Origin of the sequence: Brucella pseudogrignonensis, from assembly GCF_002252525.1 — a bacterium.
GTDB classification, from domain to species: Bacteria; Pseudomonadota; Alphaproteobacteria; order Rhizobiales; family Rhizobiaceae; genus Brucella; species Brucella pseudogrignonensis.
Map to the genome: position 1 here is coordinate 629,755 of NZ_NNRM01000017.1, position 55,664 is coordinate 685,418.

The window sequence follows — 55,664 nt, forward strand, 5'->3', positions numbered from 1 at the left end:
CTCGGCACTGAAATGGTCATCCGTCCGGGGGATGTGAACCTCATGACGGCAGGTCGTGGCATTGTCCATTCCGAGCGTTCGCCTGAAGAAGAACGCAATGGGCCGCTGTCGATTTCCGGTGTGCAGACATGGCTGGCACTGCCGGAGCAATTTGAAGAAATCGATCCGCATTTCTATCATACCAATTCGCCCGATCTGCCACTGATGGAAGATCGCGAGTTTAACGGGCGTTTGATTATCGGCTCGCTGCATGGCGTTTCATCGCCGGTGATCCAGCACGCGGAGACACTTTATGCCGATATTGAAGTGTTGCCTGGAGGGCGCTTTCATATCCCGCCGACCACGGAAGAGCGTGCTATCTATACGCTGCGCGGCAATGTCGGCATTGGCGGTGACGTGTTTCCAGCGGACCGCCTGCTGGCTTTCCGTCCGGGTGATGATATCGTGGTGCAGGCTGGCCCTGACGGCGCGCACTTTATGCTATTTGGTGGAGCGGCACTTGGTTCCAAGCGATATGTCTGGTGGAATTTCGTTTCGTCTTCCAAAGAGCGTATTGAACAGGCCAAAGAGGAATGGCGCACTGGACGCTTTGATATTGTGCCGGGCGATGAAGAAGAATTCATACCTTTGCCGGAATGATGGAGCATTTCCAGTAAAAGTGCGAAGCGGTTTTGCGTTGGATAATGCGACAAAACAAAAAGCCGCCGCATAGGACAACATGTCTCGCGGGGCACAATGTGATCTTTGGTCCGCTTGATCTGCCTATAATGCTGCTATACCGACAAACCAAAATCTTACCAGAAACAGGTTGTTTCAATGTCCCGACCCATTACCCCGCTGCTCGACAAGGTGCCAACGCCTGATGCCTTGCGCGAATTGCCGGAACAGGATTTGCCAAAGCTTGCGGAAGAACTGCGTGCCGAACTGGTCGATGCAGTCTCCACGACGGGCGGACATCTGGGGGCGGGGCTTGGCGTGGTGGAACTGACCATCGCGCTGCACCACGTCTTTGACACACCGCATGACCGCATCATCTGGGATGTGGGCCATCAGGCATATCCGCACAAAATTCTGACCGGACGCCGCGACCGCATCCGCACGCTCAGGCAGGAAAACGGCCTGTCCGGTTTCACCAAGCGTGCTGAGAGCGAATATGACCCATTCGGTGCTGCGCATTCCTCGACCTCCATTTCGGCAGGTCTTGGCATGGCAGTTGCCGCTGATCTTTCGGGCGAAAAGCGCAATGTAATCGCTGTCATCGGCGATGGCTCCATGTCGGCTGGTATGGCCTATGAAGCGATGAACAATGCCGGTGCGCTTGATGCGCGCCTCATCGTCATTCTCAATGACAACGACATGTCGATTGCCCCGCCGACAGGTGCCATGAGCGCCTATCTGGCGCGTCTGGTATCTGGCAAGACCTATCGTAGCGTGCGTGAAGCCGCAAAGCAGGTTGCCAAGAAGCTGCCGAAGTTCTTGCAGGACAAGGCGCGTAAATCGGAAGAGTTTACGCGTGCGTTCTTCACCGGCGGCACGATGTTTGAAGAGCTTGGCTTTTACTATGTCGGGCCGATTGATGGTCACAACCTCGACCATATGCTGCCGATCCTCAAAAACGTGCGTGACACGCAGGACGGCCCCGTGCTGATCCATATGGTGACGCAGAAGGGCAAGGGCTACGCGCCCGCCGAAGCTGCTGCCGACAAATATCATGGCGTGAACAAATTCGACGTCATCACCGGCAAGCAGTCGAAGCCACCGGCAAATGCGCCAAGCTACACCAAGATTTTTGGCACAAGCCTCATTGAGGAAGCCCGCCACGACGACAAGATCGTCGCTGTCACGGCGGCGATGCCGACCGGCACGGGCCTCGACCTTTTTGGTGAGGTCTTCCCGAAGCGCACCTTTGACGTGGGCATTGCCGAGCAACATGCGGTGACTTTTGCCGCAGGTCTTGCCAGCGAGGGCTATAAGCCGTTCTGCGCGATCTATTCGACCTTCCTTCAGCGCGGCTATGATCAGGTCGTGCATGATGTGTCGATCCAGAACCTGCCCGTGCGTTTCCCCATTGACCGCGCTGGTCTGGTGGGTGCCGATGGCCCAACTCATGCGGGTTCGTTTGACACGGGCTTCCTCGCGGCGCTTCCGGGCTTTGTTGTAATGGCCGCGTCTGACGAAGCCGAACTGCGCCATATGGTGCGTACGGCTGCGGAATATGACGAAGGTCCGATCTCCTTCCGCTATCCGCGCGGCGATGGTGTCGGCGTGGAACTGCCGGAACGTGGTTCTGTGCTTGAAATCGGCAAGGGCCGCATCGTTCGCGAAGGCACCAAGGTGGCGCTTTTGTCATTTGGCACGCGCTTGCAGGAATGTCTTGGTGCCGCCGATGAACTGGCCGCTGCTGGTCTTTCCACAACGGTTGCAGATGCACGTTTTGCCAAGCCGCTTGATCATGATCTCATCCGTCGCCTTGCGCGCGAGCATGAAGTGCTCCTCACGATTGAAGAAGGCGCTGCGGGTGGCTTTGCTGCCCATGTGCTGCAATTCCTTGCGACCGATGGTCTGCTGGATCGCGGCCTCAAGGTGCGCGTACTGACCCTGCCAGATACCTATCAGGATCACGCCAAGCCGGAAGTTATGTATGCCAATGCCGGTCTTGACCGCGCTGGCATCGTGCATACGGTCTTTGCAGCATTGGGCCGCGAGGAAATCGCGACACCTTTCCGCGCCTGATTGATGAGCGAAGCATCATTGGATAACCGCCCGCGTCTTGACCAGTTGCTGGTTGATCGCGGGTTGTTCGCTACGCGCTCGCGTGCGCGTGACGCAATTCAGCGCGGCACGGTGAAGGTTGACGGCAAGCCCGTCACCAAGCCGGGGCAAAATGTACTGCGTACAGCAGAGCTGAGCGTAGATGATCCCGCAAGCGCCTATGTTTCGCGTGGCGCGCTGAAACTCATCGCGGCACTTGATCATTTCAATCTCGATGTGAAGGGCGTGAGCGCGCTCGATATTGGCGCATCGACCGGCGGCTTTACACAAGTGCTTCTGGAGCGCGGCAGCAATCATGTCATCGCCATTGATGTGGGCCATGACCAGTTGCACGAGAGCCTCCGCAATGACCCGCGTGTCACCAACAAGGAGGGCGTTAATGCCCGTGCGCTGGATTTCAGCCACCTTGATGGCCGCGATATTGGCTGCGTTGTTTCGGATGTGAGCTTCATTTCCTTGAAACTCGCTTTGCCACCGGCATTGGCCTTGGCGCAAAAAGATGCTATCTGCGCGCTTCTCGTAAAGCCGCAGTTTGAAGCCGGGCGTGAAGCCATCGGCAAAGGTGGCATTTTGCGTGACCCGAAAGACGGCGAACGCATTGCGGAAGAATTGAAATCATGGCTTGAGACGCAGCCCGGTTGGCGCGCGCTCGGCCTTTGCCCGTCACCCATTGAGGGCGGCGACGGCAATCGTGAATATCTCTTGGCAGGAAAGAAAGACCAATGACGACCCAGGTAACAATCCGCTCGATGGGTGCGGGCGGCGATGGCGTCGCCAATCTTCCCGATGGTCAGCTTTTTGTGCCTTTCACACTGCCCGGCGAAGTGGCCAATGTGGCGCGCGACAAAAACCGCGCGACAGTGATGGCATTGCTTGAAACCTCCGCTGAGCGTCAGGACCCAGCCTGCCAGCATTTTGAAGATTGCGGCGGCTGCGCTTTGCAGCATTGGCAGGATGAGCCTTACCGCGCATGGAAGCGCGAACTGGTGGTCTCTGCCTTAAAGGGCAGGGGCCTTGAGGTTGAAGTCGATGAGCTGGTCGCTTGCCAGCCACAGTCGCGCCGCCGTGCAACCTTTGCTGCGCGCAAGACGGAAAAGGGCGTGCTGCTTGGCTTTAACCGACACCAGAGCCACGAGATCATCGATATTGTCGAATGCGCCGTCACAGTGCCGGAAATCATTTCGCGGCTTGATGACCTGCGCGAAGTGGGCGCGTTGATTGCACCCGGCTCCAAGCCGTTCAAACTGGCGGCAACCGTAACCGCATCGGGCCTTGATCTGGCGGCAAGCGGCTGCGGCAAACTCACCGACGAGCAGCGCCGCGCGCTCACCGCACTCATTATGAAGAAAGGCTTTGCCCGCCTTTCGCATGAAGGTGAAATCATCGTCGAGCCTAAAAAGCCAGTTATTCATATCGGCAATGTGCCAGTTCCGGTGCCTCCGGGTTGCTTCTTGCAGGCAACGGTCGATGCAGAAGAAGCGATGGTGTCGCTGGTTCAGGCACATCTTGGCAAGGCCAAGCGCGTTGCAGACCTCTTCTGTGGTGTGGGCACATTCGCGCTGCGTATTGCGGAAAAGTGCGCGGTCCACGCAATCGAAAACGATGCTCCGGCGCTGGCAGCGCTTGATCGCGGTATCCGCCATGTGCAGGGCCTAAAACCTGTCTCGGTTGAACGCCGCGACCTCTTCCGCCGTCCGTTGATGCCAAAGGAACTGCTGCCTTACAATGCAGTGGTCTTCGATCCGCCGCGCGCGGGTGCAGAAGAACAGGCGCTGGAACTGGCTAAATCCAAGGTGGAGAAGGTTGTCGCGATCTCGTGCAACCCGGTGACGCTGGCGCGTGACCTCGCCATTCTGGTGAAGGGCGGCTACCGCATCACCCGCGTCACACCGATTGACCAGTTCCTCTGGTCGCCACATGTCGAAGCCGTGGCGACACTGGTGAAGAGGTAGTAATAGTTTTTATTTGAAGCTGAGGAACTTAGCCCCATTCACTCCGAGTATGAATTAGTTATATTTAATTTATCCATCATAAAATTGAGTTGCTTAGGGAATTGACTGGTATTTTTAGTGTAGCTATGGAGGATGGCTTAAACGGGGGGAATAATGGCAAAACGCAACTGGAAAGCTTGGCCTAAAGAATTCAAGTCAAAACTTGATGCCACTAATAGTATCATTGGTATAAGTTCTGCAGGTATTGGCGGTGTAGGTCTTATAGTTTCCCAGCCCGTGGTGGCGGGGTTGGGGTTCGGTGCCGCGGTTTTAGTCGCTGCATGGAGTGCTGTAACTTCATTCCCCGTGAAATTGATTTCTCCTGAGCATTATTTACATCAAAAAATTGATGATTTTTCTTTAATTGGAACGTTCGATCCGAATTTAACGCTTGTAGGTTTTGTTGGTCCATCGCGGGCTGGTAAAACTACGCTTTTAAACTACATTAATTATGAGGTTGAATCTGTTCAAGAAAGAACTGATGATATTTATTTTGTTGTCTCTTTGAATTCGGGAAATCCAAATTTATATTATGGTATATTGGACGGTGCGGGCCAGCAATACTATCAGCAGTTTCAGATCGTGGGAAAATCAGATATAGCTTACATTTTTTTAGATCATTCATCTGTACGAGATTCTATGAGTGTTGATTTTGATCGGCTAAAAGAGCACGAGGCTTTTTTGAATCAGTTAAGTGGTTATTTGCGTAAGGAGAAGAAGCAGCTGAAAAGCTTGCATTTTATTCTCAATAAAAAAGATTTGTGGGAAACATCACCACAAAGAGTAGATTTAGAGAGTTGGTTGGATAATCAAGTGGGGCGTTGGAAGGAGTTCTCTAATTTTCCTATAACTAAGTCTTATCATAGCAACTTTGTAACGGCGGATAAATTGAAGCTAGAGAATGAGCTTCGAAATTTATTGATCAAGGGATAATTCTATGATCGGGGAAAAAGACAGCGCTCTAATTATATATAACTCCCCCGTTTCCTTTGTTTTAATGGGGCCAGGGAGAGTTCATAGACGAGTACTCGCACGATCTGCGCATGAGAATTTGGATCTTATTGGCCTAGATAGTCGTTCTTCATTTGTATTTTCTCGTTCTATTTCGACTAAAATCCGACGTATGTTTGGTTTTAATCGTGATCTGGATGCTTTGGTCGTTAGAACAAAAAGCGCCTTTATTGAAGCAGATGATGTGAAGGATGCTCGAAAGACACATTTGACATTTGCATGGCGTGGCCTCGCAAGTATATCTGACTTAGAAAGGTTGGAGGTCTTATTTGATGAGACTGCTGGGGACATGGTTTCTGCGATGCAAAGCGAATCAGTGTCTGGCCTAGAGTGGCAGCTTTCTCAACTTATCCATAATTGCCGTTTTGCAACGGAGAGAGTTAAAGACAGGCTTATATATTTAAGATCAGCATTTTTGTTCATCATATTTCTATATATGATGACTTTTATTTACCTTTTTGATAGCTCATTTTTCAAGTCGGGAGGTGGTTTCTAACGTTTTGCCGTCGGGGGCGAATGAGTATTTTACTTTAGAACGGTTTTTATTGGATCGATGCTCGGGCCTTAACGCCCAGTCTACCGCCGCTTCGGCATGTAACCGTGTCGTGTCAAACACTGGCACGGGGCTGTCTTCTTGGCCGATAAGCAGCATGATTTCGGTGCAGCCGAGGATGATGGCCTCTGCACCGCGCTCGACGAGGCGTTGGATCACCGCGCGGTATTTTTCGCGTGAGGCATCTCGCACTTGGCCAACAACCAGTTCCTGATAGATGATGTCATGCACGGTTTTGCGGTCGGCATCGTCGGGCGTCAAAACTTCAAGCCCATGCCTGGAGGCGAGGCGGCCTTTGTAGAAATCCTGCTCCATCGTGAAAGCGGTGCCGAGAAGGCCTACTTTGGAGAGGCCTTGGGCTTTTATCTTTTCTGCAGTCGGGTCTGCAATGTGCACAAGCGGGATCGACGTGGTGCGTTCAATGTCAGCGGCCATTTTATGCATGGTGTTGGTGCAGATGAGGATGAAATCTGCGCCGCCTTTTTCAAGGTTTTGCGCGGCTTCAATCATCAGCTTGGTCAGTTCGTCCCATTTGCCCTGATGCTGGAGATGCTCGATTTCAGCAAAATCCATCGACCACATCAGGCTTTTGGCCGAATGCGTGCCACCAAGCCTTGCACGGATTTCCTGATTGATGATGCGATAATATTCCTGCGAGCTTTCCCAGCTCATCCCGCCAATCAATCCAATCGTTTTCATCAAGCCCTCCCAGATATAATGAAGGGCGGATCGCTCCGCCCTTGTTCTTCAATCACGCGTAATAGTTCAGTGCGGTGATTACATTTTTTCGATGATTTTTGGATCGCCTTCATGGGCTTTGCCATTGGCAGCGAGGATTGCAGGCACGATATCTTTCGCCTGATCGATCACCAGCGGCTTCACCTGATGCGCGGTGTGCAGGAAGCCCTCATTTGTCATGTGCTCAAGCAATGTGAGCATTGGCTGCCAGAAATTGTTGATATTGGCGAAGACCATCGGCTTGCGATGCTTGCCAAGCTGCGCCCATGTCATCATTTCCACGATTTCTTCAACCGTGCCAATACCGCCGGGAAGGGTGACGAAAGCGTCGGACTTCTGGAACATCAGATGCTTGCGTTCGTGCATGTCGCCGACGATGATGAGTTCAGTCAGCTCCTGCGCCTTTTCAAGGCTCGCTTCTTTGTCGAGCAGGAAGGTCGGGATGATGCCGGTGACTTCGCCACCAGCTTCCATCACACCCTGCGCAACCGCGCCCATAATGCCGCGTGTGCCGCCGCCATAAACAAGGCGAATGCCGTGTTCTGCAAGGGAACGACCGAGCGTCAGACCTGCTTCACGATAGATTGGATTTAAGCCCGTTGAAGAGCCGCAATAAACACAAATGGATCGAATCTCAGACATGATTTCTTGTGCGCCTTTGGCGTTTGAGCGTCAAGCTTTGGCTAGACTTTTCAAGCCAGACCTATAACTCTGGAAAGGTAAAATTTTGACAGGGAGTTCGATGGCATGAAGAAATGGATTTTGTTGGCAGGTCTTTCGCTGGCTGCATCGAATGCATCGGCAGGTGAGATCACGATCCAGCTCCCTGACGATATTGATGTGACTGTAAATTCAGTGCTCTACAAATGCGGTGATCAGAATGTTTCTGCAACCTATTACAATGCGGGTGATAACTCGCTTGTTGAGCTTGAAATGGAAGATAACACGGTCATCGCAGCCAACGTCCTTTCCGGTTCTGGTGCTAAATATGCGGGTGGGATTTACGTCTGGTGGACCAAAGGTGAAACTGCCGATTTGTATAATCTGATGGATGATCCGGAACAAGAAAAGCCGATCAGCTGCAAGGAAGAGTAACTTCACAGCAATAATCATTCGGATAGCGTGCGCAATTCTGCTCAACTTCTTGTGAGGTGCAGAAAAAAGCGATAAACCCGGAGGTTAATTTATCTCTTGTGGGTTTCGGGCCGAATGCAAAACTATAGATATGGGGTTATCGGTGTTCTTCTCGTCCTCGTTCTTGGCGGGGGCGCATATTATTGGAATTCGCTGAAAGAGCAGGCTGTTACGTCGGATTCGGGCATTGCTGCAAAGGCTCCTGAAACCGGCAGTTTGCCAAAGCCTTCGGAGGCGCAAACGCCCGCTGCAACGCAAGAGCCAGAAAAACCAGCCGATGCTCAGCCGCAGCAATTGACTGAACAGCCTGCGCCAGAGGCAGCAAAAGAAGCGCCGAAAGAAGCGAAAGTTCCGGTCTTCGATATTCTGCGTGTAGAAACAGATGGTTCTGTCGTAATCGCCGGTCAGGCTGCTGCGAATGCCGCCATCGAAATCATTTCCGGTTCCAAGGTGCTGGGGACAGCCAAGGCCGGTGAAAACGGCGACTTCGCTATCGTTCTCGATCAGCCGCTTGAACCGGGCGATCACCAGCTGGTGCTGCGTGCTGGCGGTGAGGGCGGCAATGTTGCAACCTCTGCGCAAACTGCGATTGTTTCCGTTCCCGATAACAGCAAGGGCCAGGTATTGGCGCTGGTTGAAGAGCCGGGCCAGGCCAGTCGCCTGATCACCAAGCCAGAAGTCCCAGCTCAGCAAACGACCGCTTCAACCGCGCCGGATGCAGCTCCTACCGAAACCGCGCCGCAGGCTAAGCCTGATCCCGATGCGCCGATTGCCATCGAGGCTGTCGAGATTGAAGGCGACAGGGTCTTTGTTGCAGGTAAGGCCAATGGTCCGAAGGATGGAAACAGCGTTGTTGTGAACGCCAATGATATCATGCTTGGTGCCAGCCCGATTTCGCCGGAAGGTCGTTTTCTGGTGCAGAGCCAGAAGCCCCTCGCAGTGGGCGACTACATTATTCGTGCTGATCTTCTCGATAGCTCTTCTCGTGTGATTGCCACAGCGCGCGTGCCTTTCCGCCGCGAAGCTGGCGAAAATGTTTCGGCTGTTGCTTCGGGAACTGGCGATCAGAACTCCAGTGCGGGAGAAGCAGCCAGCGCCACACCTTTGCAGAAGGTGGAAGGCTCTGTGATCATCCGAAAGGGTGATAATCTCTGGACGATTTCGAAGCGAACATATGGTCAGGGTACACGATACACGACGATCTATCTCGCGAACCGCGATCAGATCCGTAATCCTGACCTAATTTTGCCGGGACAGGTCTTTGTAATGCCGCAGCAGCCGCTCGGTGATGACGAAGTGCAGCGCCGACTGCAGGATTCCGCAAACTGATATAAATCGGCAATATCTGTTTTGTGAACGCAGTGTCCTTTAGAAAGGATGCTGCGTTATATTGTCTTTTTGAGTATAATCGTATATCGTCGATTTACGATGAATATTTCCCTCGACACGATGTCCGATGTTTTTCCGGGCGTAGACGACGACCTTGCGGCGCGCATTTATGCAGCGCTCGGTCATCCCGTTCGCATTCACATTCTCCGGCAGCTGATTCTTGAAGATGCCTGCTGCTGCAAGGATATTGTCGGCCGTCTCGACCTTGCTCAGTCCACGGTATCGCAGCATCTCAAGGTTCTCGTACAGGCCGGCCTTATCGACTATCGGCCCGACCGCCAGACTTCCCGCTACAGCGTCAACTGGCAGCAATTGTCCATCATTCGTTCGCATCTCGCAGCCTTTCGAAATGGCTGCTGCGAAAAAACTGTCTGATTTGAAAGAAACATCATGAGTTCCCCCAAAACTGTTTCTGCCGATTCCGGCGAAACGTTCAAAACATTGCGAAATCTCTGGCCCTACATGTGGCCATCTGAACGCCCTGATCTGCGCATGCGCGTGGTTTGGGCGACGTTCTATCTGGTGATTTCCAAGATCGTTCTGATCCTTGTTCCCTATTTCTTCAAATGGGTGACGAATGCACTGAATGGACAGCTTTCAACGCCCGATTATATTCCGCTGATCCTTACCGGCGCGGTCATGCTGGTGCTCGCCTATAATGCGGCCAAGATTATTCAGGCGGGGCTCAATCAGCTTCGCGATGCGCTGTTTGCCAGTGTCGGCCAATATGCGGTGCGTCAGCTTGCCTATAAAACCTTCGTGCATATGCACCAGCTTTCGCTCCGCTTCCATCTGGAGCGACGCACGGGTGGTCTCTCGCGTGTGATCGAGCGCGGCACCAAGGGCATTGAAACGATCGTTCGTTTCACGATCCTCAACACGTTGCCGACCATTCTTGAGTTTGCGCTGACGGCGGTGATTTTCGCCTTCGCCTATGGCTTTTCCTACTTGCTGGTAGTTGCTGCAACCGTATGGGCCTATACGTGGTTCACGATCAAGGCGAGTGACTGGCGCATCAATATTCGTCGCGAGATGAATGATTCCGACACAGATGCCAACACCAAGGCCATCGATTCGCTACTCAACTTCGAGACGGTCAAATATTTCGGCAATGAGACGATGGAAGCCAAGCGCTTCGATGCGTCGATGGCGCGCTATGAAGATGCCGCGACAAAAACCTGGACTTCGCTCGGCTGGCTGAACTTTGGTCAGGCTGTGATTTTCGGTGTCGGTATGGCCATTGTTATGGTGATGTCGGCGCGCGAAGTGCAGGCGGGCACGCAGTCGCTTGGTGACTTCGTATTCATCAACGCGATGTTGATGCAGCTTTCCATTCCGCTCAATTTCATCGGTTTCATCTATCGTGAAATCCGTCAGGGCCTGACTGACATTGAGCAGATGTTCGACCTCCTCGATGTACAGCAGGAAGTGCAGGACAAGCCAAGCGCCGAACCGCTTGATGTGGACAAAGGCGCAATCCGCTTCAACGATGTGCATTTCGCCTATGACGCCAACCGTCCGATCCTCAAAGGCGTCAGCTTTGAAGTGCCGGCGGGTAAGACGGTGGCGATTGTCGGCCCGTCAGGTGCAGGTAAATCCACGATCTCGCGTCTTCTGTTCCGCTTCTATGACGTTCAGTCCGGTTCGGTGACGATTGATGGGCAAGATGTGCGCGATGTAACGCAAGAGAGCCTGCGCAAAGTCATCGGCATGGTCCCGCAGGATACTGTGCTCTTCAATGACACGATTGCCTATAACATTCGTTATGGTCGCACTGATGCGAGCGATCAGGACGTGGAAAAGGCAGCCGAAATGGCGCAGATCTCCGGCTTCATCAAACATCTGCCGGAAGGCTATCAGGCAATGGTCGGCGAACGTGGCTTGAAGCTTTCAGGCGGTGAAAAGCAGCGCGTGGCAATTGCTCGTACGATCCTGAAAGCACCGCCAATTCTTATTCTAGATGAGGCCACATCGGCACTCGATACAGCGACCGAGCAAGAAATTCAGTCGGCGCTCGATATCGTCAGCCGTGGCCGCACAACACTGGTGATCGCGCATCGTTTGTCGACGGTTATTGGTGCGGACGAAATCATCGTGCTGAAGGAAGGGCTGATTGCCGAACGTGGTACGCATAGGGCGCTTCTGAAGCAGGATGGTCTTTATGCTTCGATGTGGAACCGTCAGCGTGAGGCTGATGAGGCAGAAGAACGCCTGCGTCAGGTCCGCGAAAGTGACGACATGGGCGTCGTCACGCGTGGTGCGCCTGCTGCGGAGTAAATAATCGCTTGTTAAACCAAACACCTGTGACCTTTTCTCATAGGTGTTTGGTCAGGCCTGAGCGTAGATGAATTTCTCAAAGCTTGATGCGTCGCATTATTGTGCTTTGGATTAGTATATGATCACGAACCCTGACAGTCGTGAATAAATTGCGAAATACGTTTTGATTTTAAGCGGGATGAGGTAAAACCGGGCCAAGCGTCGCATCGTGCTGTTGATCAGGGGAGATTTTCGGCAAAGCGGTGCGCATATAATTCACTAGAACGCATGGTTGTCGGGCAGACTTGCCGCGTTCCAGAAGGAAAAACGATGAGCCTGTCTGATACCATTCGTAACACTTTCGTGCCGATCCATCGTGAAGGTTATCCGTTTATCGCGGGCTTCTTCGTGGTTTCGCTCATTCTGGGCTGGCTGTGGAACCCGCTGTTCTGGATTGGTCTCGTTCTGACCATCTGGTGCATTTATTTCTACCGCGATCCTGAGCGTGTGACGCCAATCGCCGACGATCTTGTGATCAGCCCGGCTGACGGCAAGGTTTCTTTCGTTGGCCCGGCAGTGCCGCCAGCGGAACTGGATCTCGGCGCAGAGCCGCTTATGCGCGTGTCTGTGTTCATGAACGTGTTTTCCGTTCACATCAATCGTGCGCCAGTGCGTGGTCGTATCGAGAAGATCTTTCACCGCCCGGGCAAGTTCCTCAATGCAGAACTTGATAAGGCCAGCACCGAAAACGAGCGCAATTCCGTTCTCATCGACAGTGCAAACGGCAAGGTCGGCGTTGTACAAATCGCAGGTCTGGTTGCCCGCCGTATCGTCTGCTGGTCACGCGAAAGCGACAATCTCTCAGTCGGTGAGCGCTTCGGCCTGATCCGTTTCGGCTCACGCGTTGATGTCTATCTGCCAGCCGGTGCATCGGTTCGCGTTGCTGTCGGCCAAACCGCTGTGGCTGGTGAAACGGTTCTTGCTGAATTCGGTAGCGAACGCGTTGAACCTGTGGTGCGGATCGCCTGAGCCGATGGAAACACCATTCCCACCCTTCGAGCCTAATGGCCGCGTGGATTCATCCCGCGGCCCAAGACTGTCGCAGATTCCTCTGCGCATCGTAATTCCGAATGTCATCACGGTTCTTGCCATCTGTGCGGGCTTAACTGGCATTCGTCTGGCATTTGAGCACCGCTTTGAACTCGCAGTAACGATGGTGCTGATTGCGGCGTTTCTCGACGGTATTGATGGCCGCGTAGCCCGCATGATGAAAGGCTCGTCGAAATTCGGTGAGCAGATGGATTCGCTGGCCGATATCGTCAATTTTGGCGTCGCGCCTGCATTGGTGCTTTATGTTTTCGTACTTGATCAGGCGCGTTCCTTCGGCTGGATTGCGGCGCTGCTTTACGCCATTGCCTGCTGCCTGCGTCTTGCCCGTTTCAACGTGATGCTGGAAGACCCGAACCGCCCTGCATGGCAGAGCAATTACTTCATCGGCGTGCCTGCACCAGCAGGCGCCATGTTGGTTCTGTTGCCCGTCTATCTCGGCTTCCTTGGGCTGACACCAAGCAAGGGGCTGGCTTTCGGTGTTGCGATCTACACAGTTGCCATTGCTTTCCTGCTGGTCAGCCGCTTGCCGGTTTATAACGGCAAGTCCGCCGGTAGCCTCGTGCGCCGCGACATCGTCATGCCGCTGATCCTCATGGTGGTGATTTATGTGGCATTTCTGATGAGCTTCACATGGCACACGCTGACACTGACAGCGCTAGCCTATGTTGCCTTTCTGCCGCTTAGTCTGCTGGCATGGAACCGTCGTGAAGCAGCCGATAAGAAGGCCGCTCATGAAAACGAGCCGTCAGAAGACGTCTGACGGTAAGTTTTGGAGAATAAAATTTGCGCGCTCCTGAACCGTTGATTTCGGCAGGAGCGCGATTTCATATCCAAACTGCTGATATGTCTGCTCCATCGCATCAAATGTGCGTTTCGCCTCATCGAAGTTCTGTTTGCGCTCGGCGTCCTGATCAAAAATTTCTGCCCATGGTGGAGCGAGAAACACCGTTCTGTTATATCGAATCGTGGACGCTGCTTGCCGAATGTGTTCAGGCACCGGCAATCTACAAAGCGTGAGATAGCCGATAACATCAGGCACACCGCGATCAAAGAACACCGGTCCTTCGTTGTTGCAGGCAAGACCGTAAGAGCGCATCTCCCACGAAAGCATCAGTTCCGCAAACAAGGAGCGATCTGCCCATGGCAGTGCTTTCCCGCCGATTTCTACCTGATGCTGAATGATGGCGCGGCCTGCTTCGACACTGCGTGCAAAGCCCCGCTTCTCCAGAGCATCGATGAGTGTGCTTTTGCCTGATCCGGGTCCGCCACTGATAATGATAAAGCGTTGATAGTCGTGAGACATTGGTCCTCCAGTAAAATGGGAATGTGCGCGTGCATAAGCGCGCGAAGGAACAGTCTTGTCTGGTAGGGGGAAGGTCCGCTTTAAAATGAGCCGGAAAGGTCGGCAGGAGCGGAATATTTAGAGCATATCCCGAAAAATGCGAAGCGGTTTTCGGAAAAAGATGCGCGTAGAAACAAATAGATAGAGCATTTCCAATGACTCAATCAAAACAGGAAATGCTCTAGAAAGGATAAGTCCGGCCTTGGCATCGTGCAAGGCCGGATCTGCAAAAATCAGGACGGCATATGATAGTCGAGGAAGCGATCCTGACGCACATCGTAAAGTTTGCCAGTAACATCAAGGTTCGGATCGGCTAGTTTGACGATCTTCTCGGCGACTGACTGTGGTGTTGGCAAAGTTTCCGGATCTTCACCCGGCATTGCCTGCGCACGCATGGCGGTGCGGGTTGCGCCTGGATTAACTGAGTTGACCTTGAGCTTCATCTGTTTGGCTTCTTCTGCCCAGCAGCGCGCCATCACTTCGACTGCGGCCTTGGAAGCGGCATAAGGGCCCCAGAATGCGCGGCAGGAGTGAGCAACACCTGATGAGAGCAGAATTGCACGTCCAGCATCAGATGCACGCAGCAGCGGGTCTGTGGTACGGATGAGGCGCCATACGCTGGTCACGTTGACATTCATAACCTTATCAAATGTCTTGGCTTCTACATGGCCGATGGGGGAAATCGTGCCAAGGACGCCAGCATTTGCAACGAGAATATCGAGTTTACCCCAGCGCTCATGAATAGAGCCGCCGAGACGATCAATCGCTTCCATATCGGTAATGTCGAGCGGAACGAGCGTGGTGGTGCCACCGATCTTACGAATTTCGTCGTCAAGTTCTTCCAAACCGCCAACAGTACGTGCGACGGCGATCACATGAGCGCCGCGCTTTGCAAGCTCAAGCGAAAGAAAATATCCAATGCCGCGTGATGCGCCTGTTACCAAGGCGATACGGCCCGTAAGGTCGCCCTTAAGGTCAGTTGTCATTCTACCCCCAATTTCGTGCAGGAACATGAAACAGGCGGCCTTTTGAGCCGCCTGCGTGAAGACTATCGATCAGCCGTTAGAAGCAAGAAGCGACAACGTGTGAACGTTGCTTTCGCCTTCCTGATCGACAAGACGGGTTGGATATTCACCCGTGAAGTAGTGATCGGTGAAGGCGGGCGCCTTAGGATCACGAGGTTGTCCACCGACGGCCTGATAAAGTCCATCGATTGACAGAAATTCTAGCGAATCTGCACCGATATAGCGGCACATCGCTTCGAGACTGTCATACTGGTTCGCCAGCAGCTTATCACCGTCCGGTGTGTCAATGCCATAGAAGTCTGGATGGAAGATCATCGGGCTTGCAACGCGAATATGCACTTCCTTGGCGCCTGCATCGCGGATCATCTGAACGATCTTGACCGAAGTGGTGCCACGGACGATGGAATCATCCACCAGAACAACGCGCTTGCCTTCGATCATCGCACGATTGGCGGAGTGCTTGAGCTTCACGCCAAGTGCACGGATCTGCTGGGTTGGCTCAATGAAGGTACGACCGACATAGTGATTGCGGATGATACCATATTCAAACGGAATGCCGCTGGCCTGCGCGAAGCCAAGCGCTGCCGGCGTGCCGCCATCCGGCACAGGAACAACCACGTCAGCTTCGATTGGCGATTCTTTCGCCAGTTCCATGCCCATGTTCTTGCGCGCAACATAAACGCTGCGACCGCCAACAACCGAGTCAGGACGTGCGAAGTAGACATATTCAAACAAGCAAAGGCGTTCCGGTTGCGGATTTTCGGCCTTGATGCAGTCAGTTGTGATCGAGCCATCTTTCTGGATTTCACAGATGATGACTTCGCCGTTTTCCACGTCGCGAATATATTTCGCGCCGATAATGTCGAGAGCACAGGTTTCCGAGCAGAAGATCGGTTTTCCGTCGAGTTCGCCCATGACGAGGGGACGAATGCCAACCGGGTCGCGCGCCGCAATCAGCTTCGTGCGCGTAAGCGCCAGCATTGCATAACCGCCTTCGACCTGACGGATTGCATCGACAAAACGCGCGCTCGAGGAAGCCTGACGTGAACGGGCGATCATATGCAGCACAACTTCGGTGTCCGATGTTGCCTGGAAAATGGCGCCGGACGCAATCAGCTGCTTGCGCAGCGTAATGCCATTAGTGAAATTGCCGTTATGCGCAATCGCGATGCCGCCAACTTCCAGCTCTGCGAAAAGCGGCTGAACGTTACGCAGGATCGTTTCGCCAGTGGTGGAATAACGCACATGGCCGATGGCGCGATCGCCGGGCAAACGATTGAGCGTCGAAGCATCGGTGAAGTGATCTCCAACCAGGCCCATATGGCGCTCCGAATGGAAGCGGCGGTTGTGGTAGGAAACAATACCGGCGGCTTCCTGTCCGCGATGCTGAAGGGCGTGCAGACCAAGCGCTGTCAGCGCTGCTGCGTCCTCATGGCCGAGAATACCAAATACACCACACTCTTCATGCAACGTATCATCGTCCAGCATAAAGGAAGTTTCGTCATGCGATTGTTGGAACATCGTCCGCAAGGCCTTTCGATTGCGGTTTGTTAAAAGCGGTATTTACAGGAAAAGGCGTCACTTTAAAAGCGGTCCGTTTCACCTGCGTCATTTTCAGCTCTCAATATAAGGATGGATTGAGGCTGAAAACAGATGAAACCGGTAGCGCTAGGCATACCGGTTTCAAAAAAGGTGGTTCAAGATCAGTTTGCAGCCGGTGTATCGTCCGGTACAGGTGCTTCCGTCTGATCGCCTGTCTGGCCACTTGGCTGGCCGGTTGCAGGTGCCTGACCTTCCTGACCTGGCTTAAACTGCTTGATGGCCGCTTCTGGGTCCGCAGGCAAAAGATCGATCAGCTGCTGACCAAAGGAATCAAGCATTGGCTTGGACTTTGCGTTGCTCACCCACGCAGGTTGGCCGGTTGGCACCAGCCAGTTGAAGAACAACATCGCGACAACAACGAGAAGAACACCGCGTGCAGCGCCGAACAAGAAGCCGAGCGTCCTATCGAGTGCACCGATGCGACTGTCGATGATGAAATCAGCGATCTTCATGGTAATCAGCGAAACAACGATCAGAACCACAAGGAAAACCGCACCGGCGGCTGCAATCTTCGCGATTGTTTCGTTGTTGATATAGGGCTGAAGGTACGGCAGAACCGGCTTATAGAAAAGATACGCAGCGGCGGCTGCTGCTGCCCATGAGACCAGCGAAAGCACTTCACGCGAAAAACCACGGACCATCGCAAGAACGGCCGAAACCAGCGTTATTCCGAGTAGAATTCCATCAAGTAACGTAATCGGCATTCTGGCCTGTCCTTAATTTATACGCAGCGTGGCTTTTTCGCCTGCGGGGCAGTCAAACTTGGCTGAGCATAACAGCGGAAAGTTGACGAAACCTTCCGCTGTTAAATCTCATTAAATTCAATTATCTGCAACCTTATGGTCGCAGATGAAACTTACTTCTTACCCGGTCCCGATGCAGCGATACGCGCAACAAGATCGGGTAGCGCCGTAGTTTCTACGAGGCCGAAGTTGCGGTCTTTCCAGAGTTCGCTGCTTCCGCCCGGCACTACTGATTGCCGGAAACCGAGCTTTTCGGCTTCCTTCAGTCTCTGTACTGCATGCGAAACCGCACGAACAGCACCAGAAAGGCTTATTTCGCCGAAATAAACACTATCTGCGGGCAGGGCAATACCTGCAATGGATGAAACAAGCGCCGCAGCCACGGCAATATCCGCCGCTGGCTCACTGATGCGATAGCCACCCGCCACATTGAGATAGACATCATGCTGGCCAAAACGCACGCCGCAATGTGATTCGAGAACCGCCAAAATCATCGCGAGACGGCTTCCATCCCAGCCCACAACCGCACGGCGCGGTGTGCCGAGCGAAGAGGGGGATACGAGTGCCTGTATCTCGACCAGAACCGGGCGCGTGCCTTCCATGCCTGCAAAAACAGCAGCCCCCGGCGACTTTTCGTTGCGCTCACCAAGGAATAGCTCAGAGGGATTGGATACTTCGCGTAAGCCTCCGTCCGACATCTCAAAAACGCCGATTTCATCGGTCGGGCCGAAACGGTTCTTGACCGTGCGTAGAATGCGGTACTGGTGTCCGCCTTCACCTTCAAAATAGAGAACGCCATCGACCATGTGTTCAACCACGCGCGGGCCGGCGATCTGCCCTTCTTTGGTGACGTGGCCAACGAGGACGACCGCAGCACCTGTCTGCTTGGCATAGCGGATCATTGCTTGAGCAGAGGAACGCACCTGCGTCACTGTACCGGGTGCGGAATCTGCCATGTCAGTCCAGAGCGTCTGGATTGAGTCAATGATAACGAGATCAGGTCGCTTGCCATCAGAAACTGTGGCAAGAATGTCTTCGACATTGGTTTCTGCAGCCAGTTCTACCGAAGAAGACGCAACGCCTAAACGTTGCGCACGCAGTCTTATCTGCGCGACGGCTTCTTCGCCGGATACATAGACGATTCGGTGCCCGCGATTGGCGAGAGCTGCCGCCGCTTGTGTCAACAGCGTTGACTTGCCGATGCCGGGATCGCCACCAATCAGGATAGCCGAACCACGGACGAAGCCACCGCCAGTTACGCGATCAAGTTCGCTGATGCCGGAAATGATGCGCGGCGCATCTTCGATTTCGCCAGACAAAGAGGTGAGGGCAACGGCGCGGCCCTTTCGCTTTGAAAGCATGGAGCCAGGGCCGGAGCCAATGCCACTATTGGTGCCTTCTTCGACGAGTGTATTCCACTCGCCGCAGCCGTCGCACTTGCCAGCCCAGCGCGTATGAACCGCGCCGCAATTCTGGCAGATGAACTGAATGCGTGCTTTGGCCATCAAGCACGCTCTCTAAGATCGGAAAAACTAGTCATATTGCTCCGGGATACAAGCAATTCCAGGAAAAGTGCTTAGCGGTTTTCCGTTCGGAATTGCGACCAAAAGGAACATTCGATTTATTCATACTGCTCCGGGATATAAGATCCCTCGGCCAAATCTGCAAATCGCGTGAACTCGGCCTGGAAGGCGAGTTTGACCGTACCCGTTGGTCCGTGACGCTGCTTAGCAACAATAACGTCAGCAGTACCTTTTACTTTTTCAAAGTGCTGTTTCCACTCTTCATACTTAGGGTCGAACTCATCGCGAGGCTCGAGGTTCTTAACGTAATATTCCTCACGGAACACGAAAAGTACCACGTCGGCGTCCTGCTCGATCGAACCCGATTCACGAAGATCGGAGAGCTGAGGGCGCTTGTCGTCACGGCTTTCCACCTGACGCGAAAGCTGTGATAGCGCGATGATCGGAACATTGAGTTCCTTACCAAGCGCTTTGAGACCCGTGGTAATTTCGGTGATTTCCTGCACGCGGTTCTGTGCCGAAGCTTTTGAGGAACCAGTCATCAGCTGAACGTAGTCGATGACCAGAACGTCGAGACCGCGCTGGCGCTTCAGGCGACGCGCACGCGCTGCCAGCTGCGCAATTGAGATACCACCGGTCTGATCGATATAAAGCGGGATCTTCTGCATATGCTGTGAGCAGGCGACCAGCTTTTCAAAATCCGATTCAGTAATATCACCGCGACGAATCTTCGAGGAAGACACTTCCGTTTGCTCAGAAATGATACGGGTCGCGAGCTGCTCCGCCGACATTTCGAGTGAGAAGAAGCCAACAACACCGCCATTGATGGCCTTCATCGTGCCGTCGGCCTGCTGCTCGGCTTCATAGGCATTGGCGATGTTGAAAGCGATGTTCGTAGCAAGCGAGGTCTTACCCATACCCGGACGACCTGCAAGAATGATCAAGTCGGAAGGCTGCAAGCCACCCATTTTGCCATCAAGCGTATGAATGCCCGTGGATACACCCGAAAGGTGGCCGTCGCGCATAAAAGCGGCGTTCGCCATATCAACGGCGGTGGTAACGGCATCCTTGAACGCCTGAAAACCACCATCATAACGGCCCGTTTCTGCAAGTTCGAACAGACGGCGCTCGGCGTCTTCGATCTGTTCCTGCGGTGCATTATCAACCGGCGCGTCATAAGCGACGTTGACCATATCTTCGCCAATGCCAATCAAAGCGCGGCGCGTTGCAAGATCATAGATCGCACGGCCATAATCTTCGGCATTGATGATGGTCACGGCTTCGGTGGCGAGACGCGCGACATACTGGAATACAGTCAGATCACCGATCTTGCCCTCATTGGGCAAGAATGTTTTCATGGTGACAGGATTAGCCATCTTGCCGACGCGGATAAGATCCGTGGAGATCTCGTAGATACGGCGATGCAAAGGCTCGAAGAAATGGGTCGGTTTCAGAAAATCTGAAACGCGATAAAAGGCGTCGTTGTTGATGAGGATAGCGCCCAAAAGCGCCTGCTCTGCTTCAATGTTGTGGGGTGCTTCCCGATAAAGCGTCTCTTTTTGATCGCGCGCATCGTCAAGTTTGCGTACCGCCGCTTCCGCCATGATTCTCTAGTCCTGTCCCTGATCTCTCCAGCTAGCTCTGAAGTGAAGCTAAACGCAACGCAGCCTCAAGGTGATTCCTGCTGGAAGATACAAGCTATACCATGATTCACAGGCATCCACAGTTCACGGTTCAATCTTTTGCACCGGGACTTGACGTCTGTTGTGATGCAGAATGGCTGCTGCTACGAAACCCGAAACAAGCTCAGAGGGATTCTTTTATGCGTTCTCGTTTCATATCGGCGTGGCTGGCGGCCATCGCTTCGTTGTCATTTCTGTCTTTTCCTGCGGCAGCTGCTGAACCGATCAAGGTTAAGGTCTTCATCGCTGCAATGTTCGAGATCGGCGAGAACAGCGGCGATCGCGCAGGTGAATTTCAAAACTGGTATGAGCGCTATTGGAAAGATGCCAAGCCTATCGAAGTGAAAGGCGCATTGAAGCCCGTCTATTGTAACGATGATGGTGTTTGCGGCGCAGTGCTTGGCATGGGCAAGGTGAACTCATCTGCCAGTATGCAGGCTATTCTTCTCGACCCGGCTTTTGACTTCTCGAAAAGCTATTACGTCCTGTCGGGTGTTGCCGGTACGCCACCTTCACGCGGTACGATTGGCGATGTGAGCTGGGCGACATGGCTTGTTGATTATGACCTTGGGCACCGCTGGGCCCCGGAAGAAGGCAAGGCAGGCGAGCCGGTCTTCATGCCGCGCAAAGGTTATGAAGACTATCGCGTCTTCAAGCTCAACCCTGATCTTGTCGCTGCCGCCATGCGTCTCGGCAAAGACGTGAAGCTTGAGGATTCGAAGGAAGCGCAGGCCTATCGGATGCGTTATCCGGACAAAGCTGCACAATCAGCACCGTCTTTGAAGGAAGGCACTCATATGACGGGTGATACTTTCTTTCATGGTCCGGGATTGTCGAAAGAAGCGCAATACATTGCAAAGCTTTACGGCGCTGACGACTATTTGATCACCGAAATGGAAGCTGCTTCGATCACCCTCGTCATCAAGCGCCAGTTCGGAACGGATCGTATTCTCAGCCTGCGTGGAGCCGTGAACTTCGATCAGGGCAATCCAAACGAAACGACGTTGCAGCACCTTGATCCAGCACCGGGCGAAACCGCCGGCGGGTTTGCCGAAACAGTCAAGAATATCTACCTCGTCGGCGCTCCGGTCGTCGATGAAATCACGACCCATTGGGATAAATGGGAAGCTGGCGTTCCTAAAGCTGAATAAGCATAAAGGGCTGTGTGAATGTTCACACAGCCCCTTTCTTTGTATGTCAGCACTATTGGGCTTTGGCCCTTTTTTTGGGTGCTTGTGTCTCGCTGTTGGCACCTTTTGGCGCGCTGTCGAGCCGCTTGAGTCGCTTTTCCTCAGCCTCAATGTAATTGCGTGTTAGCGGCACGGCTTCCTGCTTATGTGCAATCTGAATATGGAACACCATCATGTTCTGCCAACGGAATGCGCTCTCAGAGGCTGCAAGGTAAAATTCCCACATTCGGCAGAAACGTTCGTCGTAAAGAGCTTTGGCTTCCTCGCGTCGAGCCATAAACGCAAGACGCCATTCTTTAAGCGTTTCGGCATAATGAAGCCGCAAGATTTCAATGTCAGTGACATAAAGCCCTGCTTTCTCGATATGCGGCAACACCTCGGAGAGGGCAGGGATATAACCACCCGGGAAAATATACTTGCGGATGAATGGGTTGGTTGCGCCAGGGCCATCGGCGCGGCCAATAGCGTGAAGCAGGAAGACGCCGTCTTTTTTCAGCAAGCGCGCCGCATGTTGAAAATATTCAGCGAAATGTCCGACGCCGACATGCTCGAACATTCCTACTGAGACAAGCCGGTCGAACTGGTCATCGATATTGCGATAATCTGTCAGCTGAAACTTGGCGCGGTCCGCAAGATCTTCTTCGGCTGCGCGTTTGTTGGCGATAGCGTGCTGTTCTTCTGAAAGCGTGACACCGGTCACATTGGCTTTGAGATAACGGGCGAGATAAAGCCCCATGCCGCCCCAACCGCAGCCAATATCCAGAATTTTGTCGCCTTCATTGACGAGAAGTTTCGCTGCGATATGGCGCTTCTTCGCGAGTTGTGCCTCAGCGAGCGTCGTATTGGGTGTTTCAAAGTAAGCGCAGGAATATTGCTTGTCCGGATCAAGGAACAGATCGTAAAGCGCGCCTGAAAGGTCGTAATGGCTTTTCACATTGCTCGATGAGCGAGCCAGATTGTTCATCTGCTGGAAACGCCGAAACAGCACGCGGAATTTGCCAGCTGCCTTCATCCAAGGCTCGGTGGCGGCTATTGGTCCCGTGTTTTCGAAAACCACTTTCAGCAATGTGTAAATATCGCCGTTGAGAAAATCGATTTCGCCATCCATGAAGCATTCCGCAAGCTTCAATTCAGGGTCGAGCGCTACAGCGCGTTCAGCATGTCGAGTATTAAAACGGATATGAACCGGCTCGCCGGTCTTGTCTCCATACTGATTGGCAGTCCCATCAGAATCGGTAACCGTCAGGTCCCCGGTTTTGATCATATGCGAAAGAACAGTACGCAGCATTCCATACATCGGCCCCATCTCCTTGTTGAGATTAGAGCAGGTGCAAACATCCATGCGATTGCATGGCAGGCGGCCTGTTGCCTTTATAAAAGCCGCGCTGTCATCAGATTTTCAGGCAATTCCCATTTGGTCAGTCAGTCTTTGGCCGGCCTCTGGCTTTTCGCCTGAGCAAACGCGGACGCTTCCGTCAGCACCCTCTCCAATCCAATACTAAAATGAAGAATAGGCACTTTTGCCGATCTGAAAAGAGAAAATGCCCGACGGAGACCGCCGGGCATGATCATATAAAGTTTACCACCATGAGAATGCCAGCCAAAGCGGCTGGCATTTCTCGGATGATAGACGGCTAAATTAAGCCTGGTCTTCTGCTTCTTCGTCTTCGTCGAAGATTTCTTCAGCAAGCGGAGCTTCTTCGATGCCGTAGATAGCTTCGATAGAGGTGAGGTCTTCACCCTTTGCCTGACGTTCTGCTTCTTCGGTCGAACGTGCGATGTTGACAGTAACGCTGACCTGAACTTCTGGATGCAGCGAAATCGCAACTTCGTGCAGGCCAATTGCCTTGATTGGCTGGTTCAGTTCAACCTGGTTGCGGTGCAGGTTGAAGCCGTTTGCGGTGATGATGTCAGCGATGTCGCGGGTCGAAACCGAACCGTAGAGCTGACCGGTTTCACCAGCCGAACGAACAACGATGAACGATTCGCCGTTGAGCTTTGCAGCAACTGCTTCAGCTTCGTTCTTGCGCTCAAGGTTCTGAGCTTCGAGCTGTGCGCGCTGGCCTTCAAACTTCTTCTTGTTGGCTTCGTTGGCACGAAGAGCCTTGCCCTGCGGCAGAAGGAAGTTACGGGCAAAGCCGTCCTTGACCTTAACAGTGTCGCCCATCTGACCGAGGCGAGCGATGCGTTCCAGAAGAATAACGTCCATTTGAGTTTCCTTTCGAGTGTTTCAATATGTTTATTGGTTGTTGGCGTCTGGCATTTTTGAGATCGGCGCACCGCGCGATGTATCGAAAAGACCAAAAACCATGAAGACAAAAAGCAGGAATGCGAAGAGGATAATCGCCACATAGACGAGCCACAGCACCACTGGGCGCCAGGCTTTTCCACGCGTGCGCATGTGGAATGTTGCAAGACCTGCAATCATGAAGCCGAAGCTCAATGCTCCAACAACTACCGTTGCAATCAGGCCAGCTCCACCCGGCAGAAACGCTACTGCGAGCGCCACCGCAAAAACGAGCAATGCCGGACGCGGCATACGCATGGTCGCGGGCCAGTCATCACGCGGACGGCGTAAACGGCCAGAAAGAGCTGTAAGGCGCAGAGCCAGATAGAGATTACCGACCAGAATGGCAAGGCAGGTTGCAGGCTGAACCGCAGGCAAAGCTACCATTAGAAGAGCCGTAACGCTCTGGCGCATTTCATCGCTAGGTGTGAACTGTGGATCAGCCTCCGCCAGACGATCGATCAGCGTATTAGCCAGCTCGCGAGCCATATCTGGCCCGAAACCCAGAATGAAACCAATGATGATGAAGCTGACAGCAACCATCAGCGCGAGACGGAAAACAATATCCGAAAGCGGATACCAGACCATGACGTCTTTAGGACCGCCGAGTTCGGAAGCCGGACGTGCGAGGCCGGAAAGATACGCGCCTGTTGCAGCGGGCACGTAGCTTGTTAGTGCCATCAGCACTGCTGCCATGGGGGCTGCAAACACGCCGATCGCAATGGTGGCGGCTGCAGCGGCAACAAGCCCTGCGCTCGAACCCCAACCAAGGGCGGCAACAAAAATTGGTAACGGCGTCAGGAAATACAGAACCACCGCCATGCCCGATTGAGCAATGACGCCAGACGACATCAATGCCGAGGCAAGCCCCGCCAATATGCCGACTCCAATGATGGTTCCGTTAAACTTCATAAACTCGCTGTCCTGCTCCGGCTATTCCGGTTCTGCAGTTAGAGACGGCACAAGGGCTTCGCCTCAACTTGGGTTTTAATTACACTCCGTTGCGCCCATCGCAGTGGAGGAAAATGGGAGGCGAAGTGTCGCCTCCCAAAAAGTCTTACTTCACAACGTATGGAAGCAGGCCGAGGAAACGAGCGCGCTTGATCGCCTTGGCAAGTTCACGCTGCTTCTTCTGGCTGACAGCCGTAATACGCGAAGGAACGATTTTGCCGCGTTCCGAAATGTAACGCTGCAGAAGCTTGATGTCCTTGTAGTCGATCTTCGGTGCGTTTGCGCCGGAGAAAGGGCACGTCTTGCGACGACGATGGAAAGGACGACGGGTCGGGATCTGATTGATATCAACCATGATTATGCTCCTTCACCAGCTTCGTTGTCGCGTGGACGACGTGGGCCGCGATCACCGCGATCGCCACGGTCGAAACCGCCTTCACGTGGACGACGTGGGCCGCGGTCATCACCATCGCGTTCACGACGATCGTCGCGGCGCGAAAGCATAGCCGACTGGCCTTCTTCGTGTTCTTCAACGCGAACGGTCATGAAACGAAGAACGTCTTCGTTGATGCGCATCTGGCGTTCCATTTCAGCTACGGCTGCTGCCGGAGCTTCAATGTTTACGAGCGTGTAATACGCCTTGCGATTCTTCTTGATGCGGTAGGTGAGGGGACGAAGACCCCAGTTTTCAACCTTACCGACCTTGCCGCCATTAGCTTCGAGGACACCCTTGTACTGTTCGACGAGAGCGTCGACCTGCTGCTGGGAAATGTCCTGGCGGGCAAGAAGCACATGTTCATAAAGAGCCATTGGCTTTGCCTTTCTTCTGTTGCATCACGCTGGCACTAACGGCTAAGCCTCTGCGACTTCTCTTAGAACCGGAAAACCGGGAAGAAAGGACGCTTGGGTAAAGACAATCGAGAGCGGAGACACGGGAGGCAGAAGCACTTACGACTTCCACATGCATTCTCACTTTTAACGGTGAGGAAGACATGCTCCTCCGTTCAGCCCCCAGCTAATGCCAGCAACGAACGGGCGCCTATTACGTGTTTTTCCCCTGCTTTGCAAGCGTTGCGACTGGCAAAAATCCACAAATACTTGACTTTTCAACCCATGCTGGGGCACATCGCGTGAAATTGTTATATAAAAAGAGGCATTCATGGCGGTAGCATTTACCTTTCCCGGACAGGGCAGCCAGGCAGTTGGCATGGGCAAAGCCTTGGCGGAACAGTTCGCTGAAGCACGCGCTGTTTTCGAGGAAGTAGACGCAGCACTGGGCGAAAAGCTCTCCGCGACCATGTTTGAAGGTCCGGAAGATGTTCTGACGCTGACGGCCAATGCACAACCAGCTCTCATGGCGGTTTCGATTGCCACGTTGCGCGTCATGGAAGCGCGTGGCTTTTCGCTGAAAGACAAAGTCGCCTACGTTGCGGGCCATTCGCTCGGCGAATATTCGGCGCTGTGCGCAGCGGGCACTTTCTCGCTTGCAGATACTGCCCGCCTTTTGCGCATTCGCGGAAACGCCATGCAGAAGGCTGTTCCGGTCGGTGAAGGCGCAATGGCTGCCATTATCGGCCTCGAGCACAGCGATGTTGAAGCCATCTGTGCAGAAGCAAAGGCCTCTGGCTCGGTTCAGATCGCAAATGACAATGGCGGCGGTCAGCTCGTCATTTCTGGTTCAAAAGCGGCTGTTGAACTGGCGGCTTCGCTTGCTTCCGAAAAAGGTGCCAAACGTGCGATCATGTTGCCCGTCTCTGCACCGTTCCATTCGACGCTGATGGCTCCTGCTGCGGAAGCTATGCGTGAAGCGCTGGCTCAGGTTGAGAAGCACAATCCGGTTGTGCCGGTGATTGCCAATGTGCGTGCGGCGCCTGTCACGGATGCCAATGAGATCGCTGATCTGCTGGTCGAGCAAGTCACGGGTCAGGTGCGTTGGCGGGAAACTGTTGAATGGTTTGCAGCCAATGGCGTAACCACGCTTTATGAAGTAGGTTCAGGCAAGGTTCTGACCGGTCTTGCGCGTCGCATCTCTAAAGATGTGACTGGAGTAACCGTTGGTTCGGCCGAAGAAATCGATGCAGCTCTTGCTGCGCTTAATGCATAAGAGGATCTGGAATGTTTGATCTGACTGGCCGCAAGGCTCTCGTAACCGGTGCGACCGGCGGTCTGGGCGAAGCGATTGCTCGCGCTCTTCATGCGCAGGGCGCAATCGTCGGCCTTCATGGTACGCGTGAAGAAAAGCTGAAAGAGCTCGCTGCTGAACTCGGTGATCGTACGTTCATTTTCCCGGCAAACCTGTCTGACCGCGAAGCCGTCAAGGCTCTTGGCCAGAAGGCGGAAGAAGAAATGGGCGGTATTGATATTCTCGTCAATAATGCCGGGATTACCCGTGATGGCCTGTTCGTACGCATGAGCGACGAAGATTGGGACGCGGTTCTCAATGTCAACCTGACCTCGGTGTTCAACCTGACGCGTGAGCTAACCCATCCGATGATGCGCCGCCGCAATGGCCGTATTATCAACATTACGTCGATTGTTGGCGTAACCGGTAATCCAGGTCAGGCAAACTACTGTGCGTCCAAAGCGGGCCTAATCGGCTTCTCGAAGTCGCTGGCCCAGGAAATTGCAAGCCGTAACGTTACAGTTAACTGTATTGCTCCGGGTTTCATCGAATCGGCTATGACCGACAAGCTGAACGAGAAGCAGAAGGAAGCAATCATGGGCAGCATCCCGATGAAGCGTATGGGCGCTGGTGGTGATATTGCTGCTGCGGTTGTTTACCTGGCAAGCGATGAAGCCGCATATGTGACTGGCCAGACACTGCACATCAATGGCGGTATGGCTATGATCTAAAAGCCCTTTACAGGCTTTGAGGTCACTATTTTACGGTATATAAAGGCTTAAAGTCGGACTGTGAAAACTAAAATGCGCTTTGCCTTGCTCAAGAAGCATGGTAATGCGCCCGACGAGAGTTTCGGCATTTCGGTTGCGAGATGTCGTTATCCTGTTCCGCAAGGAATATCCACAGGGTGACTGTCAGGCGAGTAAACTCGAAACTTGGCAGGCATCTTATAACTTGATTACAATCATGCATGCCGCTAACCAAGGCAGAGCAAACTAACAACAGGTCGAGGTTCCGACATGAGCGATACCGCAGAGCGCGTCAAGAAAATCGTTGTTGAGCATCTGGGTGTAGATGCCGACAAGGTCACCGAAGGCGCAAGCTTCATTGATGATCTTGGTGCAGACAGCCTCGACACCGTCGAGCTGGTCATGGCTTTCGAAGAAGAATTCGGCGTTGAAATTCCTGACGACGCTGCAGAAACGATCCTCACGGTCGGCGACGCTGTGAAGTTCATCGATAAGGCATCCGCCTAATCTGAGCTTTTGGGGCTGGGATTCTTGCAATCCCGGCCCTACTTGTCTTCTGCTTGGAGACACGAACTAACATAACCGGTTCTGGCCAAACACAGGCCACATGCGAAACGCAATCCGGTAGCAAGATTGAGCATCGACTGTATGAGGCGCTATTCGCCTGCGGGATGTCTCCAACGAAGTTTATCAAATCTAAGGGGTGGATATGAGGCGTGTCGTCATCACCGGTCTTGGTCTGGTGTCTCCGCTTGCGAGCGGTGTCGAAGAGACCTGGAAGCGTCTTGTTGCCGGTGAAAGCGGTGCTCGCCGCATCACGGAATTTGAAGTTGATGATCTGGCCTACCAGATTGCCTGCCGTATTCCGATCGGCGATGGCTCCAACGGCACATTCAACCCCGATCTCCATATGGAGCCCAAGGAGCAGCGCAAAGTTGATCCGTTCATCGTCTATGCTGTTGGCGCAGCCGATCAGGCTCTGGACGATGCCAACTGGCATCCTGAAAGCGATGAAGATCAGGTTCGCACTGGCGTTCTGATCGGTTCCGGTATCGGTGGTATCGAAGGCATCGTCGAAGCGGGCTACACGCTGCGTGATAAGGGTCCGCGTCGTATTTCGCCATTCTTCATTCCCGGCCGTTTGATCAATCTGGCTTCCGGCCATGTTTCGATCAAGCACGGACTTCGTGGCCCGAACCATTCCGTGGTAACTGCCTGCGCAACCGGAACGCACGCCATTGGCGATGCTGCCCGTTTGATTGCCTTTGGCGACGCGGACGTCATGGTTGCCGGTGGTACGGAATCGCCGGTCAGCCGCATTTCGCTGGCAGGCTTCGCTGCTTGTAAGGCTCTGTCCACCAAGCGCAATGACGATCCAACCGCAGCTTCCCGTCCTTATGACAATGACCGCGACGGTTTCGTCATGGGTGAGGGTGCAGGCGTTGTGGTTCTTGAAGAGCTGGAACACGCTCTTGCGCGTGGCGCAAAGATCTACGCTGAAGTCATCGGCTACGGTCTGTCAGGTGACGCTTTCCACATCACCGCTCCGACCGAAAGTGGCGAAGGCGCAGAGCGCTGCATGGTTGCAGCTTTGAAGCGCGCTGAAATCACTCCGGACCAGATCGATTACATCAATGCGCATGGCACTTCGACCATGGCTGATACCATCGAGTTGGGTGCAGTCGAACGTGTTGTTGGCGATGCGGCCTCGAAGGTCTCCATGTCTTCGACAAAGTCGTCAATCGGGCATTTGCTCGGTGCGGCAGGTGCTGCGGAGGCAATCTTCTCAACGCTAGCTATCCGCGACAATATCGCTCCGCCAACGCTTAATCTGGACAATCCAGCGGTTGAAACCAAGATCGATCTCGTTCCGCACAAAGCGCGCGAACGCAAAATCGATATCGCCTTGTCGAACTCTTTCGGTTTCGGCGGCACTAATGCTTCGTTGATTCTGCGTCGCTATTCCTGAGTGGTAGCCTAAGCAAAAGTCGATCTATTTAAAAACGCGGGGATTTCTCCGCGTTTTTGCCAAAATATAACCCGATGCGATGTTTAAACCTGCTTTTTGTGGTTAGTGTGCTTCACAAGTATTTGGTTGATTTGTATGCCGTCTCGCGCGGGTCTCAGGACGAGGTGATGGAGTGAGTTCAGAAGAAAAGCCCGGAGCCAACCCTGCAGAGCAGCAGCCGCAAGGTGCTGTGGTGTCCGAACAGGCCGCAGCTAAGCCTTTCGTGCCGAAATCTGCTTCAGAGGCTCTGCGCCCCGAACCGGGTACGCCACCGCCGCGCAAGCGTTCGCGCCATGCACGAAGCCAGATCGTCGTCTTCATGAATTTCATGCTGTCACTGATCGTACTGGTTTTGCTCGGTGCATCGGCCCTGTTTTACTTCGGCAAGCTACAATTTGACTCTCAAGGGCCTCTGACTGCTGAAACCACATTCCTTGTGAAGCGTGGCGCTGGCGTTTCAGAAGTTTCGAACAGCCTCGAAGGCCGTGAAATCGTCAGCGACGCACGTATCTTCCGCTACGGTATGCGTGCTTACGGCCATGAGAATGATCTCAAGGCTGGCGAATATGCGATCCCTGCTGGCTCGACCATGCGCGACGTGATGAATATTCTCATCAGTGGCAAGTCGATCATGTATCCGCTGACAATTCCGGAAGGCCTGACTGTCAAACAGGTGTTCGACCGTATCTCTGCCGATCCAATTTTGGTTGGTGATATGCCAAAGAACATGCCTCCCGAAGGTGGTCTGTTCACCGACACGCTCAACTTCACACGCGGCTCGACACGCGAAGAAATCATCAATCGTATGATCGCTTCACAGCAGAAGTTGATTGATGATACTTGGGCGAAACGTCGCGCTGATCTGCCGGTCAAGGACAAGAATGAGTTCGTGACGCTTGCTTCTATCGTTGAGAAAGAAACAGGTATCGCATCGGAACGTCCGCATGTGGCTTCGGTTTTTGTGAACCGTCTCAACAAGGGTATGCGTATTCAGTCCGATCCGACTATCATTTACGGCCTCTTCGGTGGTGCTGGTAAGCCTTCTGATCGCCCGATCTTCAAATCAGATATCGAGAAGCCAACGCCATACAACACTTATGTAATCAATGGTCTTCCGCCGACACCAATTGCCAATCCGGGTCGCGCAGCACTTGAGGCTGTGGCCAATCCGCTCGATACTGAAGACCTCTACTTCGTGGCTGATGGTACTGGCGGGCATGTTTTTGCCAAGACCTTGGCCGAACACAATGCCAATGTGCGCAAATGGCGCGCGGTTGAGCAAGAAAAGAACCAGCTACAGCAGCAAAACACCGCCCAGTAATGGGCGGTTTTACTTCGCATGCTAGTCTTTGGTGAAGAAAGGTGCACATGGTGCTCCAGAGTATGACAGGGTTTGCGCGCCACGCGATACAGTATGGTGCTGCGGATAACGAAGCACGGATCGTGTGGGAAGTACGCTCGGTCAACGGCAAGGGTCTGGACCTGCGTTTGCGTTTGCCGCAAGGTCTGGAAGGTGCTGAGCACCCGGTTCGGTCACTTCTGGCGCGTTATTTTTCGCGCGGAAATTTTCAGGCAAGTCTGACAGTCGAACGTGCAGAAGCCCAGGCGGGTTTCACCATCAATCAAGCAATGCTCGATGAAGTTCTGAAACTAGGTGCGGAGCTGCAGGCCCGACACGGTCTTCAGCCAGCAAGCGTTGATGGCATTCTCTCGCTGCGTGGCATTATCGATCAGGTGCAAGTCAGCGAAGACGACAATTCACGCGCAGGGCTTGAAACAGCGGTAGTTGTGGCTTTTGAAGGCGCATTGAAATCCATTGCCGAAGCGCGCGCTCACGAAGGCCAATCGCTTTTCACGATCCTTTCCGGCCATGTCGATACGATTGAGCGTCTGACACTTGAAGCGCGGAACGATCCGTCGCGCAGTGTCGATGCTATCCGCACAAAGCTGGCCGGGCAGGTCGCTCTACTCATGGAAACCGGACGCGATCTTGATGAAACGCGGCTTTATCAGGAAGCGGCCTTCCTTGCGACCAAGGCGGACATTCAGGAAGAGCTGGACCGGCTGGAAACCCATGTCGCTTCGGCCCGCAAGCTGCTTTCCGATGGCGGTCCGGTAGGGCGTAAGCTTGACTTTCTTTCACAGGAATTTAATCGCGAAGCCAATACGCTGTGTTCGAAGTCGAATGCAGCGTCGATCACCGCAATCGGCCTCGAGCTGAAAGCAGTCGTCGATCAGTTTCGCGAACAGGTACAGAATCTGGAGTAACGGAAAATGGCCATCTCTTCGGTCGAACATGGCATTGCACGCAGAGGCTTGATGGTGGTGATTTCGTCACCGTCAGGTGCCGGAAAATCCACAATCGCGCGACAGCTGCTCGGCGATCCGGATATGAAGCTCTCGCTATCGATCTCCGTTACCACGCGTGAGCGCCGCCCCAGCGAAATCGATGGCGTGCATTACCACTTCATCACCAAGCGTGAATTTGAGCGGCTGCGTGACAATGATGAGCTGATCGAATGGGCGGAAGTGCATGGCAACTTCTACGGCACGTTGCGTCAGACCGCTGAGGAAGCGCTGGCAGACGGTCAGGACATGCTGTTCGACATTGATTGGCAGGGTGCTGAACAGCTCCAAGCCAAGATGCCTGCCGATGTGGTGTCGATCTTCATTCTGCCGCCTACCATGCGTGAGCTGCAGAACCGCCTCAACCGCCGTGCGGAAGACACGGCTGATGTGATCGAAACCCGCTTGCAGAATGCGCGGTTTGAAATCCAGAAATGGGTAAAATACGACTATATCGTCATCAATGAAGACCTTCAGCGCTCCTATGCGGGCATCAAAGGCATCATCGTTGCCGAGCGTTTGCGCCGTGATCGGCGTCCGGGACTTTTCGAATTTGTCGAAGGTCTTCTGGAGGAAAATCCGGGAATCTAAACAGCCATCAAAGCGCGGGGAGGGCGTGACGTGAGACCAGTTGTTGTCGTCACTGGAGGCAGCAGAGGTATTGGTGCTGCGACTGCAACGCTCTTCGCGCGCGAAGGCTATAATGTCTGCATCAGCTATGTAAGCGATGTTGATGCCGCTCTTGGCACTGTAAAAGCCTGCGAAGGCCTCGGTGCCAAGGCAATAGCTGTGCGAAGCGACGTTGCAAACCGGCAAAACGTGATCGATCTTTTCGCAACGTGTGATCGGGAGCTGGGCACGCCCAGCTGTCTCGTCAACAATGCGGGCGTCATCGGGCAAAACACCCGCATCCAGGGGCTTGAGGAAGAAGCACTCGAGCAAACATTCAGGACGAATGTCTTCGGGTTACTCTATTGCACACAGGAAGCCGCACGCCGCATGTCGACTGCGAACGGTGGCTCTGGCGGCACAATCATCAATATTTCATCAGTGGCAGCCGTTTTGGGGAGCCCGGGCGAATATGTCCATTATGCTGCCTCAAAAGGTGCGGTTGAAACCATTTCGATCGGCGCTGGCAAAGAGCTGGCACCGGAAGGTATTCGGGTAAATGCCATTCGTGTCGGCACGACCAATACCTCTATTCATTCAATTAGCGGCAACCCGGACAGACCAGCAAAAATCGCAGCCATGACACCGATGGGACGTATTGCCGAGCCGGAAGACATTGCACAAACTGCGCTCTGGCTCGCTTCCGATAAATCAGGATTTGTAACCGGAACCGTCATTACAGTTGCGGGTGGTCTAAGCGCTTAATTTAGTTGATAATATTATATCACGCCGTCGGTTTGATTTCCGATTGCGACGATAATGATTGGGCATTCGAAATGAACTGCCGAAAAATTTTAGAAAGTTGTGATTGCCGTGTCTTTTGTAAGTCCGCCCACCAAGCACTGGTCTGTTGTTGAGCTATTGCATGAAACGGTCAAGAACCCGAATATTCATGTACGAGGAAAACACAGCTATTACAGCAATGCCTGGACAGGCTCATTTGAAGATAGCGTTGTTCGGTACTTGTATGGTGATGAATACAGCCTCAAGGCTTGGGAATCTCAATGGCCTGTGGATCAGCTCCACATAGGTGATTACGTTTGTATAGGCGCGGAAGCAGTCATCCTGATGGGTGGCAACCATACGCATCGTACGGACTGGTTCAGTCTCTATCCATTTCCGGATGTCATTCTCGATGCCTATAAGGGAAAGGGCGACACCGTTATTGCGGATGGTGCCTGGATTGGAATGCGTGCCATGTTGATGCCGGGCATCACTGTCGGAGAAGGGGCAATCATCGCCTCTGGTGCTATCGTGACGAAGGATGTTGCACCTTACACGATTGTCGCCGGTAATCCTGCTACGGTGGTTCGCTCGCGGTTTCCAGCACCGGTTGTTGAAACCCTGTTGGGTATGGGAATATACAACTGGGATCAGAAAAAGTTCGATGCAATGAAAGCCTATCTCTGCGCAAGCGAGATTGAAGTGCTTGTCAGCGCTTCGGCAAAATACGATGCCTCGGTCAAAATAACGGAATGAGCTTTGCGCTCATTCCAGACTGATCATAATGCGATCCGTATCAGCAACCAATTGCCGAAATGCTTCCAGAAAAGGCTTGCCGCCGAGCGTTTTTAGCTCGCTCAGGGCTTCCACATTCCTGAATACGAGTTCGCATTCGCCTGGCCAGCCGGGGCCACCCCATTGCACACCATCCCAAAATGAATCGAGCGTATAGCCAAAGGATTTTGGATCAAGCGCGGGCACGGTGTCGAGATAGCGCTGCCAGAGCTCGTTGGGGGACTTTATGCCGGTGCAGTCGATTTCGTAGACGGGCAGCATCAGTCGACCAGTATGAGGATCGCGTCCACTACGGCCAGTGTGAAGAGCAGGGCGATCATGGTTGCAGCTGCAATTACCATCATGCGCTTTTGTCGGGAGCGCTTTTCAGGCTGCTTCCCACTCCAGTCATATGGCGTCTCAGGCATTATCTCCTCCGGCATGATTTATCTCTTCAACCAGTCTCCATGGGTCCTGATCTTTATAAGCGTGCACATGACTGCGCCCATCTGCAAGATAAACAATACCCTGAGCGCCATAAAATTTACCGTCGGGATATCGCATGGCGATTATCACTTCATATCCGCGTGCATCTTTGTAAACGCCACCTGTCCGGATTTTGAGTGTCATGCGCGGTCCTCTCGGGTCGCTTTCAGCAATAAGGGCTGTGGAGAAAATGTTATAGCTGCTGGAGTGCGATACGATTGCCTTCACTATCCATAATTTCAGCTACAAAGCTATTTTCGCCGAAAGCTGTCTTTGGAAACAGCACTTCGCTGCCGAATTTCGCGGCCTTTGCAATTACCTTATCGATGTCCGCAACGCTGAGATAGACAATCGCACCATTGATAGTTGGCACATAGACGTCGCCTTCTGCCAGCGCGCCACTAGCACCATCCTTACCTTCTTCGAAAGGAAAGTAAGCCATGCGATTGCCGTGGATTTTTACCACCTCGCCAAATGCGATGTCGAAGACTTCAGAATAAAACGCGACGGCACGTTCAAGCTTTGTAACCGGAATTTCGATGTGGGCGATGATATTCATCAAGAAGCTCCGAAAGAAGAAATGGCTGTTTCGCTGGCTTTCCTGATCGAATTGAGGATGCGGCTGCGGATTATGCCGCTGACTGGACGGATCAGATACCAATAGGGCGTGAAGCGAAGATGACTTTTACGATCAGGGCAAAAGACACGCGTTTCGGTGACTAGGCGCGTTTTGCTGCCCTGTTCGGTCACTGTGAATGTCAGTGCAAGCTTTGCAACGCCCGGTGTGCAGAACGCGAGATAGTCTTCCGCGCTTTCCATTTTTACGAGGCCGAAATCAGTTTTCCAAAACTGCCCCACCAGCCCATAAACCAGTGCTTCACTGGGCCTATGATCAAGCAGCGTAAACTCATGTAAGCCGAAAGGCGGCGCAACGTTATTTTCGCGCCCACGCAATTTTGCGAGCGCCCGCATAGGCACTTCGCGTAGCGCAATCATGCTGCGGAAGAACATGTCCGTTTCTGGCCTGTAGCTCATTGCCGCCTGCAAGACGAGCTCAGGAGCAGCATTGACATCGCAGCCATGGATTTCGCTGAAACCATATTCGGGCAGGTATTTGTCGATCAGCTGCATGAGCAGGGATTATACCGCTGTACCACCGACCGTGACCTGATCCATGCGCAGATGCGGCTGTCCGACGCCGACCGGAACCCACTGTCCGCCCTTACCACAATTGCCCGACCCGGTATCGAGTTTCATATCATTGCCGATCATCGAAATGCGCTGCATGGCATCCGGGCCATTGCCGATCAGCATCGCGCCCTTGATAGGCGCACCGATCTTGCCGTCTTCGATCATGTAAGCTTCCGTGCAACCGAACACGAATTTGCCAGACGTAATGTCCACCTGACCGCCCCCGAATGAAACGGCATAAATGCCCTTCCTCATGGAGGCGATTATCTCTTCCGGCGTTTTGTCACCAGAAAGCATATAGGTGTTGGTCATGCGCGGCATGGGTGCGTGTGCATAAGATTCGCGGCGACCATTGCCAGTGGCTTCCATGCCCATCAGGCGGGCATTCTGCCGGTCCTGCATGTAATTCACCAGCTTGCCATCTTCGATCAGCACGGTGCGATTGGTCGGTGTGCCTTCATCATCGATGGTCAGTGAGCCGCGACGCTCGGAGATCGTACCGTCATCGACAACGGTTACGCCTTTCGAAGCCACCTGCTGACCGAGGAGACCGGCAAAGGCGGATGTCTTCTTACGGTTGAAGTCGCCTTCAAGGCCGTGACCAACAGCTTCATGCAGCATCACACCCGGCCAGCCATTGCCCAGCACAATGTCATAGGTGCCAGCCGGGGCGGGGATCGCTTCGAGATTAATCAGAGCCTGACGCAATGCTTCATCGGCAACGCTCTGCCAGCTTTCCGTAGTGATGAAGTCGCCAAAACCTTTGCGTCCACCAAGTGTGTGCGAACCGGATTCCTGACGGTCGCCATTGCCTGCTACCACCGAAACGCTCAAACGCACCATCGGGCGAATATCGCGTACAAAATGCCCATCCGCACGGAGAATTTCCACTTGCTGCCATGATCCGGCAATGGAAACAGAAACCTGCCGCACCTTGGGGTCTTTCGCGCGCAGATATGCATCGATCTTCTGCAGAAGCTGCACCTTCGCATCGAATGTCGGAGAGCCAATCGGGTTCTCGTCGGTATAGAGATGTCGATTGGTTCCTGCGGGTGCTGCTGCATATGTGCCGCTATGACCTGTCAGTGTGGCAGAGACCGCATCGGACGCGCGTTTGAGAGCAGCAACTGAGAGATCGCCCGCATGGGCATAGCCAATAGCTTCGCCCGCGACTGCCCGCAGGCCAAATCCCTGATCCTGATTGAACGAGCCGGTCTTCAGACGTCCGTTGTCGAAAACGAGTGCTTCCGCCTCGCGATATTCCATAAAGAGTTCGCCGTCGTCGCTGCCTTTCAGGCTTTGCGAGACAAGGCGCTCAATATCGTCACGAGTTACGTCGAAGCTATCGATCAAGCTCTTCATAAAAATAATCCTGCGGCATGTGTTTGCCACAGGATGTAAGCGCTAAATCGGTTGAGAACAACCTTGAGATTACGGCAAGGCGTCGAAGCCTTCACCAAATCCCTTCAAATCTACGGGAATTCCAACCCCTTCTTCCGGTGTCTGGAAGACGATGAAGGTTGCAGACTTGCCATTGCGGAATGTGTTGAGCAGCTCGTCTTCAAGGATGACCTCTGCATAGCAGCCGTCTTCAAAGCAGCGCACGAAATAGGCGCGGCCGATATCCTTGCCATCAACATTCAAGCCGAGGCCGTTTGGCAGCAATACGCCGAGCGGGGCCAGAACGCGCAGGATACGAGCCTTGTTATCAGCAGTTTTGAGAACAACGACCGAAAGGCCGAGTTCGGGACGCTTGGCTGCAACCACGTTCTGAATGAGCGCGCACTGCTCGGTTTTGGCACCGGCTGGCGTATCACACAGAATCGCCCATGGGCCATGCTGTGATTTGAGCGTGCCACTCTGCTGCGGCGTCGCGGAAGATTGCGGCTGGGCAGGTGTTTGTGCCGTTGGTGCTGGAAGTTGCGCAGGCGTTTCCTGTGCGACTGACGGCATTGTGTCAGCCGCGAAGACCAGAGCTACACTCGTTGCGAGGGTAGCAAAGCGTTGGAAAATCGAGCGGCGGGCGGATGTGCGGAAAATCATGAAATCTCCAGATCGAATCACCGGGACGTTACCCTCCGAAACAGGCGGTGAAAAGCTATTGTCGCTTCCGAGCCATCATCGCAAAGGTGATACCGGCATTGCATCTGAGATGCGTCCCCGGCAGTTGCATCCATTATCACGCGGCACGTTAGAGGAAACCTCTTGCTAAATCATGGCTTCATTATGGGTTTATCAGGTTTTTCCCAAGTTTTCGAAGGGTTATGACGCTTTATTGAATGGTCGGCATGCGGGCCTCTGACGCAGGCTTGCGCGCAAAAATGCCGCACAGGAACATATTCGCCTTCCTTGCGGTGTGCGTTAAGGTGTGGTTTGAACGCTGACGGGGGATACGGCCGTCTAAACGTCCGGCGTCCAGCCTGAAAGGGCGAAAAGGGAGAGAGTTCTGGTGGATAAATTTGTTGCCACAACGAGGGGTGCCGTCGTTGGTGCTTTCGCATTGCTGTGGACGAGCGGTGCCGCTTTGGCGGATCAGCCGCGTCCATGGGAGATAAGATTTCAAGAAGCTGCGACCGGTATTGCCGAGCAGATTCATTGGTTTGAGCGTTATACGCTCTGGTTCATCATTCCAATCACATTGCTGGTTCTGGCGCTGATCGTCTGGTGTGTGATCAGGTTCCGCGCAAGCGCAAACCCAGAACCATCCAAGACCAGTCATAATACGGCTATCGAGGTTATCTGGACCGTGGGTCCGGTCATTATTCTGCTTTTCCTTGCGGTGCCGTCGTTCCAGCTTCTGACTGCTCAATATTCGCCTCAGGATCCGACGCTGACGGTCAAAGCAACCGGTTATCAGTGGTACTGGGGCTATGAATATCAGACCGAAACGCCGGTAAGCTTTGATTCGCTTATCTTGAAGGATGCTGATCGCGCTGCTGCAGGCAAAGAAGATCATGCTCGTTATCCGCGCCTTCTGGCAGTCGATAACGAAGTGGTCGTGCCGATTGGCGAAACGGTCCGTCTTCTGGTAACAGCTGCCGATGTGATCCATTCATGGACCATTCCGGCCTTTGGTGTGAAAATGGACGCCGTACCGGGCCGTATCAACGAAGCCTGGTTCAAAGCCGACAAGGAAGGCCTCTATTATGGCCAGTGTTCCGAGCTTTGCGGCAAGGACCATGCCTTCATGCCAATCGCCGTTCGTGTCGTCTCAAAAGAGCAGTACAACACATGGCTGACGGCAGCCGCCTCGGATGTTCCGGGTGCAAACAAGGCGCTTCAGGCTGAGCTTGAAGGCGATGCAAACGATAAAGTGGCTGCGGCGGGTCTTTAAAGACTTCGATACGCAAGACTGTTGAAAAACGGGAGCGAATTCCATGGCTGGCACAGCAGCTCACGAGCATGGAGCCCATGACGACCACAAGCCTAAAGGCTGGGTGCGCTGGGTTTACTCGACCAATCATAAAGACATCGGTACTCTGTACCTGATCTTCGCAATCATTTCCGGCATCATCGGCGGCGCATTGTCTATTGCGATGCGCGCCGAGCTTCAGGAGCCGGGCATCCAGATTTTCCATGGTCTGGCACAGATGGTTTATGGTGTTGAGGGCGACGCAGCTCTCGATGCTGGTAAGCATATGTTCAACGTGTTCACCTCTGCGCACGCTCTGGTCATGATCTTCTTCATGGTTATGCCTGCGCTGATCGGTGGTTTCGCCAACTGGATGATTCCGCTGATGATCGGTGCGCCTGATATGGCGTTCCCGCGTATGAACAATATTTCGTTCTGGCTTCTTCCACCGGCGCTCACACTGCTGCTGATCTCGCTGTTCATGCCTTCGGCACCCGGCGGCTGGGGGCCTGGCGGCGGCTGGACGCTGTATCCGCCGCTTTCGACGAGCGGTCAGCCTGGCCCGGCAATCGATTTCGCGATTCTCGCGCTCCATATTTCCGGTGCGTCGTCGATCCTTGGTGCGATCAACTTCATTACGACGATCCTGAACATGCGTGCTCCGGGCATGACGCTGCACAAGATGCCGCTGTTCGCCTGGGCTGTGCTAGTAACTGCTTTCCTGTTGTTGCTTTCGCTTCCGGTTCTCGCAGGTGGCATCACCATGCTGCTGACTGATCGTAACTTCGGTACGACCTTCTTCACGCCGGATGGCGGTGGTGATCCGATCCTTTACCAGCACCTGTTCTGGTTCTTCGGTCATCCAGAAGTGTACATTCTGATCCTGCCGGGCTTCGGTATCGTCAGCCACATCATTTCGACCTTCTCGCGCAAGCCAGTCTTCGGTTACCTCGGCATGGCTTACGCTATGGTCGCGATTGGTGTTGTCGGCTTCGTCGTCTGGGCTCACCATATGTACACGGTCGGTCTGTCGCTCGACACGCAGCGCTACTTCGTTTTCGCAACGATGGTTATCGCGGTTCCGACGGGCATCAAGATCTTCTCTTGGATCGCGACCATGTGGGGCGGCTCGCTGACCTTCCGCGCGCCGATGCTCTGGGCGATTGGCTTCATCTTCCTGTTCACGGTTGGTGGTGTAACGGGCGTTCAGCTCGCCAATGCCGGTCTCGACCGTGCGCTGCATGACACCTATTACGTTGTGGCTCACTTCCATTATGTTCTGTCACTGGGTGCTGTGTTTGCGATTTTCGCAGGCTGGTACTACTGGTTCCCGAAGATGAGCGGCTATATGTACGACGAATTCACCGCAAAGCTGCACTTCTGGGTCACCTTCGTCGGCGTCAATCTCGTCTTCTTCCCGCAGCACTTCCTCGGTCTTGCCGGTATGCCACGTCGTTACATCGACTATCCGGATGCCTATGCAGGCTGGAACATGGTGTCGTCTTACGGCTCGTACATTTCCGGCTTCGCTGTGCTGATCTTCCTCTACAATGTCTTTGAGGCATTTGCGAAGAAGCGTGAAGCTGGTGCGAACCCATGGGGTGAAGGCGCCACGACGCTGGAATGGCAGCTTTCATCGCCTCCGCCGTTCCACCAGTGGGAACAGCTGCCGCGTATAAAGTAAATGTGCAAGGGGCGAGCCCTGAAAGGGGTTCGCCCTCGCGCAAAACTGTGATATGTGCGGGCGGCATTCAGTTCCGTCCGTCACCGATTGACGTTCAAGACGACGCTTCTGACTAGGAGTGAATGCATCTCCGGGAGGTAAAAGTCGTATTGAATAGCTGATGTGTGCTCTGGGCCGAGCACAGCATTGGCCCGGTGAATTCGAGGTTGTAGAAGTTAATGTCTCTGGTGGAAAAAAACACGGTTTCCGATGACGCATTCGCTCTTTCCGAGGCGACTGCGCGGGATTATCTCGTCCTGCTGAAGCCGCGTGTGATGTCACTTGTGGTGTTCACCGGGCTTGTGGGCTTGGTGCTTGCGCCTGGACATATGAACCCTGTGCTGGCTGCAATCAGCATTCTCTGCATTGCGGTGGGTGCTGGCGCGTCCGGGGCTCTCAATATGTGGTACGATGCCGATATTGATGCCGTGATGAAGCGCACCCGCAATCGTCCAATTCCAGCAGGTATCATTGCACCGAACCAGGTTCTGGCGTTTGGCCTCACGCTTTCGGTATTTTCTGTCATTACGCTTGGCCTGATGGTCAATTGGCTGGCTGCAGCTCTTCTTGCTTTCACCATCTTCTTCTACGCCGTGATCTACACGATGTGGCTCAAACGCTCGACGCCGCAGAACATCGTTATCGGTGGCGCCGCCGGTGCTTTCCCGCCAATGATCGGCTGGGCTGCTGCAACTGGCGAGATCACATGGGACAGCGTTGTGCTGTTCATGATCATCTTTCTTTGGACGCCACCACATTTCTGGGCTTTGTCGCTGTTTTCGACCAATGACTATGAAGCCGCACGAGTCCCCATGATGCCGAATGTGAGGGGCGAACTATCGACCCGTCGTCAGGCGATGTTCTATGCCGTAATCATGGCGCCTGTAGGTGTGCTGCCTTACGTGCTTGGTTTTGCTGGCATCACTTATGGCGTGATTTCTACACTGCTCGGTCTGGCATTCGTCTATTATGCATGGCGCATGTGGATGGCCGAAAGCCATGCTCAGATGCTGCTTGCCGCGCGCAAACTGTTCCGTTTTTCGCTGATGTACCTTTCGGGCGTCTTTGCGGTTCTGCTGGTGGAAGCGCTGGCGATCAGGCTGCTGACAGCCTTTGGAGTGATTTGATGGGTAATTCTGTACAGAAGCCAAATAACGAGGAACTAGAACTGGTTGTACCAACTGAGCAGCAGAGAAAAGCTCAGCGCAACCGTTCCTGGGGCCTCGCAATTGCTTTGGCTCTGTTCGTTGTCCTCGTTTATGTGGGCACAATGGCAAAGCTGGGAGCGAATGTTCTGGTTCGTCCACTCTAATTTTAGGGTGGACTGATAAGAGTTCTATCTGGGAGGAGAGAATGGCAGATCAGCAGAAAATTGATGAGAAGCAGAAGCGGCTCAATCGTTCAAACCGTACGGTTGCGATTGCGTGTCTGTCCTTCTTTGTCTGCATGATTGGCGCGGCTTATGCTTCAGTGCCGCTCTATCGTATTTTCTGCCAGGTAACGGGTTACGGCGGCACCACGCAGCGCGTTGAGCAATATTCCGATACCATTCTGGACAAGACCATGAAGGTGCGTTTCGACGCCAACACCGCAAATGGTTTGCCTTGGGAATTCAAGCCGGTTGAGCGCGAAGTGACCGTGCGTATCGGCGAAACCACCATGATAAAATATGAAGCGCGTAATCTGTTTGATGAGCCGACCTATGGTCGCGCGAGCTTCAATGTGGCTCCGGGCCGTGCAGGCGCTTATTTCAACAAGGTTGAATGCTTCTGCTTTACCGATACGACTTTGCAGCCGGGTGAAGACATGGAAATGCCGGTTGTTTTCTTCGTTGACCCGGAGATCGTCAATGATCCGGATTTGAAAGACGTAAAGACGATTACACTGTCCTACACGTTCTTCCCGATTGACAAGCCGAAGCCTGTTGCAAATGCAAAGGCGGCACCAGCGGGTAATAGCGGAAGCTGATTTCGAAAATTGTGCGGCACACAATGCCGCAAAGACAAAAGAGCCAAGCGGCTCTATGTTGCGATACTAAGGGATTTGTCTGAGATTCTTAGGGGAGCTTAGACAGGAAGGCACAGAGAGGAGCCTTGGGGAGAGACATGGCTGACGTTCACGAGAAAAATCACGACTATCACATCATCGCGCCCAGCCCATGGCCGTTCCTGAGTTCGGTTGGCGCGTTCGTGCTTGCCGTCGGCGGCATTTCATGGATGCGTTATATCAATAACGGCCAGCTTCCGTTCTTCGGTATCAATCTGGTGACGCCATGGATTTTCTTCATCGGCTTGGCGATCGTTTTGTATTGCATGTATGCTTGGTGGGCAGACACGATCAAGGAAGGCCATGAAGGCCATCATACCCGCGTCGTGGCACTGCATCTGCGCTACGGCATGATCATGTTCATTGCCTCGGAAGTCATGTTCTTTGCTGCATGGTTCTGGGCATTTTTCGATGCAAGCCTGTTCCCGAACGAAGTGCATCAGGTGATGCGCGCTGAATTCACCGGCGGTCAGTGGCCTCCAAAGGGCATTGAAGTTCTCGATCCGCTGCACCTGCCGCTTTACAACACTGTCATCCTGCTCCTTTCAGGTACGACGCTGACATGGGCGCACCATGCTCTGCTCCACAAGGATCGCAAGGGCATGATCACAGGTCTTGCGCTGACGGTTGCTTTGGGCGTGCTGTTCTCGTTCGTTCAGGCCTACGAATACATCCATGCACCGTTCGAATTCAAAGACTCGATCTATGGCGCGACCTTCTTCATGGCAACTGGCTTCCATGGCTTCCACGTCATCGTGGGAACGATCTTCCTGCTGGTGATCCTGTTCCGCGCGATGGGTGGTGATTTCACCCCGGAACGCCATTTTGGCTTTGAAGCAGCCGCTTGGTACTGGCATTTCGTGGACGTCGTCTGGCTGTTCCTGTTCTTCACGATCTACGTGTGGGGCGGTTGGGGCGCACCAATGCACGGCGGCTGATCAGCTGTTTGATAAGATGATGGGGCGGCCTTGGAAACATGGCCGCCTTTTCTTTTCGCAAGTGTTAGGGAGCGTGTGATGTCGGACCATAATTTATATCCAGCAGTCGATCCGGTGAAGAGCGGGCTGACGGGGCATTGCCCGCGCTGCGGCGAAGGTAAACTGTTCGATGGCTTCTTAACTGTCGCGCCGCGCTGCAGGGTCTGTGGTCTGGACTATTCGTTTGCCGATTCTGGCGATGGGCCTGCCGCCTTCGTCATTCTCATCATCGGTTTTATCGTGGTTGGCCTCGCCTTGTGGATGGAGGTCAATTATTCGCCGCCTCTATGGGTGCATTTCATTCTGTGGGTGCCACTGGCGATTATCCTTAGTCTTCTTGCCATGCGCAGCATCAAGGGTATTCTCATCAATCTGCAATTTCGCAACAAGGCGTCACAAGGACGTCTGGATGATGACAATGAATGACCAATCAAAGCGGCAGCGCCTGCCATGGGGATTGCTGATCGCCTCGCTTATCGCGCTGATAATTCTCCTTGGACTGGGTACGTGGCAGGTCGAACGGTTGCAGTGGAAAGAAGCGCTGATTGCGTCCACGCAAGAACGTATTCATGAGCCGCCTTTGCCGCTTGCAGAGATGGAAAAAATCTATCGTGAAAAAGGGACCGTTGAATATCTGCCGGTGACGGTTTCCGGCACTTTCATGCATCAGGGCGAACGCCATTTTCTGGCGACCTATGAAGGTAAGCCGGGGTTCAATGTCTATACGCCGCTGATGCTTGAGGATGGCCGCTTCGTGCTGGTCAATCGCGGCTTCGTCCCTTACGAAAAGAAAGACCCGCAAACCCGCCTTGATGGACAACTGGATGGCCCTGTGACGATTACGGGGCTTGCACGCGATCCGCTCAGCGCAAAGCCGGGCTACTTCCTTCCGGACAATGATGTCGCAAAAAATATCTTCTATTGGAAAGATTGGTCGGCCATGGCTGAAAGCGCGGATATTCCGTCGCTGGATGATGCTGTGCCGTTCTTTATTGATGCCGATAACAAGCCAAACTTTGGCGGTTTGCCTGTTGGCGGCGTGACGATTATTGATTTCCCCAACAACCATTTGCAATATGCGGTTACATGGTATGGCCTCGCTTTGGCGCTGATAGGGGTTGTCGGAAGCTGGCTCTGGCGGTATCGAAAGGCTACAAAGACTTGACAAGGGCCTCGTTAGAGCCCAACTCCGGCCTTATATGCCGATCCTATATGCCCGACCCTATATGCCCGACCCTATATGATTGTGAGCACTTCAAGCCACGCCGAACCCTGCGAGCACGCTTCATGACCGATACACGACCCCCTCTGGAAATCCGCCTCTGCGGCCCGCGCGGCTTTTGCGCAGGTGTTGACCGGGCAATCCAGATCGTGGTGCTGGCTCTGAAGAAATATGGCGCGCCTGTCTATGTCCGCCACGAGATCGTGCATAATCGCTATGTTGTTGAAGGCCTGCAGTCCCGCGGTGCGATTTTTGTCGAAGAACTTGATGAAATTCCGGCTGAACATCGTGATCAGCCGGTGGTATTCTCCGCCCATGGCGTACCGAAATCAGTGCCAGCGGATGCCGAATCCAAGAACCTCTTCTATCTTGATGCAACTTGCCCACTGGTTTCCAAGGTGCATAAGCAGGCAATGCGTCATCAGCGCCTTGGCCGTCACGTCATCCTGATCGGTCATTCCGGCCATCCGGAAGTCATCGGCACTATGGGGCAGCTGCCCGAAGGCGCTGTGACGCTCATCGAAACGGTTGAGGATGCGCGGGCGATTGAATTCGCTGATCCAGATAATCTCGGATTCGTAACCCAGACGACACTGTCGGTAGACGACACAGCTGGTATCATCGTTGAGTTGCAGCAGCGTTTCCCGAACCTGACAGCACCTGCCGCCGAATCGATCTGCTATGCCACCACGAACCGTCAGGATGCGGTGCGCGCAGCGGCTCCTGGATGCGATCTGTTTCTTATCGTGGGTGCTCCGAACTCTTCCAATTCCAAGCGTCTTGTCGAAGTTGCTGAAAAGGCGGGCGCGGGCATGTCGATGCTTGTGCAGCGCGCAAGCGATATCGAATGGGATAAGGTCGGAGATATTTCGGTCGTCGGGCTTTCGGCTGGTGCATCAGCGCCTGAGATCATCGTCGATGAGATCATCGATGCTTTCAAAGCCCGTTTTGATGTGAAGATCGAACTGGCAGAAACGACAGTTGAAACCGAAAACTTCCTTGTGAATCGTGAGATACGCGATGTGGAACTGACGGTGCGCGATATGGCATTCGTCAACGGTGAAAACCGGGTCGTCGGTATTCCTAAATTAGAGCGCATCCCGAAAACTGGCTAACGGCTATCGGATAAGACGCGTGTGGTGAATATGGGGAAATAAGCGGCATGGCCGTCTATACAGATATCAACGAAATCGAACTTGGCGCTTTTCTCGAGCAATACGACATCGGTGCTCTGACTTCCTATAAGGGCATTGCGGAAGGTGTCGAGAACACCAATTATCTGCTCCACACCACGACAGGCTCTTTCATTCTCACGCTTTATGAGAAGCGCGTGAACCGCGATGATTTGCCGTTTTTCCTTAATCTGATGCTGCATCTTTCCAAGCGTGGTCTGGAATGCCCGCAGCCGGTTGTGCGTCGTGATGGCGCAACGATTGGTGAGCTTGCAGGGCGTCCGGCGGCAATCGTGACCTTCCTTGAAGGCATGTGGATGCGCAAGCCAACCGTCGCTCATTGCGAAGAAGTTGGTCGTGGATTGGCAGAAATGCATCTGGCGGGTGAGGACTTCGACATGCGCCGCCGCAACGGTCTGACATTGCCCGATTGGCGTCCGTTGTGGGACTTGTCCAAGGCGCGCGCTGATGCTGTTGAGCAGGGGCTGGTTTCAGAGGCAGAAAGCGATCTTGATTACCTTGAAAAGAACTGGCCAACGGGATTGCCTGAAGGCGTCATCCACGCTGACCTCTTTCCTGATAACGTGTTTTTCCTTGGTGATCGCCTGTCGGGCTTTATCGATTTCTATTTTGCGTGCACGGATATTCTCGCCTATGACGTGGCGGTCTGCCTGAACGCATGGTGCTTTGAGAAAGATTTCTCCTTTAATCTAACCAAGGGCGCGGCCTTCCTGCGGGGTTATAATTCAGTGCGACCGCTTTCGACCGCTGAAATTGAGGCTCTGCCAGTATTGGCCCGCGGCGCTGCTGTTCGCTTCATGCTGACCCGTCTTTATGACTGGCTTAATGTGCCGGATGGCAGCTTTGTCATGAAGAAAGACCCGATGGAATATGTGCGCCGTATGCGCTTCCACCGACAGGTCACATCTGCAACGGAATATGGTCTTGAACTTAGCGGAGCTGACGCGTGAAGCAGATTGAAGCTTTCACGGATGGTGCATGTTCTGGCAATCCCGGTCCCGGTGGCTGGGGCGCTATCGTGCGCTGGAACGGTCATGTGAAAGAGTTGAAGGGCGGCGAAGCCGATACTACCAACAATCGCATGGAGCTGATGGCCGCGATTTCAGCGCTTAATGCGCTTAAAGAGCCATGCGAAGTCGATCTCTACACTGACAGTGTCTATGTGCGTGATGGTATTTCCGGCTGGATTGAGGGCTGGAAGCGCAATGGCTGGAAAACTGCAGCCAAGAAGCCGGTCAAGAATGCAGAGCTGTGGCAGGCACTGGATGAGGCGCGCAAGCCGCATAACGTGACGTGGCACTGGGTTAAAGGCCATGCTGGCCATCCGGAAAATGAACGCGCTGATGAACTTGCCCGCGCCGGTATGGAGCCATTCAAGTATAACGGTCACAAATCGCTTCAAGTTAAGTAATCAAAGCATTTCGAATAAAAGTGCGATGCATCGGATAATGCGAGAGAACAAAGCGATAGAGCGGTTTCAATGATTCAGCATTAGTTGGGATCGCTCCAGCTTCTGATATTTGGACAAGAAAAAGCCGCGCTGGGTTTCAGCGCGGCTTTTTAGTTTCAAGCAGATTACTTGCCCTGCTGTACTTCTGTTGGGTCTTTAAGACGACCTGTCAGGGAGAACGCCAGCAGCGAAGATACCAGCATGACAGCGCCGACAATGAACATTGGCATTTCGTAAAGACCAGTCCAGTCTTTAACGAGGCCTGTGATGTATGGTGCTGCGAAGCCCGCAATATTGCCGATCGTATTGATCAGCGCGATGCCTGCTGCCGCTGCCGTGCCGCTTAGGAAGCGGGACGGAATGGCCCAGAAGTTAGGCAAGGCGGAGAAAATCGCGCAAGCCGTAACTGTGATCATCAGGATCGTGGTTGCAGGCGTTGGCATGAAAAGTGCTGCCGGAATGGCAATGGCACCAACAAGTGCTGGAATACCAATGTGCCATGGGCGAACACCGCGCTTTGCAGCATCGCGGCTCCAGAAATAGAGAGCGATAGCGGCTGGCAGATATGGAATTGCGGTGATCAGACCCTTGTCGAACACGTCGAACTTGGTGTCGAACTGCTGTTCGAAGCCGCCAATGATTGTCGGCAGGAAGAAAGCCAGTGCATAGAGGCCGTAGATCAGACCGAAATAGACGATCGACAGAAGCCAGACGCGCTTGTCTGCGAGAGCAAGGCCCGTCTTGTGGCTGCCGTGAGCCTTTTCCTTGATCTTCTCTTCCTGAGCGAGTGCGCCGTTAAGCCAGTCGCGTTCTTCCTTGTTCAGCCACTTGGCGTCATTCGGCGTGTCAGGCAGGTAGAAGAAGGTGATGATGCCGACAACGATTGCAGGGACTGCAACGCCGAAGAACATGATGCGCCAGCCTTCGAGACCAAAAGCACCGTGCATTGCGATCAGCTCTGCTGCAAGTGGCGCGCCGATCACAGTGGTCAGCGGCTGTGCGAGATAGAACAGTGCCAGGATCTTGTTGCGGTGACGCGAAGGCACCCAGGTCGACAGGAACAGAATTGCACCTGGGAAGAAGCCAGCTTCAGCAACACCCAGCAAGAAGCGCAGGATGTAGAGCTCGGTTGCGCTGGAAACCCAAGTGAACAGAAGGGCGACGATGCCCCATGTCACCATGATACGGGCGAGCCATTTGCGTGCGCCAAATTTGTGCAACGCGAGATTGCTAGGCACTTCAAGAATGATATAGCCGACAAAGAAGATACCGGCGGCAAAACCGAACTGAGCTGCTGTCAGCGCAAGGTCGGCAGTCATCCCGTTCGGACCAGCAAAGGAAATTGCGGTGCGATCCAGGAAGTTGATGAAGAACATCAGCGCGATGAAGGGAACCAGCCGGATCGAAATTTTCGATATGGCTGACTTTTCAGCGGACGTCATTTCGTGAGATTTTTGCTGCATTGCAGTTCCTCCCTGCTTGCATAGTAACAAGAGCGAAGGGAACTGCCTGAATGCATATCATACGATATAATGGATTCCAGCGGTGCTTTCGCCCCTAAATACGCGAGATAGCTAAAGAATGCGACATGCCGCCGCAAGCGATTTATTGTCTGTGATTTGTGATATAACCTCACAGGTATGCTCAGATACGAACGGGAGTTTCCATGCGTCCATTGCCTTCTTTGAACGCGCTAAAGGCTTTTGAAGCCGTCGCACGCCATCGCTCGATGACGAGGGCGGCAGAGGAATTATGCGTGACGCATGGGGCAGTTAGCCGTCAGATACGATCACTGGAGGATTCCCTTGGGGTACTTTTGCTTACACGCAATGCGCGACTGAGCGATCCCACGCCCGAAGGTGCGCGACTGGCTGAGGGATTGGCCAGCGCATTTTCAATTATTGAAGGCAGTATAGAGCGGGTGAAACCGGGACCACTGACCTTGTCGTGTTCGTCCTCAATCATGATGGAGTGGATCATCCCGCGCATTGGCCGATTCCATGATCGCTATCCGGGCATCGAACTGCAGTTCAACATGAACTATGATCGCATCGATTTTATGCGCGACAAGATCGGCATAGCCATCCGCTCAAGCATTATCGAACCGCCAGCAGATGCGGTCATTCGTGATATGGGTCGTGAAGCGATCGGACTTGTCTGTGCGCCGTCCTATCTTGCACAATGCCCGTTGATAACGCCTGCCGACTTGAACCAAGCAGCTATACTTGCCACGCAAACGCGTCTTAAAGCATTTGCTGACTGGCAAAAAGCGGCACATGCGGATTTCCCGGCGCCAGAGCCAAAATCCACGTTCCATCATTTCTATCTGCTGATTCAGGCGGTGCTGTGCGGGCTGGGCGTGGCGGTCGTACCGCATATGCTGGTTGCCGAGCATATTGCATCGGGACGTCTGGTAGCGCCTTTTGGCTTCCGTCCGGGGCCGCGTCGAATGTTGCTCTGGATTGCGCCGCACAGGGCAGGGCAACCGGATACGCTGGCACTTGAAAAATGGCTCACGCGTGAAATGCGCGCCCTGCCGGAAAAGCAGGGCGCATAAAGATTTGGATTAAAGCTGCTCGATGAGGGTCGCAGCACTTGAAGTTGCGGCCTGACCAGCCTGTTCTTCGATGTTGAGGGTCTTGAGCACGCCGTCTTCAACAATTGCCGAATAGCGCTTCGAGCGGATGCCAAGGCCACCAGCGGTCGCATCCAGTTCCAGACCGAGAGCTTTGGTGAACAGGGCCGAACCGTCAGCGAGATAGAGAATCTTGCCTTCGCCGCCTGTGCTCTGTGCCCATGCGCCCATAACGAAAGCGTCATTCACGGCAACGACTGCGATCTGATCAACGCCTTTTGCAAGGATGGTGTCGCGGTTTTCGAGATAGCCAGGCAGGTGGTTAAGACTGCAGGTTGGCGTGAAAGCGCCGGGAACCGCAAACAGAACAACCTTCTTGCCAGCGAAAACTTCGTCGGTCGTCACTTCTTTGACGCCGTCTGCGGTCTTTACCTTGAAGGTTGCTGCGGGCAGCTTGTCACCAACTTTGATCGTCATCGTTTTTCTCCTGAAGGTGAGCTTTTGCCGTTATGGCCCACCTTTATGATGGCTGAATTTCGAGTGCCCATGCTTGAAACATGGCAAAGGCATTTAAGCTGATAATAGCCCATTCCACAATTTCAAATTACTGATCTTGCACGTTAATCCAGCCGGACTTGTCCGGAAACTGCTTTACCATTCTGAACCAGCGTATAGTCGATCAGTGCGCCGTCTGCGGCTTTACCATGTAGCGTTGCTGCGAAGCGCGACTGGTCGCTAGCGCTCTGGCGCTTTGCTTCGGAAAGGCTAAGCTGGTCGCTTCCGACAAACAGTTCAGCAGGTGCTTGTGCATCGGGAAGTGCGATCTCGAAAACCGCTTTGCTATCCTCCCGCTTGGCGGTTTTTATGCCGAATTCAGCCGATGCGGGAGTTGGCAGCCGATCAAAGGCTGTTTCGATGATCGTACGCGCGGCAATGGCTTGGGGCGATTGTGCAGAGGTTAAATTCAATGGAAAATCAAACTGAGCCTGAACGGGAATGCAGATTTTCTCACAAACGCCAAGGAAAACATGTCCTTTCAGGCGTTGCTCGCCGGGCTTTACGTGGAAGGTCAATGGCAATGACACCGAGTGCTTGTAACCGATACCGCCTTCATCCCCAGCGCCAAAATGCACGGGGGCAGGGAAGTCGATCCGCGCAAAAGTGTCACCTTCAATGCTAAGCTGCGGCGGTACGCCTGCATCACCCGGATTGCGCCAATAGGTTTTCCAGCCCGGGTTAAGATCGATCTGCAACGCGCCGCGCACTTCGCCATCTGGCTTTGCATCTTCGATAATAACGCGCACTTTGCCGCCCGGCGTTTCCGACCAGTCAGATGTAGCGGCCTGCGCAGAAAATGCTGCACTCATGAGCAAAGGGAGGACAAGAAACTTCAAAGATCTCATGCGGCGAGATTGGTAGAAAATCATGTTTCTATCAAGGCTGATTTTATGCGTGCAAATTGTAGTTCAGTGTTTCAGCAACAATTGCAGCGCGACACTAGAAAAGATCAGAAAGCCGAGACCAAGATGAAACAGAAACGCGATATTGGATATGATGCGCAGCCTGTCATAATCCGCGAAATTTGAAGCGATTTCATCGGGCGGTGTAGGGTTGTGCCAGAGATATAGCGCAAAACGATAGTTACCGCGTGGCATGGTGAAAAGATAATAGAGATCAGACACATCTCCGATCGCCTTCGTCATTGATGGGCTTTGTCTGATGTAATCGATAAGCGGAGAAAGTCTGACCTGCGCATATATAGAGTAAGCCAGGAAAAATACTGCTGAAACTACAACTATATACATCAACATGCTAGTGATTCTTCTCAATCATTAATTGCATTTCTTCGCGGAGAGGTTGCTTCATTAAGCAACCGGAAATCAAGCCCGTTCGAAACAATAAGGAACTATGCACGATTTTCATTGTCATTTGGCGCAGTCTTGCTACCTTGATAGCTATGACCATTCTCAGGAAGCCAAACCAGGAGCAGGGTTTCTTGAACGGGCAATTCCTGCTCGCCATGCCCGGAATGAACGACGAGCGCTTCGCCCGCGCTGTGGTCTATATCTGTGCGCATTCTGAAGAAGGCGCGATGGGCTTCATTATCAATCAGCTTCAGCCGGTAGGTTTCCCCGATCTGCTTCGCCAGATTGGGGTTATCGACGATGAGGATCTGATCGTTCTTCCCTCGCGTGCGCAGAACATGATCGTGCGCAATGGCGGGCCTGTGGATCGCACGCGCGGCTTTGTGCTCCACACCGATGATTACATGGTGGATTCCACCATGCCTGTTTCAGAAGATGTGTGCCTGACAGCAACGGTCGATATCCTACGCGCTATCTATGGCGGGGGCGGCCCTGCTCAGGCTCTTATGACGCTCGGATATTCGGGCTGGTCTCCTGGGCAGCTTGATATGGAATTTGCCGAAAACGGCTGGCTCGCATGTCCTGCTCCCATGGACATGCTGTTCGACAGCGACATTGCCGGAAAGTACGACCGGCTGATGGCTCGTATGGGCATTGATGTGACCCGGCTCGTTTCCGAAGCAGGTCATGCGTGAATTAGAGCAGTAGAAGCGTAACGCTAGGTGCCTGTTCCCTAAAATCACGCTGCAGCAGAATCCTGCTGCTCTCGGATCAGGCGTGTCGCTTCATCGCGGCTCGACGGTTCGCCGAACATGAAGCTCTGCACATATTCACAACCCATCTGGCGCAGTTGAAGCGCATCGCTTTCGCTATCGACGCCTTCTGTCACGACAGCGAGACCGAGGTCATGGGCCATGCTGACGATAGAGCGCAGAAGTGTGGTTTTCTGCGGTTGGTCGCCTTTAACGAATGAGCGGTCGATCTTGATTATATCGAACGGGAAGCGGGTAAGATAAGCGAGCGACGAATAGCCAGTGCCGAAATCGTCAAGCGACAGTCCAACACCCATAGTTTTCAAGCGCGCCAGCACATGAGCCGATTGCTCGGGATTTTCCATCAGAACGGATTCTGTCAATTCGAGTTTGAGGCTACCCGGATTGAGGTGAATGCGCGAGAGAACCGAGCGCACATCATTGATGAGGTCTTGTCGTATCAATTGCGTGCTCGAAAGATTGACTGACACAAACAGATCGAGCTTGGAAAACTGTTCTTGCCAAGCGAACAGATCTTCTGCCGCACGCTGAATAGCAAACAGACCGAGCTGCACGATCAGACCAGAGCTCTCTGCAATCGGAATGAATTCCGATGGTGGGATCGCACCACGGCGCGGATGCTCCCAACGCATCAGAGCTTCAAAGCCTGCAATTGTTCCTTCGTCCAATCGGACAATTGGCTGATAAACGAGACTGATTTCATCGCGCTCAAGCGCACGGCGCAAATCGGATTCGAGCTGCAACTTGTCGCTGCCAATGGCGCGGAATGCTGGGCGGAACGGTTCGATGCGGTCGCCGCCGAAGCGCTTGGCCTGATGCATCGCAAGTTCTGCATCCTTGACGAAATCTTCGGCTGTTGATGCAGTCTTCGTCCAGGTGATGAGGCCGACTGATGCTGTCAGCACGATTTCGCGTTTTGCATAGGCGATAGGCGCGCGGACTGCCTGACGGAGGGCTTCAGCAAAGGAAGCAATACGCCCCGGGTCGCTTTCAGAGGCAAGGAGGAGGCCAAACTGATCAGAAGACAGGCGCGAAAGCGTATCCTGTGGCTTCATCAGGCGCGACAAGCGGCGAGAAATGGTGAGCAGGATTGTATCGCCTGCTGACATGCCGAGACTGTCATTGACCTGCTTGAAACGGTCAATGTCGATAATAAACACGGTCGGATGCAATCTGCTCTCGCCCCGCGCCATGTTCATCACATTGCTTAGGCGGTCGAGGAAAAGCTCACGATTTGGCAAGCCAGTCAGATTGTCATGCACGGCATCGTGCAGCAGACGTTCTTCGGCTTTTTTCTGCTCAGTCACGTTAATCAATGTGCCGACGCAGCGGACAATCTCACCGTCTGAACCAATCACGGGGCGAGCACGCAGCGCATACCAGTGGTAATGACCATCATTGGCGCGCAAGCGGAAAATCTGTCCAATTCGGCCGCGTCGATTTTCGAGAACGGCATCGAGTGTGGACCGGAAACGGTCGCGATCATCAGCGTGCATGGCCGGCAGCCAGTTACGGACTGGGCCTTGCAGTGAACTTGCTGTGTTGCCGAGATAGTTTGCGATATCTGGCGTTGTGACAACACGGTCACGCGGTACGTCCCAATCCCAGACAATGTCACCTGCACCAATCACAGCAAGTGCCTGGCGTTCCATGTCAGAAAGCAGACCTTGCTGAAGTGCTCCGCCTGAAAAGGCGTGCTGCATGACAGTGAAGCCAATCAGCAATACAATAAGCACAAGACCGCCGCCAAGCGCGGGTTGGATGATGTCATTATCCAGTTTACCCGAAACCGTCATCCATGCGCCGAGGAGCCATATGAGCGTGAGCAACCATGCGGGGATCAGCATCACCGCTCGATCATAGCCTTTGACGGCAAGATAACCGATGATGAAAATGCCTGACGCAACGGTCAATGCCAGCGACATGCGCGCAATACCCGAAGCAATTGGTGGGTCGAAAACCGCAACGCCTGCGAGCGCCAGAAGGCCGAGAACCCATGTAACGGCACCATAGCTGAAATGGTCGTGCCAGCGATTGAGGTTGAGATAGGTGAACAGGAAAATCACCAGAGAGGCGGCAAGGGCTACTTCGGTGCCCGCTCGCCAGACTTGCTCATTTCCG

Annotated in this window: 60 protein-coding genes (2 of these 60 only partly in view); 35 read left to right on the forward strand and 25 right to left on the reverse strand. The window is 53.6% G+C overall.

What is annotated here, in order from left to right; translation table 11 throughout:
* From CEV34_RS09600 to CEV34_RS09625, 6 genes are all read left to right on the forward strand, one after another.
* A protein-coding gene (locus CEV34_RS09600) for a pirin family protein (RefSeq protein ID WP_007873771.1) crosses the window boundary here: on the forward strand, window positions 1–639 show its 3' portion. It extends 282 nt beyond the left edge of the window; only the last 639 of its 921 coding nucleotides appear in the window; the start codon falls outside the window, past its left edge; its stop codon occupies window positions 637–639.
* 177 nt (window positions 640–816) lie between these two features.
* Window positions 817–2,733, forward strand: coding sequence for a 1-deoxy-D-xylulose-5-phosphate synthase (gene dxs / locus CEV34_RS09605; protein WP_007873772.1), 1,917 nt, complete (start codon window positions 817–819; stop codon window positions 2,731–2,733).
* A gap of 3 nt (window positions 2,734–2,736) precedes the next feature.
* Complete coding sequence (locus CEV34_RS09610) at window positions 2,737–3,498, forward strand: TlyA family RNA methyltransferase (RefSeq protein WP_007873774.1); 762 nt, start codon at window positions 2,737–2,739, stop codon at window positions 3,496–3,498.
* Complete coding sequence (locus CEV34_RS09615; protein ID WP_007873776.1) at window positions 3,495–4,724, forward strand: class I SAM-dependent RNA methyltransferase; 1,230 nt, start codon at window positions 3,495–3,497, stop codon at window positions 4,722–4,724. The genes CEV34_RS09610 and CEV34_RS09615 overlap by 4 nt, the downstream gene beginning before the upstream one ends.
* 153 nt (window positions 4,725–4,877) lie before the next feature.
* Window positions 4,878–5,696, forward strand: coding sequence for a GTPase domain-containing protein (locus CEV34_RS09620; protein ID WP_094543534.1), 819 nt, complete (start codon window positions 4,878–4,880; stop codon window positions 5,694–5,696).
* Window positions 5,697–5,700: 4 nt separating this feature from the next.
* Window positions 5,701–6,270 carry a hypothetical protein gene (locus tag CEV34_RS09625; RefSeq protein WP_039859533.1) on the forward strand — a complete coding sequence of 190 codons (570 nt, stop codon included), beginning with the start codon at window positions 5,701–5,703 and terminating at the stop codon, window positions 6,268–6,270.
* On the opposite strand, the gene CEV34_RS09630 is transcribed toward CEV34_RS09625, so the two are convergent.
* Both CEV34_RS09630 and CEV34_RS09635 read right to left on the reverse strand, forming a co-directional pair.
* Window positions 6,241–7,026 carry an aspartate/glutamate racemase family protein gene (locus tag CEV34_RS09630; protein ID WP_007873782.1) on the reverse strand — a complete coding sequence of 262 codons (786 nt, stop codon included), beginning with the start codon at window positions 7,024–7,026 and terminating at the stop codon, window positions 6,241–6,243. The genes CEV34_RS09625 and CEV34_RS09630 overlap by 30 nt on opposite strands.
* 78 nt (window positions 7,027–7,104) lie before the next feature.
* Window positions 7,105–7,707, reverse strand: a complete 603-nt coding sequence (locus tag CEV34_RS09635; RefSeq protein ID WP_007873784.1) for an LOG family protein — start codon at window positions 7,705–7,707, stop codon at window positions 7,105–7,107.
* Window positions 7,708–7,812: 105 nt separating this feature from the next.
* Here CEV34_RS09635 and CEV34_RS09640 point away from each other — a divergent pair, with 105 nt between their 5' ends.
* The 6 genes from CEV34_RS09640 (at window position 7,813) to pssA (ending at window position 13,714) form a co-directional block, all read left to right on the forward strand.
* The gene (locus tag CEV34_RS09640) at window positions 7,813–8,160 is read left to right on the forward strand and encodes an MliC family protein (RefSeq protein WP_007873786.1); all 348 of its coding nucleotides are present in this window, start codon (window positions 7,813–7,815) and stop codon (window positions 8,158–8,160) included.
* A gap of 114 nt (window positions 8,161–8,274) precedes the next feature.
* Window positions 8,275–9,528, forward strand: coding sequence for an Ig-like domain-containing protein (locus CEV34_RS09645; RefSeq protein ID WP_039859536.1), 1,254 nt, complete (start codon window positions 8,275–8,277; stop codon window positions 9,526–9,528).
* Window positions 9,529–9,627: 99 nt separating this feature from the next.
* A complete protein-coding gene (locus tag CEV34_RS09650; RefSeq protein WP_039859538.1) occupies window positions 9,628–9,963 on the forward strand; it encodes an ArsR/SmtB family transcription factor in 336 nt (111 codons plus the stop codon).
* Between the two features lie 15 nt (window positions 9,964–9,978).
* Window positions 9,979–11,865: an ABCB family ABC transporter ATP-binding protein/permease gene (locus CEV34_RS09655; RefSeq protein WP_007873793.1), complete on the forward strand. Its 1,887-nt coding sequence runs from the start codon at window positions 9,979–9,981 to the stop codon at window positions 11,863–11,865.
* Window positions 11,866–12,174: 309 nt separating this feature from the next.
* Window positions 12,175–12,873, forward strand: a complete 699-nt coding sequence (locus CEV34_RS09660; RefSeq protein WP_007873795.1) for a phosphatidylserine decarboxylase — start codon at window positions 12,175–12,177, stop codon at window positions 12,871–12,873.
* Between the two features lie 4 nt (window positions 12,874–12,877).
* Window positions 12,878–13,714, forward strand: coding sequence for a CDP-diacylglycerol--serine O-phosphatidyltransferase (gene pssA, locus CEV34_RS09665; protein ID WP_007873797.1), 837 nt, complete (start codon window positions 12,878–12,880; stop codon window positions 13,712–13,714).
* Here pssA and CEV34_RS09670 read toward each other — a convergent pair.
* From CEV34_RS09670 to CEV34_RS09695, 6 genes are all read right to left on the reverse strand, one after another.
* The gene (locus CEV34_RS09670) at window positions 13,700–14,257 is read right to left on the reverse strand and encodes an AAA family ATPase (RefSeq protein ID WP_007873798.1); all 558 of its coding nucleotides are present in this window, start codon (window positions 14,255–14,257) and stop codon (window positions 13,700–13,702) included. The genes pssA and CEV34_RS09670 overlap by 15 nt on opposite strands.
* Before the next feature lie 272 nt (window positions 14,258–14,529).
* Complete coding sequence (locus tag CEV34_RS09675; protein WP_007873799.1) at window positions 14,530–15,282, reverse strand: SDR family NAD(P)-dependent oxidoreductase; 753 nt, start codon at window positions 15,280–15,282, stop codon at window positions 14,530–14,532.
* Between the two features lie 69 nt (window positions 15,283–15,351).
* Window positions 15,352–16,842, reverse strand: coding sequence for an amidophosphoribosyltransferase (gene purF, locus CEV34_RS09680; RefSeq protein WP_079211579.1), 1,491 nt, complete (start codon window positions 16,840–16,842; stop codon window positions 15,352–15,354).
* 182 nt (window positions 16,843–17,024) lie between these two features.
* On the reverse strand, window positions 17,025–17,627 hold the full coding sequence (locus CEV34_RS09685; protein WP_007873801.1) for a CvpA family protein: 603 nt from the start codon (window positions 17,625–17,627) through the stop codon (window positions 17,025–17,027).
* A gap of 152 nt (window positions 17,628–17,779) precedes the next feature.
* Window positions 17,780–19,171 (reverse strand): DNA repair protein RadA, encoded by a 1,392-nt coding sequence (gene radA, locus CEV34_RS09690; RefSeq protein WP_007873802.1) that lies wholly within the window; start codon window positions 19,169–19,171, stop codon window positions 17,780–17,782.
* A gap of 116 nt (window positions 19,172–19,287) precedes the next feature.
* Complete coding sequence (locus CEV34_RS09695) at window positions 19,288–20,793, reverse strand: replicative DNA helicase (protein ID WP_007873804.1); 1,506 nt, start codon at window positions 20,791–20,793, stop codon at window positions 19,288–19,290.
* Window positions 20,794–21,011: 218 nt separating this feature from the next.
* Between CEV34_RS09695 and CEV34_RS09700 the strand changes: the two genes are divergently transcribed.
* Window positions 21,012–22,022: a purine-nucleoside phosphorylase gene (locus tag CEV34_RS09700; RefSeq protein ID WP_007873806.1), complete on the forward strand. Its 1,011-nt coding sequence runs from the start codon at window positions 21,012–21,014 to the stop codon at window positions 22,020–22,022.
* Between the two features lie 52 nt (window positions 22,023–22,074).
* Here the strand turns inward: CEV34_RS09700 and CEV34_RS09705 are convergent, their stop codons facing one another.
* From CEV34_RS09705 to rpsF, 5 genes are all read right to left on the reverse strand, one after another.
* Window positions 22,075–23,358: an SAM-dependent methyltransferase gene (locus CEV34_RS09705; protein WP_007873807.1), complete on the reverse strand. Its 1,284-nt coding sequence runs from the start codon at window positions 23,356–23,358 to the stop codon at window positions 22,075–22,077.
* 342 nt (window positions 23,359–23,700) lie between these two features.
* Window positions 23,701–24,270 (reverse strand): 50S ribosomal protein L9, encoded by a 570-nt coding sequence (gene rplI, locus CEV34_RS09710; RefSeq protein WP_007873810.1) that lies wholly within the window; start codon window positions 24,268–24,270, stop codon window positions 23,701–23,703.
* 30 nt (window positions 24,271–24,300) lie between these two features.
* On the reverse strand, window positions 24,301–25,260 hold the full coding sequence (locus tag CEV34_RS09715; RefSeq protein ID WP_007873814.1) for a DUF2232 domain-containing protein: 960 nt from the start codon (window positions 25,258–25,260) through the stop codon (window positions 24,301–24,303).
* A 145-nt stretch (window positions 25,261–25,405) separates the two neighbouring features.
* Window positions 25,406–25,654: a 30S ribosomal protein S18 gene (gene rpsR / locus CEV34_RS09720; RefSeq protein WP_006466219.1), complete on the reverse strand. Its 249-nt coding sequence runs from the start codon at window positions 25,652–25,654 to the stop codon at window positions 25,406–25,408.
* Window positions 25,655–25,656: 2 nt separating this feature from the next.
* Window positions 25,657–26,109 (reverse strand): 30S ribosomal protein S6, encoded by a 453-nt coding sequence (rpsF, locus tag CEV34_RS09725; RefSeq protein WP_007873819.1) that lies wholly within the window; start codon window positions 26,107–26,109, stop codon window positions 25,657–25,659.
* 349 nt (window positions 26,110–26,458) lie between these two features.
* Here rpsF and fabD point away from each other — a divergent pair, with 349 nt between their 5' ends.
* The 9 genes from fabD to CEV34_RS09775 all read left to right on the forward strand — a co-directional run bounded on the left by fabD (window position 26,459) and on the right by CEV34_RS09775 (window position 34,672).
* Window positions 26,459–27,403 (forward strand): ACP S-malonyltransferase, encoded by a 945-nt coding sequence (gene fabD / locus CEV34_RS09730; RefSeq protein ID WP_007873821.1) that lies wholly within the window; start codon window positions 26,459–26,461, stop codon window positions 27,401–27,403.
* An 11-nt stretch (window positions 27,404–27,414) separates the two neighbouring features.
* Window positions 27,415–28,152, forward strand: coding sequence for a 3-oxoacyl-[acyl-carrier-protein] reductase (gene fabG, locus CEV34_RS09735; protein WP_007873823.1), 738 nt, complete (start codon window positions 27,415–27,417; stop codon window positions 28,150–28,152).
* 288 nt (window positions 28,153–28,440) lie between these two features.
* The gene (locus CEV34_RS09745) at window positions 28,441–28,677 is read left to right on the forward strand and encodes an acyl carrier protein (RefSeq protein ID WP_002963616.1); all 237 of its coding nucleotides are present in this window, start codon (window positions 28,441–28,443) and stop codon (window positions 28,675–28,677) included.
* Between the two features lie 202 nt (window positions 28,678–28,879).
* Window positions 28,880–30,139 (forward strand): beta-ketoacyl-ACP synthase II, encoded by a 1,260-nt coding sequence (gene fabF / locus CEV34_RS09750; RefSeq protein ID WP_094543536.1) that lies wholly within the window; start codon window positions 28,880–28,882, stop codon window positions 30,137–30,139.
* A gap of 172 nt (window positions 30,140–30,311) precedes the next feature.
* Window positions 30,312–31,499, forward strand: a complete 1,188-nt coding sequence (gene mltG / locus CEV34_RS09755) for an endolytic transglycosylase MltG (RefSeq protein WP_007873999.1) — start codon at window positions 30,312–30,314, stop codon at window positions 31,497–31,499.
* Between the two features lie 47 nt (window positions 31,500–31,546).
* Complete coding sequence (locus CEV34_RS09760; protein WP_007874004.1) at window positions 31,547–32,446, forward strand: YicC/YloC family endoribonuclease; 900 nt, start codon at window positions 31,547–31,549, stop codon at window positions 32,444–32,446.
* Window positions 32,447–32,452: 6 nt separating this feature from the next.
* On the forward strand, window positions 32,453–33,115 hold the full coding sequence (gene gmk, locus CEV34_RS09765; protein WP_007874006.1) for a guanylate kinase: 663 nt from the start codon (window positions 32,453–32,455) through the stop codon (window positions 33,113–33,115).
* Window positions 33,116–33,145: 30 nt separating this feature from the next.
* Window positions 33,146–33,898, forward strand: coding sequence for an SDR family oxidoreductase (locus tag CEV34_RS09770; RefSeq protein ID WP_007874008.1), 753 nt, complete (start codon window positions 33,146–33,148; stop codon window positions 33,896–33,898).
* 108 nt (window positions 33,899–34,006) lie between these two features.
* Entirely contained in the window at window positions 34,007–34,672 is a 666-nt protein-coding gene (locus CEV34_RS09775) for a CatB-related O-acetyltransferase (protein ID WP_039859567.1), read from the forward strand.
* A 9-nt stretch (window positions 34,673–34,681) separates the two neighbouring features.
* Here CEV34_RS09775 and CEV34_RS09780 read toward each other — a convergent pair whose 3' ends face one another.
* The 7 genes from CEV34_RS09780 to CEV34_RS09805 all read right to left on the reverse strand — a co-directional run bounded on the left by CEV34_RS09780 (window position 34,682) and on the right by CEV34_RS09805 (window position 38,410).
* Window positions 34,682–34,972, reverse strand: a complete 291-nt coding sequence (locus tag CEV34_RS09780; protein ID WP_007874011.1) for a barstar family protein — start codon at window positions 34,970–34,972, stop codon at window positions 34,682–34,684.
* Entirely contained in the window at window positions 34,972–35,118 is a 147-nt protein-coding gene (locus CEV34_RS26965; protein WP_153223297.1) for a hypothetical protein, read from the reverse strand. Before CEV34_RS26965 ends, CEV34_RS09780 begins: the two co-directional genes overlap by 1 nt.
* Window positions 35,111–35,320, reverse strand: coding sequence for a hypothetical protein (locus CEV34_RS09785; RefSeq protein WP_007874012.1), 210 nt, complete (start codon window positions 35,318–35,320; stop codon window positions 35,111–35,113). The genes CEV34_RS26965 and CEV34_RS09785 overlap by 8 nt, the downstream gene beginning before the upstream one ends.
* 49 nt (window positions 35,321–35,369) lie before the next feature.
* Window positions 35,370–35,735, reverse strand: a complete 366-nt coding sequence (locus CEV34_RS09790; protein ID WP_007874013.1) for a VOC family protein — start codon at window positions 35,733–35,735, stop codon at window positions 35,370–35,372.
* Window positions 35,735–36,307: a hypothetical protein gene (locus CEV34_RS09795; protein WP_007874014.1), complete on the reverse strand. Its 573-nt coding sequence runs from the start codon at window positions 36,305–36,307 to the stop codon at window positions 35,735–35,737. Before CEV34_RS09795 ends, CEV34_RS09790 begins: the two co-directional genes overlap by 1 nt.
* Window positions 36,308–36,316: 9 nt before the next feature.
* A complete protein-coding gene (gene tldD / locus CEV34_RS09800) occupies window positions 36,317–37,729 on the reverse strand; it encodes a metalloprotease TldD (protein WP_007874015.1) in 1,413 nt (470 codons plus the stop codon).
* A gap of 69 nt (window positions 37,730–37,798) precedes the next feature.
* Window positions 37,799–38,410, reverse strand: coding sequence for an invasion associated locus B family protein (locus tag CEV34_RS09805; RefSeq protein ID WP_007874017.1), 612 nt, complete (start codon window positions 38,408–38,410; stop codon window positions 37,799–37,801).
* A 406-nt stretch (window positions 38,411–38,816) separates the two neighbouring features.
* Here CEV34_RS09805 and coxB point away from each other — a divergent pair, with 406 nt between their 5' ends.
* From coxB to rnhA, 11 genes are all read left to right on the forward strand, one after another.
* Complete coding sequence (gene coxB, locus CEV34_RS09810; RefSeq protein WP_007874018.1) at window positions 38,817–39,701, forward strand: cytochrome c oxidase subunit II; 885 nt, start codon at window positions 38,817–38,819, stop codon at window positions 39,699–39,701.
* A 43-nt stretch (window positions 39,702–39,744) separates the two neighbouring features.
* Window positions 39,745–41,403 carry a cytochrome c oxidase subunit I gene (ctaD, locus tag CEV34_RS09815; RefSeq protein ID WP_007874019.1) on the forward strand — a complete coding sequence of 553 codons (1,659 nt, stop codon included), beginning with the start codon at window positions 39,745–39,747 and terminating at the stop codon, window positions 41,401–41,403.
* Window positions 41,404–41,621: 218 nt separating this feature from the next.
* Entirely contained in the window at window positions 41,622–42,569 is a 948-nt protein-coding gene (gene cyoE / locus CEV34_RS09820) for a heme o synthase (protein WP_007874020.1), read from the forward strand.
* Window positions 42,569–42,754, forward strand: a complete 186-nt coding sequence (locus CEV34_RS09825; RefSeq protein WP_007874021.1) for a hypothetical protein — start codon at window positions 42,569–42,571, stop codon at window positions 42,752–42,754. The genes cyoE and CEV34_RS09825 overlap by 1 nt, the downstream gene beginning before the upstream one ends.
* Window positions 42,755–42,795: 41 nt before the next feature.
* On the forward strand, window positions 42,796–43,410 hold the full coding sequence (locus CEV34_RS09830; RefSeq protein WP_007874022.1) for a cytochrome c oxidase assembly protein: 615 nt from the start codon (window positions 42,796–42,798) through the stop codon (window positions 43,408–43,410).
* Between the two features lie 137 nt (window positions 43,411–43,547).
* On the forward strand, window positions 43,548–44,426 hold the full coding sequence (locus CEV34_RS09835; RefSeq protein ID WP_007874023.1) for a cytochrome c oxidase subunit 3: 879 nt from the start codon (window positions 43,548–43,550) through the stop codon (window positions 44,424–44,426).
* A 78-nt stretch (window positions 44,427–44,504) separates the two neighbouring features.
* Window positions 44,505–44,891, forward strand: coding sequence for a DUF983 domain-containing protein (locus CEV34_RS09840; RefSeq protein ID WP_007874024.1), 387 nt, complete (start codon window positions 44,505–44,507; stop codon window positions 44,889–44,891).
* Complete coding sequence (locus tag CEV34_RS09845; RefSeq protein WP_007874025.1) at window positions 44,884–45,630, forward strand: SURF1 family protein; 747 nt, start codon at window positions 44,884–44,886, stop codon at window positions 45,628–45,630. Before CEV34_RS09840 ends, CEV34_RS09845 begins: the two co-directional genes overlap by 8 nt.
* 122 nt (window positions 45,631–45,752) lie before the next feature.
* Window positions 45,753–46,802, forward strand: coding sequence for a 4-hydroxy-3-methylbut-2-enyl diphosphate reductase (gene ispH / locus CEV34_RS09850; protein WP_007874027.1), 1,050 nt, complete (start codon window positions 45,753–45,755; stop codon window positions 46,800–46,802).
* Between the two features lie 47 nt (window positions 46,803–46,849).
* On the forward strand, window positions 46,850–47,830 hold the full coding sequence (locus CEV34_RS09855; RefSeq protein ID WP_007874029.1) for a homoserine kinase: 981 nt from the start codon (window positions 46,850–46,852) through the stop codon (window positions 47,828–47,830).
* On the forward strand, window positions 47,827–48,291 hold the full coding sequence (rnhA, locus tag CEV34_RS09860; protein ID WP_007874031.1) for a ribonuclease HI: 465 nt from the start codon (window positions 47,827–47,829) through the stop codon (window positions 48,289–48,291). The genes CEV34_RS09855 and rnhA overlap by 4 nt, the downstream gene beginning before the upstream one ends.
* 164 nt (window positions 48,292–48,455) lie before the next feature.
* On the opposite strand, the gene CEV34_RS09865 is transcribed toward rnhA, so the two are convergent.
* On the reverse strand, window positions 48,456–49,793 hold the full coding sequence (locus CEV34_RS09865) for an MFS transporter (RefSeq protein ID WP_007874032.1): 1,338 nt from the start codon (window positions 49,791–49,793) through the stop codon (window positions 48,456–48,458).
* A gap of 203 nt (window positions 49,794–49,996) precedes the next feature.
* Between CEV34_RS09865 and CEV34_RS09870 the strand changes: the two genes are divergently transcribed.
* A complete protein-coding gene (locus tag CEV34_RS09870; protein ID WP_039859543.1) occupies window positions 49,997–50,887 on the forward strand; it encodes a LysR substrate-binding domain-containing protein in 891 nt (296 codons plus the stop codon).
* A 9-nt stretch (window positions 50,888–50,896) separates the two neighbouring features.
* On the opposite strand, the gene CEV34_RS09875 is transcribed toward CEV34_RS09870, so the two are convergent.
* From CEV34_RS09875 to CEV34_RS09885, 3 genes are all read right to left on the reverse strand, one after another.
* A complete protein-coding gene (locus CEV34_RS09875; RefSeq protein WP_007874034.1) occupies window positions 50,897–51,382 on the reverse strand; it encodes a peroxiredoxin in 486 nt (161 codons plus the stop codon).
* A gap of 143 nt (window positions 51,383–51,525) precedes the next feature.
* A complete protein-coding gene (locus CEV34_RS09880; protein WP_079212551.1) occupies window positions 51,526–52,308 on the reverse strand; it encodes a protein-disulfide reductase DsbD domain-containing protein in 783 nt (260 codons plus the stop codon).
* A gap of 63 nt (window positions 52,309–52,371) precedes the next feature.
* Window positions 52,372–52,608, reverse strand: a complete 237-nt coding sequence (locus tag CEV34_RS09885) for a hypothetical protein (protein ID WP_007874036.1) — start codon at window positions 52,606–52,608, stop codon at window positions 52,372–52,374.
* Between the two features lie 254 nt (window positions 52,609–52,862).
* On the opposite strand from CEV34_RS09885, the gene CEV34_RS09890 reads away from it, so the two are divergent.
* On the forward strand, window positions 52,863–53,465 hold the full coding sequence (locus CEV34_RS09890; protein ID WP_007874038.1) for a YqgE/AlgH family protein: 603 nt from the start codon (window positions 52,863–52,865) through the stop codon (window positions 53,463–53,465).
* Window positions 53,466–53,509: 44 nt separating this feature from the next.
* On the opposite strand, the gene CEV34_RS09895 is transcribed toward CEV34_RS09890, so the two are convergent.
* Window positions 53,510–55,664, reverse strand: the 3' portion of a protein-coding gene (locus CEV34_RS09895; RefSeq protein ID WP_007874040.1) for an EAL domain-containing protein. The gene runs 743 nt beyond the window's last position; 2,155 of the gene's 2,898 nt are visible here — the last part of the coding sequence; the start codon falls outside the window, past its right edge; it ends in the stop codon at window positions 53,510–53,512.

What these genes read in the sequence shown, in the direction of transcription:
- dxs (WP_007873772.1), top strand. Translation starts at nt 817, where the DNA reads ATGTCCCGACCCATTACCCCGCTGCTCGACAAGGTGCCAACGCCTGAT.
- CEV34_RS09610 (WP_007873774.1), top strand. Translation starts at nt 2,737, where the DNA reads ATGAGCGAAGCATCATTGGATAACCGCCCGCGTCTTGACCAGTTGCTG.
- CEV34_RS09615 (WP_007873776.1), top strand. Translation starts at nt 3,495, where the DNA reads ATGACGACCCAGGTAACAATCCGCTCGATGGGTGCGGGCGGCGATGGC.
- CEV34_RS09620 (WP_094543534.1), top strand. Translation starts at nt 4,878, where the DNA reads ATGGCAAAACGCAACTGGAAAGCTTGGCCTAAAGAATTCAAGTCAAAA.
- CEV34_RS09625 (WP_039859533.1), top strand. Translation starts at nt 5,701, where the DNA reads ATGATCGGGGAAAAAGACAGCGCTCTAATTATATATAACTCCCCCGTT.
- CEV34_RS09630 (WP_007873782.1), bottom strand. Translation starts at nt 7,026, where the DNA reads ATGAAAACGATTGGATTGATTGGCGGGATGAGCTGGGAAAGCTCGCAG.
- CEV34_RS09635 (WP_007873784.1), bottom strand. Translation starts at nt 7,707, where the DNA reads ATGTCTGAGATTCGATCCATTTGTGTTTATTGCGGCTCTTCAACGGGC.
- CEV34_RS09640 (WP_007873786.1), top strand. Translation starts at nt 7,813, where the DNA reads ATGAAGAAATGGATTTTGTTGGCAGGTCTTTCGCTGGCTGCATCGAAT.
- CEV34_RS09645 (WP_039859536.1), top strand. Translation starts at nt 8,275, where the DNA reads ATGCAAAACTATAGATATGGGGTTATCGGTGTTCTTCTCGTCCTCGTT.
- CEV34_RS09650 (WP_039859538.1), top strand. Translation starts at nt 9,628, where the DNA reads ATGAATATTTCCCTCGACACGATGTCCGATGTTTTTCCGGGCGTAGAC.
- CEV34_RS09655 (WP_007873793.1), top strand. Translation starts at nt 9,979, where the DNA reads ATGAGTTCCCCCAAAACTGTTTCTGCCGATTCCGGCGAAACGTTCAAA.
- CEV34_RS09660 (WP_007873795.1), top strand. Translation starts at nt 12,175, where the DNA reads ATGAGCCTGTCTGATACCATTCGTAACACTTTCGTGCCGATCCATCGT.
- pssA (WP_007873797.1), top strand. Translation starts at nt 12,878, where the DNA reads ATGGAAACACCATTCCCACCCTTCGAGCCTAATGGCCGCGTGGATTCA.
- CEV34_RS09670 (WP_007873798.1), bottom strand. Translation starts at nt 14,257, where the DNA reads ATGTCTCACGACTATCAACGCTTTATCATTATCAGTGGCGGACCCGGA.
- CEV34_RS09675 (WP_007873799.1), bottom strand. Translation starts at nt 15,282, where the DNA reads ATGACAACTGACCTTAAGGGCGACCTTACGGGCCGTATCGCCTTGGTA.
- purF (WP_079211579.1), bottom strand. Translation starts at nt 16,842, where the DNA reads ATGTTCCAACAATCGCATGACGAAACTTCCTTTATGCTGGACGATGAT.
- CEV34_RS09685 (WP_007873801.1), bottom strand. Translation starts at nt 17,627, where the DNA reads ATGCCGATTACGTTACTTGATGGAATTCTACTCGGAATAACGCTGGTT.
- radA (WP_007873802.1), bottom strand. Translation starts at nt 19,171, where the DNA reads ATGGCCAAAGCACGCATTCAGTTCATCTGCCAGAATTGCGGCGCGGTT.
- CEV34_RS09695 (WP_007873804.1), bottom strand. Translation starts at nt 20,793, where the DNA reads ATGGCGGAAGCGGCGGTACGCAAACTTGACGATGCGCGCGATCAAAAA.
- CEV34_RS09700 (WP_007873806.1), top strand. Translation starts at nt 21,012, where the DNA reads ATGCGTTCTCGTTTCATATCGGCGTGGCTGGCGGCCATCGCTTCGTTG.
- CEV34_RS09705 (WP_007873807.1), bottom strand. Translation starts at nt 23,358, where the DNA reads ATGTATGGAATGCTGCGTACTGTTCTTTCGCATATGATCAAAACCGGG.
- rplI (WP_007873810.1), bottom strand. Translation starts at nt 24,270, where the DNA reads ATGGACGTTATTCTTCTGGAACGCATCGCTCGCCTCGGTCAGATGGGC.
- CEV34_RS09715 (WP_007873814.1), bottom strand. Translation starts at nt 25,260, where the DNA reads ATGAAGTTTAACGGAACCATCATTGGAGTCGGCATATTGGCGGGGCTT.
- rpsR (WP_006466219.1), bottom strand. Translation starts at nt 25,654, where the DNA reads ATGGTTGATATCAATCAGATCCCGACCCGTCGTCCTTTCCATCGTCGT.
- rpsF (WP_007873819.1), bottom strand. Translation starts at nt 26,109, where the DNA reads ATGGCTCTTTATGAACATGTGCTTCTTGCCCGCCAGGACATTTCCCAG.
- fabD (WP_007873821.1), top strand. Translation starts at nt 26,459, where the DNA reads ATGGCGGTAGCATTTACCTTTCCCGGACAGGGCAGCCAGGCAGTTGGC.
- fabG (WP_007873823.1), top strand. Translation starts at nt 27,415, where the DNA reads ATGTTTGATCTGACTGGCCGCAAGGCTCTCGTAACCGGTGCGACCGGC.
- CEV34_RS09745 (WP_002963616.1), top strand. Translation starts at nt 28,441, where the DNA reads ATGAGCGATACCGCAGAGCGCGTCAAGAAAATCGTTGTTGAGCATCTG.
- fabF (WP_094543536.1), top strand. Translation starts at nt 28,880, where the DNA reads ATGAGGCGTGTCGTCATCACCGGTCTTGGTCTGGTGTCTCCGCTTGCG.
- CEV34_RS09760 (WP_007874004.1), top strand. Translation starts at nt 31,547, where the DNA reads ATGGTGCTCCAGAGTATGACAGGGTTTGCGCGCCACGCGATACAGTAT.
- gmk (WP_007874006.1), top strand. Translation starts at nt 32,453, where the DNA reads ATGGCCATCTCTTCGGTCGAACATGGCATTGCACGCAGAGGCTTGATG.
- CEV34_RS09780 (WP_007874011.1), bottom strand. Translation starts at nt 34,972, where the DNA reads ATGCTGCCCGTCTACGAAATCGACTGCACCGGCATAAAGTCCCCCAAC.
- CEV34_RS26965 (WP_153223297.1), bottom strand. Translation starts at nt 35,118, where the DNA reads ATGCCTGAGACGCCATATGACTGGAGTGGGAAGCAGCCTGAAAAGCGC.
- CEV34_RS09785 (WP_007874012.1), bottom strand. Translation starts at nt 35,320, where the DNA reads ATGACACTCAAAATCCGGACAGGTGGCGTTTACAAAGATGCACGCGGA.
- CEV34_RS09790 (WP_007874013.1), bottom strand. Translation starts at nt 35,735, where the DNA reads ATGAATATCATCGCCCACATCGAAATTCCGGTTACAAAGCTTGAACGT.
- CEV34_RS09795 (WP_007874014.1), bottom strand. Translation starts at nt 36,307, where the DNA reads ATGCAGCTGATCGACAAATACCTGCCCGAATATGGTTTCAGCGAAATC.
- tldD (WP_007874015.1), bottom strand. Translation starts at nt 37,729, where the DNA reads ATGAAGAGCTTGATCGATAGCTTCGACGTAACTCGTGACGATATTGAG.
- CEV34_RS09805 (WP_007874017.1), bottom strand. Translation starts at nt 38,410, where the DNA reads ATGATTTTCCGCACATCCGCCCGCCGCTCGATTTTCCAACGCTTTGCT.
- ctaD (WP_007874019.1), top strand. Translation starts at nt 39,745, where the DNA reads ATGGCTGGCACAGCAGCTCACGAGCATGGAGCCCATGACGACCACAAG.
- cyoE (WP_007874020.1), top strand. Translation starts at nt 41,622, where the DNA reads ATGTCTCTGGTGGAAAAAAACACGGTTTCCGATGACGCATTCGCTCTT.
- CEV34_RS09825 (WP_007874021.1), top strand. Translation starts at nt 42,569, where the DNA reads ATGGGTAATTCTGTACAGAAGCCAAATAACGAGGAACTAGAACTGGTT.
- CEV34_RS09830 (WP_007874022.1), top strand. Translation starts at nt 42,796, where the DNA reads ATGGCAGATCAGCAGAAAATTGATGAGAAGCAGAAGCGGCTCAATCGT.
- CEV34_RS09835 (WP_007874023.1), top strand. Translation starts at nt 43,548, where the DNA reads ATGGCTGACGTTCACGAGAAAAATCACGACTATCACATCATCGCGCCC.
- CEV34_RS09840 (WP_007874024.1), top strand. Translation starts at nt 44,505, where the DNA reads ATGTCGGACCATAATTTATATCCAGCAGTCGATCCGGTGAAGAGCGGG.
- CEV34_RS09845 (WP_007874025.1), top strand. Translation starts at nt 44,884, where the DNA reads ATGAATGACCAATCAAAGCGGCAGCGCCTGCCATGGGGATTGCTGATC.
- ispH (WP_007874027.1), top strand. Translation starts at nt 45,753, where the DNA reads ATGACCGATACACGACCCCCTCTGGAAATCCGCCTCTGCGGCCCGCGC.
- CEV34_RS09855 (WP_007874029.1), top strand. Translation starts at nt 46,850, where the DNA reads ATGGCCGTCTATACAGATATCAACGAAATCGAACTTGGCGCTTTTCTC.
- CEV34_RS09865 (WP_007874032.1), bottom strand. Translation starts at nt 49,793, where the DNA reads ATGCAGCAAAAATCTCACGAAATGACGTCCGCTGAAAAGTCAGCCATA.
- CEV34_RS09870 (WP_039859543.1), top strand. Translation starts at nt 49,997, where the DNA reads ATGCGTCCATTGCCTTCTTTGAACGCGCTAAAGGCTTTTGAAGCCGTC.
- CEV34_RS09875 (WP_007874034.1), bottom strand. Translation starts at nt 51,382, where the DNA reads ATGACGATCAAAGTTGGTGACAAGCTGCCCGCAGCAACCTTCAAGGTA.
- CEV34_RS09880 (WP_079212551.1), bottom strand. Translation starts at nt 52,308, where the DNA reads ATGAGATCTTTGAAGTTTCTTGTCCTCCCTTTGCTCATGAGTGCAGCA.
- CEV34_RS09885 (WP_007874036.1), bottom strand. Translation starts at nt 52,608, where the DNA reads ATGACGAAGGCGATCGGAGATGTGTCTGATCTCTATTATCTTTTCACC.
- CEV34_RS09890 (WP_007874038.1), top strand. Translation starts at nt 52,863, where the DNA reads ATGACCATTCTCAGGAAGCCAAACCAGGAGCAGGGTTTCTTGAACGGG.